At 68.6% G+C, this 56,956-nt stretch carries 49 protein-coding genes (1 of these 49 running past the window's edge); 22 read left to right on the top strand and 27 right to left on the bottom strand.

Going from position 1 to position 56,956, the window contains the following annotated elements; genetic code table 11:
- Nucleotides 1-82: 82 nt before the first annotated feature.
- Complete coding sequence (locus tag FHP25_RS17770; RefSeq protein ID WP_147848287.1) at nt 83-1,321, top strand: LLM class flavin-dependent oxidoreductase; 1,239 nt, start codon at nt 83-85, stop codon at nt 1,319-1,321.
- Entirely contained in the window at nt 1,318-2,106 is a 789-nt protein-coding gene (locus tag FHP25_RS17765; RefSeq protein WP_147848286.1) for an alpha/beta fold hydrolase, read from the top strand. The genes FHP25_RS17770 and FHP25_RS17765 overlap by 4 nt, the downstream gene beginning before the upstream one ends.
- A gap of 126 nt (nt 2,107-2,232) precedes the next feature.
- On the opposite strand, the gene FHP25_RS17760 is transcribed toward FHP25_RS17765, so the two are convergent.
- On the bottom strand, nt 2,233-3,417 hold the full coding sequence (locus tag FHP25_RS17760) for a GNAT family N-acetyltransferase (RefSeq protein WP_147848285.1): 1,185 nt from the start codon (nt 3,415-3,417) through the stop codon (nt 2,233-2,235).
- 567 nt (nt 3,418-3,984) lie between these two features.
- Complete coding sequence (locus FHP25_RS17755; protein ID WP_147848284.1) at nt 3,985-7,689, bottom strand: vitamin B12-dependent ribonucleotide reductase; 3,705 nt, start codon at nt 7,687-7,689, stop codon at nt 3,985-3,987.
- 314 nt (nt 7,690-8,003) lie between these two features.
- Between FHP25_RS17755 and FHP25_RS17750 the strand changes: the two genes are divergently transcribed.
- The 4 genes from FHP25_RS17750 (at nt 8,004) to FHP25_RS41885 (ending at nt 9,708) form a co-directional block, all read left to right on the top strand.
- Nucleotides 8,004-8,360 (top strand): NADH:ubiquinone oxidoreductase subunit NDUFA12, encoded by a 357-nt coding sequence (locus tag FHP25_RS17750; RefSeq protein WP_147848283.1) that lies wholly within the window; start codon nt 8,004-8,006, stop codon nt 8,358-8,360.
- Between the two features lie 108 nt (nt 8,361-8,468).
- A complete protein-coding gene (gene mlaD, locus FHP25_RS17745) occupies nt 8,469-8,954 on the top strand; it encodes an outer membrane lipid asymmetry maintenance protein MlaD (RefSeq protein WP_147848282.1) in 486 nt (161 codons plus the stop codon).
- Nucleotides 8,954-9,178: a hypothetical protein gene (locus FHP25_RS17740; RefSeq protein ID WP_178133598.1), complete on the top strand. Its 225-nt coding sequence runs from the start codon at nt 8,954-8,956 to the stop codon at nt 9,176-9,178. The genes mlaD and FHP25_RS17740 overlap by 1 nt, the downstream gene beginning before the upstream one ends.
- Nucleotides 9,175-9,708 (top strand): DUF2155 domain-containing protein, encoded by a 534-nt coding sequence (locus tag FHP25_RS41885; RefSeq protein WP_231712369.1) that lies wholly within the window; start codon nt 9,175-9,177, stop codon nt 9,706-9,708. The genes FHP25_RS17740 and FHP25_RS41885 overlap by 4 nt, the downstream gene beginning before the upstream one ends.
- Here FHP25_RS41885 and aat read toward each other — a convergent pair.
- Nucleotides 9,642-10,295, bottom strand: a complete 654-nt coding sequence (gene aat / locus FHP25_RS17730; RefSeq protein ID WP_147848281.1) for a leucyl/phenylalanyl-tRNA--protein transferase — start codon at nt 10,293-10,295, stop codon at nt 9,642-9,644. The genes FHP25_RS41885 and aat overlap by 67 nt on opposite strands.
- Nucleotides 10,296-10,369: 74 nt before the next feature.
- On the opposite strand from aat, the gene FHP25_RS17725 reads away from it, so the two are divergent.
- Nucleotides 10,370-13,024: an MMPL family transporter gene (locus FHP25_RS17725; RefSeq protein WP_231712368.1), complete on the top strand. Its 2,655-nt coding sequence runs from the start codon at nt 10,370-10,372 to the stop codon at nt 13,022-13,024.
- 25 nt (nt 13,025-13,049) lie between these two features.
- Here the strand turns inward: FHP25_RS17725 and FHP25_RS17720 are convergent, their stop codons facing one another.
- Nucleotides 13,050-13,697: an ABC transporter substrate-binding protein gene (locus tag FHP25_RS17720; protein ID WP_147848279.1), complete on the bottom strand. Its 648-nt coding sequence runs from the start codon at nt 13,695-13,697 to the stop codon at nt 13,050-13,052.
- Between the two features lie 29 nt (nt 13,698-13,726).
- Complete coding sequence (locus FHP25_RS17715; RefSeq protein WP_231712367.1) at nt 13,727-14,668, bottom strand: polyprenyl synthetase family protein; 942 nt, start codon at nt 14,666-14,668, stop codon at nt 13,727-13,729.
- Nucleotides 14,669-14,916: 248 nt separating this feature from the next.
- Here FHP25_RS17715 and ispH point away from each other — a divergent pair, with 248 nt between their 5' ends.
- Nucleotides 14,917-15,843 carry a 4-hydroxy-3-methylbut-2-enyl diphosphate reductase gene (ispH, locus tag FHP25_RS17710; RefSeq protein ID WP_147848277.1) on the top strand — a complete coding sequence of 309 codons (927 nt, stop codon included), beginning with the start codon at nt 14,917-14,919 and terminating at the stop codon, nt 15,841-15,843.
- A gap of 42 nt (nt 15,844-15,885) precedes the next feature.
- Nucleotides 15,886-17,022, top strand: coding sequence for an adenosyl-hopene transferase HpnH (gene hpnH / locus FHP25_RS17705; protein ID WP_147848276.1), 1,137 nt, complete (start codon nt 15,886-15,888; stop codon nt 17,020-17,022).
- Here the strand turns inward: hpnH and FHP25_RS17700 are convergent.
- The 16 genes from FHP25_RS17700 to FHP25_RS17625 form a co-directional block, all read right to left on the bottom strand.
- Nucleotides 16,978-17,640, bottom strand: coding sequence for a phosphorylase family protein (locus FHP25_RS17700; protein WP_147848275.1), 663 nt, complete (start codon nt 17,638-17,640; stop codon nt 16,978-16,980). The two genes, hpnH and FHP25_RS17700, sit on opposite strands and share 45 nt — an antisense overlap.
- 190 nt (nt 17,641-17,830) lie before the next feature.
- Nucleotides 17,831-19,777, bottom strand: coding sequence for a squalene--hopene cyclase (gene shc / locus FHP25_RS17695; RefSeq protein WP_178133597.1), 1,947 nt, complete (start codon nt 19,775-19,777; stop codon nt 17,831-17,833).
- A gap of 21 nt (nt 19,778-19,798) precedes the next feature.
- Nucleotides 19,799-21,046, bottom strand: a complete 1,248-nt coding sequence (hpnE, locus tag FHP25_RS17690) for a hydroxysqualene dehydroxylase HpnE (RefSeq protein ID WP_147848273.1) — start codon at nt 21,044-21,046, stop codon at nt 19,799-19,801.
- Nucleotides 21,043-21,906, bottom strand: coding sequence for a presqualene diphosphate synthase HpnD (gene hpnD, locus FHP25_RS17685; RefSeq protein WP_147848272.1), 864 nt, complete (start codon nt 21,904-21,906; stop codon nt 21,043-21,045). Before hpnD ends, hpnE begins: the two co-directional genes overlap by 4 nt.
- A complete protein-coding gene (hpnC, locus tag FHP25_RS17680; RefSeq protein ID WP_147848271.1) occupies nt 21,903-22,784 on the bottom strand; it encodes a squalene synthase HpnC in 882 nt (293 codons plus the stop codon). Before hpnC ends, hpnD begins: the two co-directional genes overlap by 4 nt.
- Nucleotides 22,781-23,926, bottom strand: coding sequence for a glycosyltransferase (locus tag FHP25_RS17675; RefSeq protein WP_147848270.1), 1,146 nt, complete (start codon nt 23,924-23,926; stop codon nt 22,781-22,783). Before FHP25_RS17675 ends, hpnC begins: the two co-directional genes overlap by 4 nt.
- Nucleotides 23,923-24,918: a hopanoid-associated sugar epimerase gene (hpnA, locus tag FHP25_RS17670; protein WP_147848269.1), complete on the bottom strand. Its 996-nt coding sequence runs from the start codon at nt 24,916-24,918 to the stop codon at nt 23,923-23,925. Before hpnA ends, FHP25_RS17675 begins: the two co-directional genes overlap by 4 nt.
- Complete coding sequence (locus FHP25_RS17665; RefSeq protein ID WP_147848268.1) at nt 24,918-25,940, bottom strand: lysylphosphatidylglycerol synthase domain-containing protein; 1,023 nt, start codon at nt 25,938-25,940, stop codon at nt 24,918-24,920. Before FHP25_RS17665 ends, hpnA begins: the two co-directional genes overlap by 1 nt.
- On the bottom strand, nt 25,937-26,839 hold the full coding sequence (locus FHP25_RS17660) for a ferritin-like domain-containing protein (RefSeq protein WP_147848267.1): 903 nt from the start codon (nt 26,837-26,839) through the stop codon (nt 25,937-25,939). Before FHP25_RS17660 ends, FHP25_RS17665 begins: the two co-directional genes overlap by 4 nt.
- Nucleotides 26,840-27,238: 399 nt before the next feature.
- Nucleotides 27,239-28,075 carry a hopanoid biosynthesis-associated protein HpnK gene (gene hpnK, locus FHP25_RS17655; RefSeq protein ID WP_147848266.1) on the bottom strand — a complete coding sequence of 279 codons (837 nt, stop codon included), beginning with the start codon at nt 28,073-28,075 and terminating at the stop codon, nt 27,239-27,241.
- A gap of 136 nt (nt 28,076-28,211) precedes the next feature.
- Nucleotides 28,212-29,639 carry a hopanoid biosynthesis associated radical SAM protein HpnJ gene (gene hpnJ / locus FHP25_RS17650; RefSeq protein ID WP_147848265.1) on the bottom strand — a complete coding sequence of 476 codons (1,428 nt, stop codon included), beginning with the start codon at nt 29,637-29,639 and terminating at the stop codon, nt 28,212-28,214.
- A gap of 8 nt (nt 29,640-29,647) precedes the next feature.
- Nucleotides 29,648-30,793: a bacteriohopanetetrol glucosamine biosynthesis glycosyltransferase HpnI gene (gene hpnI / locus FHP25_RS17645; RefSeq protein ID WP_269434398.1), complete on the bottom strand. Its 1,146-nt coding sequence runs from the start codon at nt 30,791-30,793 to the stop codon at nt 29,648-29,650.
- A gap of 160 nt (nt 30,794-30,953) precedes the next feature.
- Nucleotides 30,954-32,297 carry an acetyl-CoA carboxylase biotin carboxylase subunit gene (gene accC, locus FHP25_RS17640; protein WP_147848263.1) on the bottom strand — a complete coding sequence of 448 codons (1,344 nt, stop codon included), beginning with the start codon at nt 32,295-32,297 and terminating at the stop codon, nt 30,954-30,956.
- A 54-nt stretch (nt 32,298-32,351) separates the two neighbouring features.
- Nucleotides 32,352-32,804 carry an acetyl-CoA carboxylase biotin carboxyl carrier protein gene (gene accB, locus FHP25_RS17635; protein ID WP_147848262.1) on the bottom strand — a complete coding sequence of 151 codons (453 nt, stop codon included), beginning with the start codon at nt 32,802-32,804 and terminating at the stop codon, nt 32,352-32,354.
- 34 nt (nt 32,805-32,838) lie between these two features.
- Nucleotides 32,839-33,297: a type II 3-dehydroquinate dehydratase gene (aroQ, locus tag FHP25_RS17630; protein ID WP_147848261.1), complete on the bottom strand. Its 459-nt coding sequence runs from the start codon at nt 33,295-33,297 to the stop codon at nt 32,839-32,841.
- Nucleotides 33,298-33,418: 121 nt separating this feature from the next.
- Nucleotides 33,419-34,024: a MarR family winged helix-turn-helix transcriptional regulator gene (locus FHP25_RS17625; protein WP_147848260.1), complete on the bottom strand. Its 606-nt coding sequence runs from the start codon at nt 34,022-34,024 to the stop codon at nt 33,419-33,421.
- A 125-nt stretch (nt 34,025-34,149) separates the two neighbouring features.
- Between FHP25_RS17625 and hppD the strand changes: the two genes are divergently transcribed.
- The 3 genes from hppD to FHP25_RS17610 all read left to right on the top strand — a co-directional run bounded on the left by hppD (nt 34,150) and on the right by FHP25_RS17610 (nt 37,755).
- Nucleotides 34,150-35,223, top strand: coding sequence for a 4-hydroxyphenylpyruvate dioxygenase (hppD, locus tag FHP25_RS17620; RefSeq protein WP_218578425.1), 1,074 nt, complete (start codon nt 34,150-34,152; stop codon nt 35,221-35,223).
- A gap of 164 nt (nt 35,224-35,387) precedes the next feature.
- Nucleotides 35,388-36,032: a maleylacetoacetate isomerase gene (gene maiA / locus FHP25_RS17615; RefSeq protein WP_147848259.1), complete on the top strand. Its 645-nt coding sequence runs from the start codon at nt 35,388-35,390 to the stop codon at nt 36,030-36,032.
- 199 nt (nt 36,033-36,231) lie between these two features.
- Nucleotides 36,232-37,755, top strand: a complete 1,524-nt coding sequence (locus FHP25_RS17610) for a hypothetical protein (protein WP_147848258.1) — start codon at nt 36,232-36,234, stop codon at nt 37,753-37,755.
- A 143-nt stretch (nt 37,756-37,898) separates the two neighbouring features.
- Here FHP25_RS17610 and FHP25_RS17605 read toward each other — a convergent pair whose 3' ends face one another.
- On the bottom strand, nt 37,899-38,630 hold the full coding sequence (locus FHP25_RS17605) for a DsbA family protein (protein WP_147848257.1): 732 nt from the start codon (nt 38,628-38,630) through the stop codon (nt 37,899-37,901).
- Nucleotides 38,631-38,728: 98 nt separating this feature from the next.
- On the bottom strand, nt 38,729-40,111 hold the full coding sequence (locus tag FHP25_RS17600) for a M48 family metalloprotease (RefSeq protein ID WP_178133596.1): 1,383 nt from the start codon (nt 40,109-40,111) through the stop codon (nt 38,729-38,731).
- A 1-nt stretch (nt 40,112) separates the two neighbouring features.
- Between FHP25_RS17600 and FHP25_RS17595 the strand changes: the two genes are divergently transcribed.
- The 3 genes from FHP25_RS17595 to FHP25_RS17585 all read left to right on the top strand — a co-directional run bounded on the left by FHP25_RS17595 (nt 40,113) and on the right by FHP25_RS17585 (nt 43,838).
- On the top strand, nt 40,113-41,444 hold the full coding sequence (locus FHP25_RS17595) for a gamma-glutamyltransferase (RefSeq protein ID WP_178133595.1): 1,332 nt from the start codon (nt 40,113-40,115) through the stop codon (nt 41,442-41,444).
- Between the two features lie 223 nt (nt 41,445-41,667).
- Entirely contained in the window at nt 41,668-42,819 is a 1,152-nt protein-coding gene (locus FHP25_RS17590; RefSeq protein ID WP_147848254.1) for a pyridoxal phosphate-dependent aminotransferase, read from the top strand.
- 5 nt (nt 42,820-42,824) lie between these two features.
- Nucleotides 42,825-43,838: a DUF3298 domain-containing protein gene (locus FHP25_RS17585; RefSeq protein WP_147848253.1), complete on the top strand. Its 1,014-nt coding sequence runs from the start codon at nt 42,825-42,827 to the stop codon at nt 43,836-43,838.
- A 52-nt stretch (nt 43,839-43,890) separates the two neighbouring features.
- Here FHP25_RS17585 and FHP25_RS17580 read toward each other — a convergent pair whose 3' ends face one another.
- From FHP25_RS17580 to FHP25_RS17570, 3 genes are all read right to left on the bottom strand, one after another.
- Nucleotides 43,891-44,745: a hypothetical protein gene (locus FHP25_RS17580; RefSeq protein ID WP_147848252.1), complete on the bottom strand. Its 855-nt coding sequence runs from the start codon at nt 44,743-44,745 to the stop codon at nt 43,891-43,893.
- 320 nt (nt 44,746-45,065) lie between these two features.
- Nucleotides 45,066-45,536, bottom strand: coding sequence for a nuclear transport factor 2 family protein (locus FHP25_RS17575; protein ID WP_147848251.1), 471 nt, complete (start codon nt 45,534-45,536; stop codon nt 45,066-45,068).
- A gap of 64 nt (nt 45,537-45,600) precedes the next feature.
- Nucleotides 45,601-46,401, bottom strand: a complete 801-nt coding sequence (locus tag FHP25_RS17570) for a crotonase/enoyl-CoA hydratase family protein (RefSeq protein ID WP_147848250.1) — start codon at nt 46,399-46,401, stop codon at nt 45,601-45,603.
- A gap of 131 nt (nt 46,402-46,532) precedes the next feature.
- Between FHP25_RS17570 and FHP25_RS17565 the strand changes: the two genes are divergently transcribed.
- The 5 genes from FHP25_RS17565 to FHP25_RS17545 all read left to right on the top strand — a co-directional run bounded on the left by FHP25_RS17565 (nt 46,533) and on the right by FHP25_RS17545 (nt 51,294).
- Nucleotides 46,533-47,690: an acyl-CoA dehydrogenase family protein gene (locus FHP25_RS17565; RefSeq protein WP_147848249.1), complete on the top strand. Its 1,158-nt coding sequence runs from the start codon at nt 46,533-46,535 to the stop codon at nt 47,688-47,690.
- Between the two features lie 12 nt (nt 47,691-47,702).
- On the top strand, nt 47,703-48,776 hold the full coding sequence (locus FHP25_RS17560) for an acyl-CoA dehydrogenase family protein (RefSeq protein WP_147848248.1): 1,074 nt from the start codon (nt 47,703-47,705) through the stop codon (nt 48,774-48,776).
- Between the two features lie 203 nt (nt 48,777-48,979).
- A complete protein-coding gene (locus FHP25_RS17555) occupies nt 48,980-49,888 on the top strand; it encodes a sterol desaturase family protein (protein WP_147848247.1) in 909 nt (302 codons plus the stop codon).
- Nucleotides 49,889-50,033: 145 nt separating this feature from the next.
- On the top strand, nt 50,034-50,564 hold the full coding sequence (locus FHP25_RS17550) for a papain-like cysteine protease family protein (protein WP_147848246.1): 531 nt from the start codon (nt 50,034-50,036) through the stop codon (nt 50,562-50,564).
- 142 nt (nt 50,565-50,706) lie between these two features.
- Nucleotides 50,707-51,294, top strand: coding sequence for a hypothetical protein (locus FHP25_RS17545; protein ID WP_147848245.1), 588 nt, complete (start codon nt 50,707-50,709; stop codon nt 51,292-51,294).
- Nucleotides 51,295-51,370: 76 nt separating this feature from the next.
- Here the strand turns inward: FHP25_RS17545 and FHP25_RS17540 are convergent, their stop codons facing one another.
- Nucleotides 51,371-54,325 (bottom strand): Rne/Rng family ribonuclease, encoded by a 2,955-nt coding sequence (locus FHP25_RS17540; RefSeq protein ID WP_147848244.1) that lies wholly within the window; start codon nt 54,323-54,325, stop codon nt 51,371-51,373.
- A 543-nt stretch (nt 54,326-54,868) separates the two neighbouring features.
- Between FHP25_RS17540 and FHP25_RS17535 the strand changes: the two genes are divergently transcribed.
- Nucleotides 54,869-55,765 carry an N-acetylmuramoyl-L-alanine amidase family protein gene (locus tag FHP25_RS17535; RefSeq protein WP_178133594.1) on the top strand — a complete coding sequence of 299 codons (897 nt, stop codon included), beginning with the start codon at nt 54,869-54,871 and terminating at the stop codon, nt 55,763-55,765.
- A 93-nt stretch (nt 55,766-55,858) separates the two neighbouring features.
- On the top strand, nt 55,859-56,956 hold the start of the coding sequence (locus tag FHP25_RS17530; RefSeq protein ID WP_147848242.1) for a penicillin-binding protein 1A. Its footprint extends 1,398 nt past the window's final position; the window shows 1,098 of its 2,496 coding nt (coding positions 1-1,098); its start codon is at nt 55,859-55,861; its stop codon lies off the right edge, out of view.

Here is a 56,956-nt window from a genome sequence, read left to right as displayed (position 1 = left end):
GAACAGCCATTCATACATTGGCAAGAACCTAATCGGCGTACGAAAACGCAGCAGCGATGGGGCAAGCGGAGGTGATCGGCGAATGAAGTTCATGTTTTTCCATCTCATGCCGTATCGCTTCCTGCCGATGGACTTCCCGCAACGGTTCCCCAGCGTCTGGGTCGATATCCCCGGCGACCTGTTCGACCCGGCCAAGGGCAACCAGCTCTACAACGAGTACATGGATCAGCTCGAGCATGCCGCCGATGTCGGCTTCGACGGCATCTGCGTCAACGAGCATCACGCCAACGGCTACGGGCTGATGCCGTCGCCGAACCTGATTGCCGCGGCGCTGTCGCGCCGCACGCGTGACGTCGCGCTGGTCGTGCTCGGCAATTCGGTGGCGCTCTACAACCCGCCGCTGCGGATCGCCGAAGAGTTCGCGATGCTCGACTGCATCAGCGGCGGCCGCCTGGTGGCTGGCTTCCCGGTCGGCACCAGCATGGACACCAACTACGCCTACGGCCAGGTGCCGACGACCTTGCGCGACAAGTACTACGAAGGCGTGAAGCTGATCCTGGAGGCCTGGCGGCGCAACGACGTGTTCTCCTTCAACGGCAGGTTCACGCAGCTGCGCTACGTGAACTGCTGGCCCAAGCCGATCCAGAAGCCGCATCCGCCGATCTGGATTCCAGGCGGCGGCTCGGTGGAGACCTGGGACTACTGCGCCGAGAACGACTTCCTCTACAGCTATCTCTCGTTCTCGGGCTACAAGCGCGGCAAGGTCTTCCTGGACGGGTTCTGGGACACGCTCGAGCGCATGGGCAAGCCGCGCAATCCCTACCAGGGCGGCTTCGTGCAGTTCGTCGCGGTCGGCGATTCTGACGACGAGGTGGCCGAGAAGTTCGGGCCGCATGCCGAGTGGTTCTTCAACAAGACGCAGCATGTCTACGGCGGCTTCGTCGAGGCGCCCGGCTACCGCACGCTGAACACGATCAAGATGGGTATGGAATCGCAGCAGAAGTCGGCGCGCATCATCGAGACCACGTGGCAGGAGATGATCGAGTCGGGCACAGTGATCGCCGGCACCCCCAAGCGCGTCACGGAGCAGCTCGAGGAGCTGGCGCGCACGCTCAATGTCGGCCATCTGGGCGTGCTGGCCCAGTTCGGCGACATGCCGCACGACAAGGCCATGGCCAACATCCAGCGCATCGGTACCGAGGTCGTGCCGAAGCTGCGCCATCTGTGGGACGATACGTGGACCGACCATTGGTGGCCCAGGCCGATGAGCGGCGCGCGCCTGCCCAAGCCGGTATCCCGCGGCCTGGGGAGCGCGGCATGAGCGAGCGTCACACCCTGCCCGGACGCGGCTGGACCGTCGAGCTTGTGCGCGTCGGCAGCGGCGCGCCCCTGGTCTGGCTGCACGGCGCATTCGGCCTGGAATGGTCGATGCCGCTGGTCGAGGCGCTGGCCCGGCACCACACCGTGATCGCGCCGCATCTGCCCGGCTACGGCGCCAGCGACGGCCTGGACGACATCGACTCGTTCTACGATCTCTCGGTCTGGCTCGACGACGTCCTGGACGTGGTCGGGATCGATCGTGTCATGCTTGCGGGCCATGACTTCGGCGGCGCCGCGGCGGCGGAATACGCCGCGCTCTTCCGGCGCCGCACGCAGCTGCTCGCCGCGCTGGCGCCGCTGGGCCTGTGGCTCGACGAGGCGCCGCTGCCGGATATCTTCGGGCTCACGCCCGGCGCGCTGACCCGGGTGCTGTTCGCCGATGCGCAGTCCGAGGCCGCCGCGGCCTTCAACAGCCAGAGCCCCGACAAGGCGGAGCGCAACGCCGCCATCCTGCGCCGACGGCAGGCCCTGATCGCCGCTGCCAAGCTGCTATGGCCGCTGCCGGACAAGGGATTGAAGAAGCGGCTGCACCGGATCGCGGCACCGACCCTGCTGGTGTGGGGGGCGCAGGACCGGATCACCGGCTCGGCCTATGCATCGACGTTCTCTGCGCTCGTCGTTGGCGCATCGACGGCGACGGTGCCCGCCGGTCACATGATGCCGCTCGAGGCGCCGGCGGAGACAGCGGACGTCGTGCGCGCTTTTGCCGCCAAGGCGTCGGCCTGACGACCGGGCCGTCATCCCGAGCGCAGCGAGGGATCTCCCGCGAATGGCGCACGGTGCGCCTTGCCGCAGGAGATCCCTCGCTGCGCTCGGGATGACAGAAGGGCCGTATGCGGTCGTCCCGGCGGCTCAGCCCGCCGCGTCGCCTTCCTTGCGGAACGGGGAGTATTCCATCAGCGCGCAGATATCGGCTTCGACGGCCGGCCGCTCCTCGTCGACGAAGCGCTTGACCGCGTCGCGAAAGCGGGCGTCGCGGATCCAGTGGGCGGAGTAGGTGGCCATCGGCAGGTAGCCGCGCTGGATCTTGTGCTCACCCTGCGCCCCGGCCTCGACACGCGCCAGCTTGTGGGCAATGGCGTAGTCGATCGCCTGGTAGTAGCAGGTCTCGAAATGCAGGAAGTTGCAGGTCTCGACGCAGCCCCAGTTGCGGCCGAACAGGGCATCGTCACCGCGCAGGTTGAGCGCGCCGGCAACCGGCCGTCTGTCCATCTCCGCGAAGATCAGCACGACACGCTCGGCCAGCGATGCGCCCAGGCAATGGAAGAACTCGCGGTTCAGGTACGGGCTGCCCCATTTGCGGTCGGCCGTATCCATGTAGAAGGCGAAGAACGCATCCCAGTGCCAGGACGTGATCTCCGCGCCGGTCAGCGGATAGAGGCGCAGGCCATTGCGCGCCACGGCGGCGCGCTCCTTGCGGATCGCCTTGCGCTTGCGTGAGTTCAGCGTCGCCAGGAACGCATCGAAGCTCTCGTAGCCGTGATTGTGCCAGTGGTATTGCCGGCCCAGCCGGCGCAGGAAGCCGTGCGCTTCCAGCCGCTGCCATTGCTGCTCGGGGCAGAAGGTCACGTGGATGGACGAGATGCGGTTGTCGTCGGCGATCTTCACCATCGCCTCGACCAGGACATCGAAGACGCCGTCGGCCAGCGGCCCCGGCCGCAGCAGGATGCGCGGGCCGGGCACGGGCGTGAACGGGGCCGACACCTGAAGCTTGGGATAGTAGCGCCCGCCGGCCCGCTCGAGCGCCTGCGCCCAGCCGTGATCGAACACGTACTCGCCCTGGGAATGACTCTTGAGGAACATCGGCACGATGCCCAGCGTCATGCCGGCTTCGTCGGTGGCGACCAGGTATTGCGGCTGCCAGCCGGTCCGCCGGCCCAGGCAGCGGCTGTCCTCCAGCGCCTTCAGGAAGCCGTGGCTGAGGAACGGGTTGCCGGCGGCTTCCGGCGCCAGCGCGCAGGCGTCCCATTCGGCAGCCGGCACCTTGGTGACGCTGTCGACGATGCGGATCTCGATGCGTGTTTCCTGTCCGTCCATGGCTTGCGTCGGCCTTGCTGGGACTGTGCCAAATCATGCCAAGGCGCAGCGTAGCAGACTACGCCATGCGACGGGCCACCCGTTGCGCGGGTCTGATGCGCGTGACGATGGAACGAGAATGTGACGGACCGGTGTCGACAACCCGGGATAGCGGCAAGTCCGAGGGTCGTCCGGAGATGTTGCCGCGGCCGGCGTTGGGATGGGGAAGGGGGGCGTCGGGGCCCCACGGTCGCCGGCTCAGGGAGATGCGCTCTACGCCAATCGACGCGCCGCGCACCGATCCGTCGTTGGAGAGGTCGCTTCCGATCCGGCGCAAAACGCCGGACCGGAAGCCGGATTGGCATCAGTTCGAGGGGCCAATCTCAAGTAGCCCAGGAAAGGCCCTACTTCTTCTTCTTCGCGGCCTTCTTCTTCGCCGGGGCCTTCTTGGCGGCTTTCTTCTTCGCAGCCATGATGAGTCTCCTTAGTTTCACGTGGGATCCTGACCGCCGGACCCCGGTTTGACGCTTGGCAAACTACGCCACTACGCCTACTTCATTCGCCGCGCGGGTAGCCACGCGGTCGCGTTCAACTACAGCCGCTCGTCGAACCACAGGTCGTGCATTTCAGGCACGTTCCGTTGCGGACGAGGGTGAAGTTGCCGCATTCGGTACACGCGTCACCCTCGAAGCCCTTGAGCCTGGCCTCGCGGACCCGCTCGAGCCTGTCGGGGACGGCGTGGGCCGTCGCGGCGCTGAGGACGACCGCCCCGCCGCCGGAGGCGGCAAGGGCGACGGTCTGGTCGTCCATCAGTCCTGAGGGCGGCATCGCCACAGCCGCGACCGTCGTCGCGCTGCCGATGGCGGCACTGTCGGCGCCGGCCTGCTGGCCGGAACCGCGCCCGTTGAGCACGTAAAGATTGCTGCGCACGAAGCCGACGCTGGCCAGCGGGCTCACCGCCGGCACCGGCGCCTCACCGAGCGCGCCCTGTGCGATGCCGCCGCCGACGGCGTCGGCCCGCAGGTCAGCGGGCTCGACATGCGCCAGATCGGTGCGGCCGAGATATGACACCGCCAGCTCGCGGAAGATGTAGTCGATCACCGAGGTCGCCATCTTGATGGCGTCGTTGCCTTCGACCGGGCCGGAGGGCTCGAAGCGGGTGAAGGTGTAGGCCTCGACGAACTCCTCCAGGGGCACGCCGTACTGCAGTCCGATCGAGATCGCGATCGCGAAATTGTTCATCAGGCTGCGGAAGGCGGCGCCTTCCTTGTGCATGTCGATGAACACCTCGCCCAGCCGGCCATCGACGTACTCGCCGGTGCGCAGGTAGACCTTGTGGCCGCCGACGATCGCCTTCTGGGTGTAGCCCTTGCGGCGTTGCGGCATGCGCTGGCGGCGGCCCGCCACCTCGCGCTCGATGATCCGCTCGACGATGCGTTCGGCGATGATGCCGGCCTGCTGCGTCGGCGGCTTGGCCGCCAGCGGCTCATCGGCGTCGTCGGCTGCCGCGTCGGGTAGGGCCATGGCGGCCAGCGGTTGCGACAGCTTGGAGCCATCGCGGTAGAGCGCCGTCGCCTTGAGGCCGAGCTTCCACGACAGCTCGTAGGCGCGGCTGCAATCCTCGACCGTGGCCCCATTGGGCATGTTGATGGTCTTGGAGATGGCGCCGCTGATGAAGGGCTGCGCGGCGGCCATCATCCGGATATGCGCGTCGGTCGACAGGTGGCGCTTGCCGTCGCGGCCGCAGGGCGTGGCGCAGTCGAACACCGGCAGGTGCTCGGGCTTCAGTCCCGGCGCGCCTTCCAACGTCATGGCGCCGCAGGCGTAGGTGTTGGCGATGTCGATCTGGCTGCGCGTGAAGCCGAGATGGGCCAGCACGTCCAGCTTCTGGTCGGCGAGCTGCGCCTCCGTGAGGCCCAGCCGATCGCGGCAGAAATCGTCGCCCAGGATCCAGCGATTGAAGGCGAAGCGGATGTCGAACGCGTCGGCTACCGCCTTGTCGAGCTTGGCCAGCGTCGCATCGTCGAAGCCCTTGGCGCGCAGCGCTTCGGCATTGATGGCGGGCGCGCCGGCCAGCGTGCCATGCCCGACGGCGTACGACACGATGCCGGCGATCGCCGCTGCGTCGTAGCCCAGGCGCGCCAGCGCCGCCGGCACCGACTGGTTGACGATGCGGAAATAGCCGCCGCCCGCCAGCTTCTTGAACTTCACCAGCGCAAAGTCGGGCTCGATGCCGGTGGTGTCGCAATCCATCACCAGGCCGATGGTGCCGGTGGGAGCGATCACCGAGACCTGAGCGTTGCGGAAGCCGTGCTGCTCGCCCAGCGTCAGCGCGCGATCCCAGGCCTGCATCGCCGCCTCGACAAGGCGCCGGTCGGAGCACCGCGCGGCATCCAGCGGCACGGGCAGGGTCGACAGCTGCTCGTAGGTCGACGCCTGGCCATGCGCGGTGCGGCGATGATTGCGGATCACGCGCAGCATCGCGGCGCGGTTGGGCTGGAAGCCGGGGAAGGCGCCGAGCTCCCTGGCCATCTCGGCCGAGGTCGCATAGGCGACACCGGTCATGATGGCGGTGATGGCGGCACAGGTGGCGCGGCCTTCGTCGCTGTCATAGCCGAGGCCGTCCGACATCAGCAGCGCGCCGAGATTGGCGTAGCCCAGGCCCAGCGTGCGGTACTCGTGGCTGAGCTGCGCGATCTTGGGCGCCGGGTACTGCGCCATCAGCACCGAGATCTCGAGCACGATGGTCCACAGCCGGCAGGCGTGCTCGAAGCCCGGCACGTCGAACGTGGCATCGGCGCGGCGGAAGCGCATCAGGTTCAGCGACGCCAGGTTGCAGGCCGTGTCGTCGAGGAACATGTACTCGGAGCACGGGTTCGAGGCGTTGATGCGCCCCGACTCCGGGCAGGTGTGCCAGTCGTTGATCGTCGTGTCGAACTGCACGCCGGGATCGGCGCAGGCCCACGCGGCGTAGCCGATGCGGTCCCACAGGTCGCGCGCCCTGACGGTGCGGGCGACACCGCCCGACATGCGCCAGACCAGATCCCAGTCGCGATCCTCGGCGACGGCGCGCAGGAAGGCGTCGGTCACGCGCACCGAGTTGTTGGCGTTCTGGCCCGACACGGTGGCGTAGGCGTCCGATTCCCAGTCGGTGTCGTAGACCGGGAACTCGATGTGGCGATAGCCTTGACGGGCGAAGGCGACGACCCGCTGGATGTAGTTCTCGGGGATCATCGCCTTGCGCGCGGCGACGATCTCGCGCCGCAGCGCCGTGTTTCGCGTCGGATCGAAGGCGGCATCATCGGCCGCGCCCTCGGTGCAGGCGCGCATGATGGCGTTGAGGTGCCGGTTGGCCAGGCGCGAGCCGGTCACCAGGGCGGCAACCTTCTGCTCCTCGACCACCTTCCAGTCGATGAACGCCTCGACGTCAGGATGATCGACGTCGACCACCACCATCTTGGCCGCGCGGCGCGTCGTGCCGCCAGACTTGATGGCGCCCGCCGCGCGGTCACCGATCTTGAGGAAGCTCATCAGGCCCGACGACTTGCCGCCGCCCGAGAGCTTCTCGCCGCTGGCACGGATACGCGAGAAATTGCTGCCTGTGCCCGAGCCGTACTTGAAGAGCCGGGTCTCGCGCACCCAGAGATCCATGATGCCGCCGTCGCCCACCAGGTCGTCGGCGACGCTCTGGATGAAGCAGGCATGCGGCTGCGGCCGGGCGTAGGCCGATTCGCTGCGGCTCAGGTGGCCGGTGCGATAGTCGACATAGTGATGGCCCTGGCTCGGGCCATCGATGCCGTAAGCCCAGTGCAGGCCGGTGTTGAACCATTGTGGCGAGTTGGGCGCCGCCATCTGCGACGCCAGCATGAAGCAGATCTCGTCGTAGAAGACGCGAGCGTCCTGCTCGGTGTCGAAGTAGCCCGCCTTCCAGCCCCAATATGTCCACGTGCCGGCGAGGCGATGGAAGACCTGCCGCGCATCGGTCTCGCCGCCGAAGCGGCTGTCGGCGGCCAGCGACGCCAGCGCTGCCGTATCGGGCTCGTGCCGCCACAACCAGGACGGCACGTTGTCCTCGCGCACGGCCCGCAGCGCGGCCGGCACACCGGCGCGACGGAAATACTTTTGCGCCAGCACATCGCATGCAACCTGCGACCAGTCGCTGGGCACGTCGATGCCGGCCTGACGGAAGATGATCGAGCCATCAGGATTGCGGATCTCCGACGTAGCCGACCGGAAGGCCAATCGCGCGTAAGGCGATTCTCCTTCCTGGGTATAGCGACGCTGGATACGCATGATCGATGCTCGACCCCCGAGACATGCCTAGAACCACGGCGCATCCCAATCGCGCGGGCACATCTAGACACCAGAGGATGATAGATTACAAAATCTTGAGAGCGCAACAATATTTTGTGAAAGAACTCACAGGCGACACTACATGATGCAGATTGGCAACACTCCTTCGAAAGCGCCACGCATAAACGATGGTGATGGATGCGACAGCGATGCGCGTGCGGTTTGCGCGTTGCCAGCGTGCATGCGCGACGCTACAAGCGCGGCACCGTTTTATCGATGCCGCCTTGCGCGGCGCGGCATGAGAGCATGATGCGATGACGATCGGTACCCGGCTGTTCACGTGGTTCAACGGCGAGCTCGTCGGCACCGATTCCGAAGGCAATCGGTACTATCGCGAGCGCAAGGCGGTGAACGGCCGGCGTCAAAAGCGGTGGGTAATTTATCGCGGCGAGGTCGAGGCCTCGCGCGTGCCGCCGGATTGGCACGGCTGGCTGCATCACATCACCGACCAGCCGCCGCCGCCGGAAGGCCTGCCGACGCGACGTCCCTGGCAGCGCGAGCACCAGGAGAATCTGTCGGGCACGCCGCTCGCCTACCGTCCACCGGGATCGCTGATCGAGGGGCGTCGTTCCAAGGCCACGGGCGACTACGAGGCTTGGAAGCCGGAATAGGGTTTGCCGGCAGCCGCCCACTGCCTATCTATCGGACAGCGCAACGTGGCGTCGCCTGGGCGCTGCGGCCGTTGTAACATTCGTATCTGATGCAGCGCGGAGCAGGCCGTGGGGCGCAATATCGTCGAAACCGTCATCGGAGCCATCGTGCTGTGCGTGGCGATCGCCTTCGGGGTGTACGCCTTCACCGCCACCGAAGCGACGGCGCCCAAGGGCTATGAGATCTCGGCCCGCTTCCCGCGCGTCGACGGCCTCAAGCGCGGCGCCGATGTCACCATGGCCGGCATCAAGATCGGCTCCGTCACCGGCATGGAGCTCGACAAGGACTATTACGCTGTCGTGCGCATGTCGATCCGCAACGACATCAAGCTGACCACCGATACCTTCGCCAAGGTCATCAGCGAGTCGCTGCTGGGCGGCACCGGCGTTACGCTGGAGCCCGGCGGCAACGAGCAGTACCTGGCGGCAGGTGCCATGATCACCAAGACGCAAGGCGCCATTCCCTTCACCGACCTGCTGTCGCGCTTCATCCAGCCGGGCGGCACCAGCGGCGCGCCCAGCAGCGCCGGCGGCGACTCCGGGGAGAAGAAGTAGTGGCCGGCCCGTCGCCCATCCCGGTGTGGAAGCAGCCGGACGGCAAGCCGGTCTCGTGCCTCGAGAAGATCAAGGTGCTGAACCAGAACCTCGAGGAGATCCGCCAGCTTTGCGCCGACGCCTACGAGGACGCCGTGCTGATGGGCTGCGATCCCGACCAAATTCGCGCCGTATTTCGCGAGTTGATTGAGTCGATCGAGGCTCCGTACTCAGACCGCAAGTGACATCCCGCGTCGGCATCTTCACCTTCCGCTGCATCCTGGCGAGCCTGCTGCTTGCAGGCGGCCTTGCGCCATCCATGGCGCAGCAACCGCAACCATCCCAGCCGCAGCCACAACCGCCGCCACCGGCCCCGGGGCCTGTGCTGCAGATGCCGCCGGCGCCGTTCAAGCCGCTGCAGCCATCACCGGCCGCGCCGGCCGGCGAGCGCCGCGGCGTGATGCTGCAGGGGCTGGACAAGGTCACGACCCGCACAAGCCGGTTCCCGGTCGCCATCGGTGACACGCTCGCGTTCGGCACGCTGCGCATCAGCGTCTCGGAGTGCCTGGTCAACGTGCCCGAGGCGCCGGCCGAGGCCGCCGCGTTCCTCACCATCGTCGACAACAAGCCGGGCCAGAGCGCGGAGACATTGTTCAGCGGCTGGATGTTCGCGTCATCACCGGGGCTGTCGGCGCTCGACAGCTCGGTCTACGACGTATGGGTGGTGGCCTGCGCCAATGTCGCGCAGGCCTCGGCGCCGTCCAGCTCCAGGTAGAAGGTCGCCGGCGCCGCCAGGGCTGCGGCAAGCCGGGCGCGGTACTCGGCGCGGCCGATCTCGATCGTGCCGAACTGGCGCAGATGGTCGGTCATGAACTGGCAGTCCAGCAGCCGGAAGCCGCCCTTGACCAGACGGGCCACGAGGTGGACCAGCGCGATCTTGCTGGCATCGCGAACCCGGCTGAACATGCTTTCGCCGAAGAAGGCGCCGTTGATCGACACGCCGTAGAGGCCGCCGACCAGCTCGTCGTCGATCCGGCATTCCACCGAATGCGCGAAGCCGCGCTCGAACAGCGCCGTGTAGAGCTCGACGATCGGCTGGTTGATCCAGCTCTGGCGCTGCCGCGGGCGCGGCGCGGCGCAGGCCTCGATCACGCCGCGGAAATCGACGTCGCAGCTCACCTGGAACGGGCCGTTGCGCACCGTGCGCGCCAGGCGATGGGGCAGGTGGAAGCGGTCCAGCTCGATGATCGCCCGCTCGTCGGGATCGACCCAGTACAGGGTCGGATCCTCGCGCGTCTCGCCCATTGGGAAGATGCCCGTGCAGTAGGCGCGCAGGAGCATGTCGGGTGTCAGGCGGGACATGCGGCCATGGTGACGCGTCGCGTCGCGCGGCGCAATGGCGCGGCGCAACGAACGGGTTGACGGGCCGATGCAACGTGCGGTTTCTGCTGTCCCGTCATCGCCCCACTGCCGACGGCACCTTCATGCTCGCCTCCCTGGTCCTGGTCGTTGTCCGCGTCTGCTGCCGTCATGCGTGGATCGTCATGATCCTGGCCCTGGTCCTGGGCGCGGGCGGCGCAGCCTACACCGCCGCCCATTTCCGGATGGACACCAACAGCGAGAACCTGGTTTCACCGCAGGCACCGTGGCGCCAGGAGGTCCTGCGCTACGACGCGGCGTTTCCGCACCAGAACAACCTGATCGCGGTGGTGGTGGATGGCGTCACGGCCGAGCGGGCCGACGAGGCCGCCCGCCTGCTGGCCGCGGCGCTTGCCGAGAACCGCACGCTGTTCACCAGTGTCCGCCGGCCGGATGGCGGGCCCTTCCTGGAGCGTCACGGCCTGCTGCTGCTGCCCCTGGCCGATGTGCAGAAGACCACCGAGCAGCTGATCGAGGCGCAGCCGCTGCTCGGCGTGCTGGCGGCCGACCCCAGCCTGCGCGGCATCATGACCGCGCTGGCGACCATGCTGGAAGGGGTCGAGCATGGCCAGATCCAGCTGCAGGAGCTGGATGCCCCGATCAAAGCTTTCGCCGACACGTTCCAGGCCGTGGTCGACGGCAAGCCGGCCTATTTCAGCTGGACCGCACTGATCGGCGAGCCGCAGGCGGGGCCGCCGCCGACGCGCCGCTTCATCGAAATCCAGCCCCGGCTCGACTACGACGCCCTGATGCCGGGCGAGGCGGCGAGCGCCGCCATCCGCGCTGCGGCCGAGAAGCTCGGCCTGACGCCGCAGGCCGGCGTGCATGTGCGCCTGACCGGGCCCGTGCCGATGGCGGACGAGGAATTCGCCACCATCGCGGAGAACGGCGGACTGCTGGCCACATTCATGATCGTGGCCGTGCTGGCCATGCTGTGGCTCGCCGTGCGGTCGGTGCGGATGATCGTGGCGATCCTCGTCACGCTGATCATCGGCCTTGTGGCGACGAGCGCGCTGGGGCTTGCGATCTACGGCGCCTTCAACGTGATCTCGGTGGCCTTCATCGTGCTCTTCGTGGGGCTGGGCGTCGACTTCGGGATCCAGGTCTGCGTGCGCTATCGCGCCGAGCGCCATCGCCGCGACGAGCTGCGCGCCGCGCTTGTCCAGGCCGGCGCGGGGATCGGCGGCGGCCTGACCCTGGCGGCGCTTGCCGTCGCGGCAGCCTTCTACTCGTTCCTGCCGACCGACTATGCCGGCCTGGCCCAGCTCGGCATGATCGCCGGCTCGGGCATGATCGTGACCTACGTGCTCAGCATCACGGCGCTGCCGGCGCTGCTGGCGCTGCTGCGGCCGCGCGGCGAGGCCGAGGAGCCCGGCTTCCGTCGCCTGGCGCCGCTCGACCAGGCGCTGGCGCGCCGGGCCCGATGGGTGCTGGGCGTGGCGACGGCCCTGGGGCTGGCATGCCTGGCGCTGATGCCGCTGCTGCGCTTCGATTCCAATCCGTTGAACCTGCGCAGCCGCCATTCCGAGGCGGTGGCGACGGCGCTCGACCTGATGCAGAATCCGCAGACGTCACCCAACTTCGTGAACGTGCTGCGGCCTTCGCACGCAGCAGCAAAGGAGCTGGCCGATCGGCTATCGAAGCTGCCCGAGGTCGCGCATGTGCTGACAATCGACACCTTCGTGCCCGACCAGCAGAAGGAGAAGCTGGCGCTGCTGGCCGATGCCGCGGGCCTGCTCGAGACGGTGTTCAATCCGCTCGTGCGGCCGCGGCCGCCGACCCGTGACGACATCGCCAGCAGCTTCGAGGCGACCGCGACGGCGCTGAAGGACGCTGCCGGCAGCGGGACGGCCGACCAGGCGGCGCAGGCGCGCCGCCTGGCGGCGCTGCTGGAGCGGTTGGCGACGGCCGGGCCGGCAGACTGGACCAGCGCCGAGAAGGCCTTCCTGCCCAGCCTGAAGACGATGCTGGACCAGCTGCGTGCGGCGCTGCATCCCGAGCCGATCACCCTCGATACGCTGCCGCCCGACTTCAAGCGCGACTGGATCGCCGCCGGGGGGCTCTATCGCCTTCAGGTGTTTCCATCCGGCGACACGCTGGGCAACGAGGCGCTCAACCGCTTCACCAGCGCCGTGCTGCTTGTGGCGCCCGATGCCACCGGCACGCCGATCATCATCGAGGAGTCGGGCAAGGTGATCGTGTCGGCCTTCCTGAAGGCCGGCGCGCTTTCGCTGGTGCTGATCGCCGTGATCCTGGGCGTGGCCCTGCGCCGGGTCGGCGATGTGCTGGTGGCGCTGGCGCCGCTGCTGCTCGCCGGGATCCTGACGCTGGCGAGCTGCGTGCTGCTGGGCATTGCGCTCAACCTCGCCAACATCATCGCGCTGCCGCTCCTGTTCGGCGTCGGCGTCGCTTTCGATATCTACTTCGTGATGGCCTGGCGCAACGGCCAGCGCAAATTGCTGCGGTCGCCGCTGACGCGCGCCGTGATCACGAGCGCCGGGACCACGGCGGCGGCTTTCGGCACGCTGTCGTTCTCCAGCCATCCCGGCACGGCGAGCATGGGCGTGATCCTGCTGGTGTCGCTGTTCTGGATCCTGGCGGCCATGCTGGTCGTGCTGCCGGCGCTGCTCAATGTCGCGCGCGGGCGTGCCGGCGCCGTGCCCGGCGGATGACCGGGCGAGAAGGGCGAGCCGCGGCTTACGGCGTCGCCAGCATCTTGTCGGTCAGCGCGTCGAGCTTCTGGTTGAGCGCCGCCGCGCCGCCGCTGCGCAGCGTCGAGGCGAAATCGGAACGGCGGAACGCCACCTGGCTGACATAGCCGTCGAGGAAGACATCGACAATCTTCCAGCTGCCGCCGCTGTTGTGCATGCGGTAGAGGAAGGCCACGTCCTCCTTGCCGGGCAAGGTCATGTTGGTGGTCACGATCTGGTCGCCGTCGCGTTGCTGCGTGGCCGGGCTCACGACGAAGTTCTCGCCGCTGTAGCCGTCGAAATTCTGGGCGTAGCCGGCGATGGTCATGCGTCGCACACGGCTGATCAGCGCCGTCTGGTCGGTCGCCGACATGCTGGCCCAGGCCGGGCCCACCATGGCCTGGGTCATCATCGGGAAGTTGAAGGCGGCATCGATCGCCGGCTCGAGCCTCTTGTAGCGGCCCATGACGCCCAGCTCGCGGGCGCGCTTCATCGAGTCCAGCAGCGCATCGTAAAATGCCCGGATCGGCTGGGCCTCGGGGGCGAGCGTCGCTGACGCCGATGGCTGGGGCGCACGCGTCCCCTGCGCCAGGGCGTCGATGCCGCCCGCCAGCGGCAGCGTAAGCAGGCAGGCCAGGAACAGGCGGGTTCTCATGGCAGCTCCGGAAGCATCATCATGTAGGATCAGGAATCACGGTCCAGCAGAAACGCCGGCAGCGCCTGGAGCGCGGCAGCGGCCGGACCATAGGGGGCCAGCGTCTGGGCGGCGCGCCGGGCCAGTGTCTCGGCCTTGCCGCGCGCGGCGTCGACGCCCCAGAGGGAGACCAGGGTCGCCTTGCCTTGATCCTGGTCCTTGCCCACGGCCTTGCCGGTCTTCTCCGCCGAGCCAAGAACGTCGAGCAGGTCGTCGGTGATCTGGAAGGTGAGGCCGATGTCGCGCGCGTAGTCGCGCAGCCGAGCCTCGTGCTCGGCGCCGGCCTGGCCCAGGATCGCGCCGGCCACGCAGCAGAATTCGAACAGGGCGCCGGTCTTCAGCCGCTGCAGGTTCATGACGTCGTCGGCGCCAAACGTCTTGTCGGGCGCCAGCATGTCGATCATCTGGCCGCCGACCATCCCGTTGCTGCCGGCGGCCGTGGCGAGCTCGCGCACCAGGCGGCAACGGACCGCCGCCTGGTCATGGGTCGCATCGTCGGCCAGGATCTCGAAGGCCACGGTCAGCAGGGCGTCACCCGCCAGCACGGCCGTGGCCTCATCGAAGGCCCGGTGCGTGGTCGGGCGGCCGCGGCGCAGGTCGTCGTCGTCCATGCACGGCAGATCGTCATGCACGAGCGAGTAGGTGTGCAGGGCCTCGATCGCCGCTGCGGCGCGCACGGCCTGCTCGGGCTCGACCGCGAACAGGCTGGCGCTCTGCAGGACCAGGAACGGCCGCAGCCGCTTGCCGCCGGCGAAGACCGCATAGCGCATGGCTTCGTGCACGCGCGCATGCGCGCCCCCAGGCTTCGGCAGCACGCGCTCCAGTGCTGTGTCGACGGCATCGGCCGCCGCGACCAGGGCCGCCCGGAAATCCGGGGCCATGCTGGGGGTTGAGCCAGCCTTCTCAGGCACCTGGCCCGCTGATGTATCCATCCGACGCTGTCTCCTAGCCGCCGCGCTCGACGATGGCCATCATGTTGCCAGCGTCGACGCCGGTCCCGCCAGTATACCGCGCAACCAAGTCGTGCAATGGCCTACGTATCCAGCTATAGGGGCTCTGGGGCCAGAATGTGACAGAAAGCAGTTGCAGGACATCAAGAGCTTGTTGACAGTGCCTTTCGGCGGGCGATCTTCCCGGCGCTCGACCCAACAGCACACAATGCCATTAACCGGAGCCAGAAATGCGCGTCGTGCTTGCACAGCCTCGCGGATTCTGCGCGGGCGTGGTCCGCGCGATCGAAATTGTTGAAAAGGCGTTGGATCGCTTCGGTGCTCCGGTCTATGTGCGGCACGAGATCGTCCACAATCGACATGTGGTTGAAGCGCTGAAAGGCAAGGGGGCGCGCTTCGTCGAAAGCCTCGACGAGATTCCTGACGGCGCGGTGACGGTCTTCAGCGCCCATGGCGTTGCCCAGTCGGTGGTCGACGAGGCCGCCAAGCGCGCGCTGCCGGTGCTCGACGCCACCTGCCCGCTGGTCACCAAGGTGCACACGCAGGGCAAGCGCTATGTCGGCCAGGGGCGGACCCTGGTCCTGATCGGCCATGCCGGCCATCCCGAGGTCGAGGGCACCATGGGCCAGGTGGGGGGACCGACCCATCTCGTGTCGTCCGAAGCCGACGTGCAGGCCCTGGACATCCCCGAGGACAGGCCCGTCGCCTATGTGACCCAGACCACGCTCAGCATCGACGATACCCGTTCGATTATTGCGGCTTTGTGCCGCAAGTTCCGGGACGTGGTCGGACCGGACACGTCCGACATCTGCTATGCCACGCAGAACCGTCAGACCGCGGTGCGCGAGCTGTGCAAGATCGCGGACGTGGTCCTGGTGGTCGGCGCCCGCAACAGCTCCAACTCGAACCGGCTGCGCGAGATCGGCCACGAAAGCGGCGTGCCCAGCTACCTGATCGCGGACGCCAGCGAGCTCGACCCCGCCTGGCTGGCGGGCAAGGACGTGATCGGGCTGACGGCGGGCGCTTCGGCGCCCGAACAGCTTGTCCTGGAGGTGATCGAGGCACTGCGCCGCATCGACGGCAGCCTTGAAATCAGCGAAATGAACGGCAAGAAGGAAAACATCACGTTCCGCTTGCCACCGGAACTCAGGACCTGATCCGGCCCTGCCGCCATCCGGCCAGTCGGAACGGAGAGCAGAGTGACCATTCCCTTCAGGCAGGCCGCGCGCGTCGGGGCCTATGTCGTCAAGCAGCACATCACGGGCCGCAAGCGCTACCCGCTGGTCCTGATGCTGGAGCCGCTGTTCCGCTGCAATCTGGCCTGCGCCGGCTGCGGCAAGATCGACTACCCCGATGAGATCCTGAACCAGCGCCTCAGCTACGAGCAGTGCATGGAAGCGATCGACGAATGCGGCGCGCCGGCCGTGTCGATCGCCGGCGGCGAGCCGCTGCTGCATCGTGAGATGCCCCAGATCGTGAAGGGTTTTGTCGAGCGCAACAAGCTGGTGATCCTGTGCACCAACGCGCTGCTGCTGGCCAAGAAGATCGACGACTACACGCCGAACCCCAACTTCACCTGGTCGATCCACCTCGACGGTGACCAGGCGATGCACGACAAGTCGGTGTGCCACGCCGGCACCTACGACGTGGCCGTCGCCGCGATCAAGCTGGCCAAGGCCAAGGGCTTCCGCACCCAGATCAACTGCACGCTGTTCAATGACGCCGAGCCGGCGCGGGTAGCGGCCTTCTTCGACGAGATGATGGCCATGGGCCTGGACGGCATCACGGTGTCGCCGGGCTACGCCTACGAGCGGGCGCCCGACCAGCAGCACTTCCTCGATCGCGAGCGCACGCGGCGGCTGTTCCGCGACATCCTGAGCCGCGGCAACGGCGGCAAGAAGTGGAAGTTCACCCAGTCCGAGCTGTTCCTGGACTTCCTGGCCGGCAACCAGACCTATGAGTGCTCGCCCTGGAGCATGCCGCTGCGCTGCGTGTTCGGCTGGCAGAAGCCCTGCTACCTGCTCGGCGAAGGCTACGCCAAGACTTTCAAGGAGCTGATGGAAGACACCGAGTGGGAGAAGTACGGCGTCGGCAACTATGAGAAGTGCGCCAACTGCATGGTCCATTGCGGCTTCGAGGGCACGGCCGTCGCCGATTCCGTCAAGCGTCCCTGGAAGATGCTGCCGGTCGCCATGCGGGGCGTGAAGACCGACGGGCCGATGGCGCCCGACATCCCGCTGCACAACCAGCGGCCGGCGGAGTTCGGCTTCTCGCGCCACGTGCAGCAGAAGCTAACCGAGATACGGACAAGCAAGGCCGCCGCCCAGAAGGGCTGAGCACCGCCGCAGGCTTGCCATGGCGTGTGCGCTGTCGCGCGCCGTGCGTATCAATCCGGGGATCTGGCCCGGCCGCGCAGCGAGCGATCGCAGCACCGCGCCGATTTTGACGCGGCCGTTCGGCCCGATCGCGACCAGCGCGGCCGGTGGCAACGCATGCGCCGCATCATCGGAGACCACCCGCAGCGCTGCGAAGGGCAGGCCGCAAGCCGCGGCGGCCTGCGCCGCGAGGTGTGATTCCATATCGACCAGCACGGCGCCTGAATCGCGTCGCAGCGCTGCCTTCGCTGCCGGCGCGGCGACGATCCGGTCGCTGCCGGCGATGGCATCCGTGACCGCCTCCGGGAGCCGGGCGGCGATCGCGTCGCGCCAGCGCCTGTCGGCTTCTCGCCGCGCGCGGCGCGACACGATTTCTGTGGCGATGACGGCCTGGCCCACCGCCAGGCCCGGTTGCAGGCCGCCGCCGATGCCGATGCTGATGACGGCGCGCCCGCCGCGCCGCGCCGCGGCATCGATGCGCGCGGCCAGGCCGGCATTGTCGCCGCCGGCGACCAGCACCTCGCCGTCACGGCCCACGATCCGCGCTTCGCGCTGCATGCCGGTGACGATGATGAGCATCAGGTGATCTCATCCTTCTCCCCGCCTTCGCCAGGGCATTCGCATATGACCTCGCTGTCATCCCGAGCGCCAGCGAGGGATCTCCTGCGGCAAGGCGCACGGTGCGCAATTCGCGGGAGATCCCTCGCTACGCTCGGGATGACGGTAGGGGCATATGCGAATGCCCTGCCGCCTTCGCGGGGGGAAGGAATCATAGCCCGTACGCGACGCGGCGGGAGTTGCCGGCCTTGAGGTTGCGGTAGCGGGCCACCGCCCATAGCGGGAAGAACTTGGGATAGCCATGGTAGCGCAGGTAGAAGACGCGCGGGAAGCCGCCGCCAGTGTAGTGCTCCTGGCCCCACAGGCCGTCATCCTCCTGTGTCGCCTTCAGGTAGGCGATGCCGCGCGCCACGGCGGGATGGTCGACCTCGCTGGCCGCCATCAGGCCCAGCAGCGCCCAGGCCGTCTGCGATGCCGTTGACGGGGCGGGCTGGTAGCCGCGGTAGTCGAGCCTGTAGCTGTCGCAATCCTCGCCCCAGCCGCCATCGGCGTTCTGGATCGCGACCAGCCAGTCGACGGCGCGCCGCATCATGTCGGATCGCGGATCGACCTGGACGGCGTTCAGCCCGGCCAGCGCCGACCACGTGCCGTAGATGTAGTTCACGCCCCAGCGTCCGAACCAGCTGCCGTCCTTCAGCTGCACGCGTGCCAGGTAGTCGACGGCCGCCTTGATGCGCGGGCTGTCCGGCTTCTCCCCCAGCTGCGCCAGCATGCCGATGCAGCGCCCGGTGACGTCCTCGGTCGGCGGGTCGAGCAGGGCGCCGTGATCGGCGAAGGGGATGTTGTTGAGATAGTGGTAGGTGTTGTCGGCGTCGAAGGCGCCCCAGCCGCCGTTGCGGCTTTGCAGGCCGACCACCCATTCGCTGCCGCGGTCGATCGCCAGCGCGTGGTCGGCGCCCGGCGCGACGGTGGCGCGTGCGCGATCGAGCGCCATGACCACGACGGCGGTGTCGTCGAGGTCGGGATAGTGTGCGTTGTTGTACTGGAAGGCCCAGCCGCCGGGACGCACGTCCGGGCGCTCCTCGGCCCAGTCGCCCTTGACGTCGAGCACCTGGCGCGTCTTCAGCCATTCCAGGCCGCGCATGGCCGCAGTATCCGCGGCCTCGCTGCGCACCTCCATCAGGGCGTGGCACATCAGCGCCGTGTCCCACACCGGCGAGACGCAGGGCTGGCAGTAGGCCTCGTCGTCCTTGATCACCAGCAGCTTCTCGACCGATAGCCGCGCGATGGCCCGGTCGGGATGCGTCTCGGGGTAGCCCAGCGCATCGAACATCATCACGCTGTTGGCCATCGCCGGATAGATCGCGCCCAGTCCGTCCTCGCCGTTCAGCCGCTCGGTCACGAACGCCCGGCAGCGCTCGATCGCGCGCCGGCGCAGGCCCTTGGGCCACAACGAGCCAGCCAGCTTCAGCACACGGTCGAGGCCGCCGAAGAACGCCGACCAGCCACGGCTCTGGTGCGGCGCGCGGTTGGCGGCATGCGCGCCGTGCGGCACGAACAGCTCCGGCACATGGATGTTGCGCGGGTTGCGCGCCAGGGGCTGCAGCGCCTGCAGCACCAGCAGCGGCACGATCACCGTGCGCGCCCAATACGACATCTTGAAAAGATGGATCGGAAACCAGCGCGGCAGCAGGATCAGCTCGGCCGGAACCGTCGGCGTGTCGCGCCACGCGCTCTCGCCGTAAAGGGCGAGCTGGATGCGGGTGAAGACATTGGCCTTGTCGGCGCCGCCCTGCGCCAGGATCGCCTGGCGCGCACGCGCCATGTGCGGCGCGTCGGGTGCGTCGCCGATCATCTTCAGCGCGAAATAGGCCTTCACCGTGGCGCTGAGATTGAAGGCGCCGTCATGGAACAGCGGCCAGCCGCCATGGCTGCCCTGGATGCGGCGCAGGTAGGTGCCGATCTTGCGTTCCAGCTCCAGGTTCGGCGTCTCGCCCAGGTAGTGCACCAGCAGGATGTACTCGGCCGGGATCGTCGCATCGGCCTCGAGCTCGAAGACCCAGTGGCCATCGTCCCTGGCCTGGCCCAGAAGCGCTGCGGTCGCCTTGCCGATCACGTCCTCGACGCTCGTCGGGTCCAAGGCCGAAATCTGATCCATGATTGCTATCGATCCATCCCGCTAAGCCCGAAGCACCAACGCCGCCGCCTGCTGGCCGGACCGCACGGCGCCCTCGATCGTGGCGGGCAGGCCGGTGTCGGTCCAGTCGCCCGCCAGGACAAGGTTGGCCCAGGCGGTTCTTGCAGCCGCGCGCCGGGCGGCCTGTGCCGGCGTGGCGGCAAAGGTCGCCCGGCGCTCCTTGACGATCTGCCACGGCGGCAGCGTCGGTCCAAGGCCGCACACCGTCGCAACGTCGTGCCACAAGCGCTTCGCCAGCGCCTCGCGGCCGCAGTCGACCAGCCGGTCCGCGCAGCTGACGGTCACCGAGAGCCGGTCGTGGAAGGCGAAGACCCATTCCGCCGTGCCGCCGATCACACCGGTCATCGGCGCGACACCGGCTGGAGGCGCGATCGAGAAATGCGCATTGACGATGGCGCGGAAATCATCGGGCACCGCAATGTCGGGCAGCAGGTCGTGCGTCACCCAGGGCGGCGTCGCCAGCACCACGCGATCGGCCGCGGCCAGCGCCACGGGCCCGCCCACGAAATCGAGGGTTGTGGCGCGGCCATTCGCCAGGCCGACGCCGCGCAAGCGCTGCCCGAACCGCACCGACGCGCCGCGCGCCTCGAGATAGGCCAGCGCCGGCGCGATGAAGGCCGCATCGAGGCTGGGGGTGGCGATGCGCGGCCGGCAGGCGCGGCCGCCCAGCAACAGGGTTTCGCGGATCACCGACGCCGCCAGCTCGGCCGAGGCGGTTTCCGGCTCGGTATTGAGCGCGGCCAGCAGGAAGGGGCGCAGCAGCTTGTCCCAGAACGGGCCGCTGCAGGCGATCACGTCGGCGATCCGGCTGCCGCGCGGCGGCGCGCGCAGCCTGGTGAGCGCGAGATATTCGCCCAGCGTGCTTCCCGGCACACGGCGCGACCTGGCGAGCACCCACCACGGCAGGCGGCCGTCATTGGGGGCAATGGTCCAGCGTGCCCCGTCGCGCATGTCGATGAACGCAAAGCGCGCGCGATCCGGGCCGGCCAGCCTGTCGGCGGCGCCGATGGTGCGCAGATACGCCTGGGTCGCATGGTTGCCGGACAGCACCAGATGGTTGCCGTTGTCGATCACGTGGCCCAGCGCGGCGTCCCGGTACGAGCGGCAGCGGCCGCCGGCCTGCTCGGCGCTTTCCATCAGCACGACGCGCGCGCCACCTGTCGCGGCGGCGACCGCCGCAGCGAGACCTGCCAGCCCGGCGCCGATGACGTAGACCGTGCCTTGCGTCATCCAAGCAATCCGCTCGACAGCACGATGGCGAGCAGCCGCGCCTTGCCGAGGCTGACGCGTTGGCGCGGCGGGGCCCAGCCCTTCTTCTCGGTCTCGCGCAGGATCGCGCCGTACACGGCGCTCATCAGGCGCGGGGTCCTGATGCGGCCGGCAGGGCGCTTCAGCATGATGCGATCCGCGGCGCGGTAGTGCTCGTGGGCCAGCGCCGCGACCTTGCGGCACGCGACGTCGACGGCAGGATCGGCGATCACCGCGGTGGGATCGCGCGTGCGCATGCCGGCTTCGTTCAGGTGCTCGTCCGGCAGGTAGAGGCGACCGAGACCGGCGTCCTCGTCGAGATCGCGCAGGATGTTGGTGAGCTGCAGGGCGCGGCCCAGGTGATGGGCGAGGTCGAATCCCGGTCCTTCGGCCATCCCGAACACCTTGATCGACAGCCGCCCCACGGCGCTCGCGACGCGATCGCAATAGAGGTCCAGCGTCGCAAGATCAGGCCCGCAGCTCTGGCCTGTGATGTCCATCTCCATGCCGTCGATCACGGCCAGGAAATCCTGCTGGCGCAGCCCGTAGCGCCGGACGGTGCCGACGAGGAATGCCGTCAGCTCAGGCGTGCCGCCGCCGTACAGCGCATCGAGATCGTCGCGCCAGCGATCGAGCGCCGCCTGGCGCTCGGCCGGCAGGCCGACTCCGTCGTCGGCGATGTCGTCCACGGCGCGGCAGTAGGCGTAGATCGCAAACATCGCCTCGCGCTCGGGCTTGGGCATCAGCCGCATCGCCAGATAGAACGAGCTGCCCGCCGCACGTTCCTGGACGGCACGGATCTCGGGCGCCAGCTCGGTGGCAGGGAGGCTGGCGGCGGTCATCGTTGTCCGGCGGCAAGAGGCGGCGGCGTCCGCCGGCGGCCGAGGCGCGTGCCGATGAAGCGCGCCGTCGCGCCCAGCAGCAGCGGCACGAGGGCACCCTTGGTGTGGTGCACGCGTTGCGACAGCGGATCGCGGTGCATGAGCATCGACGTCAGATCCTCGGCAAGGCGCTGGATCACCGAGATCTCGAGCGCCAGCCGCGAATCGCGGACCTGTCCCGCCAGCGGCCGCGCCTGCGCCAGCATCGCCTGCGTGCGCCGCGCCAGGCTGGTGATGACCTGACGCAGCGCCGGAGATGCCGCCTGCGCCATCAGCGCTTCCGGGCCGATCCCGGCTGCCCACATCGTGTCCAGCGGGATGTAGACGCGATCGAGATTGACGTGGTCCTTCCGGCAGTCCTGCAGGTGGTTGATCACCTGCAGCGCGGCGCAGAGCGCGTCGCTCGTCGCCCAGGTGGCCTTGTCCTCGCCATGCACGTCGAGCACGAAGCGGCCGACCGGCATCGCCGAGTAGCGGCAATAGTCCATCAGCGCGTCCCAATCCTGGTAGCGCTGCACCGTGACGTCGCGGCGGAAGGCTTCCAGCAGGTCCAGGCCGTGCTGCGGCGTGAGGTTGCCCGCCGCCAGCGCCGTGCGCAGCGCCACCGCGGGCGCGGCGCTGTCCTCGCTGCCGGCCAGGCTGGCGCGGAACTGATCGAGCAGCCGCAGCTTCTCGTCCGCGGGTGCCGTGGCGTGATCGGCAATGTCGTCGGCAGCGCGCGCGAAGCGGTAGAAGGCCAGGATCACCGGCCGATGGCGCGGGCGAATCAGGACCGAAGCCACCGGGAAGTTCTCGTCCCGATGCCCCTTTCCCGACTGCAGCGTCTGCGCCTCCGTCATGCCTGCCTCATGGCCTGGGCCCGACCTTTCCACATCCCGCCGCGGCCTCGCCAGTGCTGGACCGCCGAGTCGAGTGTGAAGGAGGCGTAAAGCAGACCGATCGCGGGCAGCGCAAGCCCCCAAAGCGGCGAGCGGCCATAGAACCGCAGCATCGGCACGAGGCTTATCGCCATCAGACCCCAGGCCAGGGCGGCTGCGATCCAGCTCATGTCCGGCGCCAGCACGGTCCAGGCCGGCGGCGCCAGGAACATCAGGGCCAGCCCCAGCAGGGTGCCCGCCAGCAGCCACGGCGAATAGCCGAGCTGCGCGTAGGCGGAGCGCGCCACCATGCGGCGGATCTCGTTCACGCCGGCATAGGGGCGGATGGAGACCGAACGGTGGGTGAGGCCCAGCCAGACCGGGCCTTGCATCTTCAGCGCGCGGCCCAGCGCGCAATCATCGATGATGGCGCCGCGGATCCGGTCGATGCCGCCGGCGGCCTCCAGCGCCTCGCGCCGCACCAGCATGCAGCCGCCGGCGGCAGCGGCCGTGCGGGCACGCGGATGGTTCACCCAGGCGAAGGGGTAGAGCATCTTGAAGAAGTAGACGAAGGCCGGGATGAAGAAGCGTTCGGCCCAGGTCGCGCAGTGCAGCTTGGCCATCAGCGAGACCAGCACCAGCCGGCCGGCTTCGGCACGCGCCACCAGATGCCGCAGGGTCTCGGGCGCATGGGCGATATCGGCATCGGTGAGCCAGAGATAGTCGGGCCGGTCGGCCGCCGCCCGCTCGACCCCTTGCGAGACCGCCCACAGCTTGCCGGTCCAGCCGGGCGGGCGCTTGCCGGCGTGCATCACGGCCAGCCTGTCGGCGCCCGTCAGCGCCGCCGCGGCGGCGGCAGTGCCGTCGTCGCTTTCGTCGTCGACCAGCACGACCCGGAAGGGACCGGGGTAGTCCTGCGCCAGCAGGCTGCCGATCGACCGGCGGATCACATCGGCTTCGTTGCGTGCCGGCACGACGGCGATGACCGTGGGCCATGACGACGGGTCTTGCGGCGGCAGCGGCTGGTCGTCACGCTCGCGCGTGAGCCAGTACAGGCCCTGGCCGACCAGCAGCCAGAGCCAGATGGCAAGCGGCAGGAAACCGAGGAGCACGGCCCAGATCATCGGACGTATCCGGCCTGCCGGAACCAGCGCAGCGCGTCCTCGAGCGCCTCGGCGTATGGACGCGCGCCGTAGCCCAGCTCGCGCGCTGCCCGGCTCGAGCTGAAGAACATCAGATGGCGGGACATGTCGAGCGCGTCGACGGTGACGAAGGGCTCCTTGCCCGTGATGCGGGCCACCGCCTCGGCGGCATAGGCCAGCGGATAGATCGGCCCGCGCGGCAGGCGCACGCGCGGCGGCTTGCGTCCCGCCAAGGCGGCGATGTCGGCCAGCATCTGCTTCAACGTCACGTTCTGGCCGCCCAGGATGTAGGTCGCGCCGATGCGGCCTTTTTCCAGCGCCAGCAGATGGCCGTCAGCGACATCGTCGACATGCACGAGGTTCAAGCCGGTGTCGACATAGGCCGGCATGCGTCCCCCGGCCGCCTCGACGATGATGCGTCCGGTCGGCGTCGGCCGGATATCGCGCGGGCCGATGGGGGTCGACGGGCTGACCAGCACCACCGGCAGGCCCTCCGCCGCCATCGCCTCGACCAGGCGTTCGGCCACGACCTTGCTCTTCTTGTAGGCGCCGATGGCGGTGCGCTCGTCGGCCCGGTCGTCCTCGTCGGCATCGCGCCCGTCGCTGCGCGGCTTCAGCGTCGCGACGCTGCTGGTGTAGACGATGCGTTCGACGCCGGCGGCGCGCGCCGCCGCCATCACGATGCGCGTGCCGTCGCGATTGTTGCGCACGATCTCGTCCGGATCGCGTGCCCACAGCCGGTAGTCGGCGGCGACATGGAAGACGTAGCGCACGCCGCGCATCGCCGCGGCGACCGAGGTAGCATCACGCATGTCGCCATCGGCGATGTCGTACCCGAGATCGGCGATGTTGCCGCGCGGGCTGGTCGGACGCACCAGCACCCGTACGGCCAGCCCGCGCGTTGCCAGCCTGCGCGCCACCGCCGAGCCGACAAAGCCCGACGCGCCGGTCACGAGGGCGAGGTCGGCGGCCATCACTCGCTGCCTGCCGGCGGGTGCGCCGACCGGGCCGCAACGGCGTGGCCGCCCTCGGCGATCTGCCAGCTCAGCAGCACCGGCACGCCCAGCGTGATCTCCCGCGCCCGCTTGAGCAGGGAGATGGCGATCCCGACCTCCGGCGCCAGCCCGAACAAGGGCATCATCAAGGCGTAGCCAGCTTCCTGAACGCCGAGGGCGGCCGGCACGAACACGGCCGCGCTGCGTGCCGCGCACAGCAGGCTTTCGATCACGATGGCCTCGCCGAAGCTGATCGGCGCCTGGATCAGTGTCAGCGCCAGCCAGGTGCCGAAGGCGCTGAACAGCCACCCCAGCAGATGAACCACACAGGCGGCTGCCATGCGCCACGGCGCTGCGTGGATGGCGTTGATGGAACGGTTTATCGCGGCGGCAGGCGCGGCGGCCGAGGGCAGAAGGCGCTCGGCGATTCTCTCGAGGAATGCAAACCCACGCCGTTGCACGACGACGAACGCGCCGGCCGCCAGGATCGCGACGAGGATGCCGATGATCGTGACCTGCACCATGGGTATGCGTGATGTCGCCCCGGGCAGGTGGAGCGTGAGGATGACGAGGCCCAGAATGACGATGCCGATCTGGGCGATCATCTCGACCGTGGTGTCGACGATCATCGACGCAAAGGCGAGGCCTTGCGGGATGCCCCGGAGAATGGTCGCGCGTGCCCCGATCACCATGCCGCCGAACTGCGAGAAGGGCAGGATGTCACCGGCCGAGTCGCGCACCGCGCGACCCCAGCAGAACGTGACGGCGTTGCGCCAGCTGTACGGCGGCACCACCAGCAGCCAGGCAATGCCGAGCAGCACGAAGTTGGCCGCGCCGTAGAGCAGGAGCAACGCGAAGCCATCCCAGCCGACGGACAGCACCGCGTCCGCCACGGCGCCGAAGCCCACCATGAAGATCAGGTAGCCGGCGCCCAGTACGCCCGCGAGCGCGGCCAGGACCACACCGAGCTTCACGGAACGTTTGGCGTCTGGCGCGCTCACGCCGGCGCGCGCCTGGGTGCGCGCATGAAGCGGCGCGCCAGACGCACCACGCGCGGAACGAACCGGGGCCGCAGCAGGCGCGCGTCGTAGATCCCCAACCGGCGGTCGTTCTCGGCCAGGCAGATATCCATCAGCTCGGGAACGGAGATGTCGACGCCAAGCTCCTTGGTGCCGGTGACCGTGAAGTTGTTGTCCTGCGGCGCGCCGCCGACATCGCGGGCGATGCCGATCCGCTCCCAGACGAGGAACGCCCAGACGGCGGCAACCTTGATCGCGAACCAGGGCCGCCGCCACAACGGCATGTTGCGGCGATGCCACGCCACCCAGTTCACGAAGAAGAGGATATGACGTCCTTCCTCACGCATCACGGGCTCGAATGTGTCGACCAGCTCCGGCGGGAAGAAGCCCGAGCGTTTTGCCGTCTCGAACAGGCCAAACGCGAAGAAGCTGTCGATGCACTCGCTGTAGCCCGTCACCATGAAGGACCATTCCGGATCCTTGGGGACGATGTACTGGGGCTCCGGCGCCAGCTTGATGCCGTAGGCCTCGACCATGTTGTGCAGCACGTGCTTGTGGCGGCGTTCCTCGAAGGCATTGAGCTCAATGGCGCGCTTCAACAAAGGATCGGCGATGCGTTCCGCATAGGTGGCCACGTGAAGGCCGGCCCGGCCTTCCGTCTGCACCGCGATGTCCCAGATCGGCAGGCCGGTAAGGCGCTCCTGCGCGTCGGGCGCCAGCGCCGGCCAGTCGATCACGGCCGGCTTGTAGGGATTGAAGGTCGACAGCAGCGTGCGGCAGAAGAGGTTCTTATGCTGCTCGCTGCCGAGGCGGATCGGGCCCGGCGTCACGGGAGCGCCGGCGTCCAGGGGGAGCTCCGGAAAGGTCAAGGTCCCGTTCATGCCTTCTCTCAACACCTCGCGACCGCCGCGGCGGCGTCACTCATAGTCCACACCGTCCCGCGAGGCCATCCCGCTCGCTGACGCATTTCCAAACGCGTGACAACAACGACAACAACGACAGAAAGTCGGTTTCATCCGGGCAATTTCCTCTCCTTGCTTTGTGGATACGGGCCACACATCCAGTCTTGCGTCCCGAAAATAGGACTGTCATCCCGAGCGCCAGCGAGGGATCTCCCGCGAAAGACGCACGATGCGCCATTCGCAGGAGATCCCTCGCTGGCGCTCGGGATGACAGTGAAGGTGGGTGAATTGCCGTCGTGCCCGTGGGTGAAAATGGAACAAACGAGGAACATACGATACTCTTCTTGAAAAGGCAACAAAATTTCGCCGGACGCCGGCTCAAAAGTCGGCGAAGCCGCCCAGGCGGATATTCGGATCACTGGCCGCGGCCAGGACGTCCGGGGCGGTGAGTGCCGCCAGCTCGTCCCGGTAGCGGTAGCCGGGCGCGGCGCCTGCAAAGCCGCCGCTCGTCGCCGGATGGAGATAGATCTCGGACAAACCATCGGGCAGGCAGGTGATCAGGCCGCGTACTCTCGGCGCCGTCATGGCGCCGGACCAGGCCAGCCCGAAGACCGCATCCGGGACCAGCAGGCCGGCGCAGCGCAGCCGATGGCGCGACAACCGGGCCCACGGCGCGGTGACGTAGGCCGGCGGTGCGCGGCCATGCGGCTCGGCCGCGGCCAGGACGGCACGCGGCTCGAGCGGGACACGGATCGCCCGCATACCATGCGCCCGGCCGATCTTCCGGATCGCGCCGGAGATGGTCGGGTGAAGATGGAAATGCTTGTGGGTGTTGACGTGATCGAGCGGCAGCCCCGTGGCGCGGAAGGCCTCGAACTGCGCCGCGATCTCGGCCGCGAGCTGACGGCGCACCGTGGGCCGGAAGAACATGGCGGCGCCGGCGCGCGCCATGTCGGTGCGGAAATGTCCTGTGGCATCGACCAGATCCGGGATCGAGGCGGGCGGCAAGACCGGCCGGCCTTCGACCAGCACCAGATGCAACCCGACGCGCAAGCTGGGGATCGCCTTGGCACGAGCCACCGCGTCGGCGGCCGCCGGTGCGGCGACCATCAGGCTCGCTGCTGTCAGGATACCATGGCGGTGGGCGTGCTCGACGGCGTCGTTGACCTCACGCGCGGCGCCGTAATCGTCGGCGGTGATGATGAGATTTTTCATCTTTCCTCCCCAACGAATTTGGGGAGGTGCCCCGAAGGGGCGGAGGGGAGAGCGCGTGGTCTCTCAATGAGAAACACCACGCTGGCTCCCCCTCCGGCCTTCGGCCACCTCCCCCACGCACGCGTGGGGGAGGGAATTAAACCACCTGGTTGCGGCGCTCGCGCAGGAACTGGAAGAACTCCACACCCTCGCGCAGCCGTCGCTTCATGGCATCGGTCGAGCGCATCATCTCGCCCACGATCGAGGCGATCTTGCTGGGGCGGAAGTAGAACTGCCGGTAGAAGTGCTCGACCGAATCGAACATCTGCTTGTGCGACAGATGCGGATAGTGCAGCGGCGCGATCTGGATGCCGTGCTCGTCCACCAGCTCGGCGTTGGCCGCATCCAGCCAGCCGTTCTCCGTCGCCTGCTTGTGCAGGAAGGTGCCGGGATAGGGCGCCGCCAGCGACACCTGGATGGTATGCGGGTTGGCGCGCTTGGCGAACTCGATGGTTTCCTTGATCGTGTCGGTGCTCTCGCCCGGCAGGCCGAGGATGAAGGTGCCGTGGATCAGGATGCCGAGCTCATGGCAGTCCCGGGTGAACCGCTCGGCCACATCCACGCGCATGCCCTTCTTGACGTTGTGCAGGATCTGCTGGTTGCCGGACTCGTAGCCCACCAGCAGCAGGCGCAGGCCGTTGTCCTTCATGATCTCGAGCGTCTTGCGCGAGACGTTGGCCTTGGCGTTGCACGACCAGGTCAGGCCCAGCTTGCCCATCTCGCGTGCGATGGCTTCGGTGCGCGGCGCGTTGTCGGTGAAGGTGTCGTCGTCGAAGAAGAACTCCTTCACCTGCGGCAGAGCCTCGCGCGCATAGCGGATCTCTTCCATCACGCGCTCGATGCTGCGTGTGCGGTAGCGGTGCCCGCCGATGGTCTGCGGCCACAGGCAGAAGGTGCAACGCGACTTGCAGCCGCGGCCGGTGTGCAGCGACAGGTAGGGGTGGCGCAGGTAGCCGTTGTAGTATTTCTCGATCTCCAGGTCGCGCTTGTAGACCGGCGTCACAAACGGCAGTGCGTCCATGTCCTCGATCATGGCGCGCTCGGCATTGTGCACGATCACGCCCTGGTCGTTGCGATAGCTGATGCCGGAGATGTCCTTCAGCGGGATGCCGTCAGCGACGTCCTTGATCGTGTAGTCGAACTCGTTGCGTGCGACGTAGTCGATCTGCGCGCCGTCGCGCAGCGATCCTTCCGGATTGACCGCCACCCTGGCGCCGATCATGCCGATCAGCAGGTCGGGCTTCTTGGCCTTCAGGGCCGCGGCGACCTTCGCGTCGGACGAGAACGAGGGCGCCGAGGTGTGGATCACGACGTGGTCGAAATCCTTCACCTGGGCCAGGACCTCGTCCAGCGTCGTGCCGTGTGAGGGTGCGTCGATCAGCTTGGAGTTCTCGACCAGCGCCGCCGGCTGGGCCAGCCACACCGGGTACCAGAACGATTTGACCTCACGCCGCGCCTGGTAGCGTGAGCCGGCGCCGCCGTCGAAGCCATCGAAGGAGGGAGCCTGAAGAAAGAGGGTCCGCATGCCAGCTCCTATGAAGACGACATCGCCCCGCTTTTGCCGATGCGGAGTCGTTTGCCGCGCCAGTCCACCGTGCTGCCGACCAGCGACACGGCGAACAGCCCAAATGATAGCACATCCCGAACCGGCAGAAGCCAGGACGGGCCCGCGCTGGAACCGACTATATGATCCAGTCGCCGCTTCAAGGAAAGACGTGCGGCGAGGAGCCCCGCCAAGACCACACAGGCTGTGAGGGAAAAGCCCAGCAGGGCGGCGCCGATCAGGCCCAGGGGCAGGGCATGGGTGACGACGCTCCCGGCGTGGCCGGCAGGATCGATGGTGCGGATGGTGCGCGCCCAGCGCAGCTCCTGGTCCGCCAGCGCGCCGAAGCTGGCTTGGGCGCAGCCATGGCTGGCGGTCAGCGGCGGGTAGGCCAGCGCCAGCCCGCGGGCGCGGACGGCACGGCCGATCTCGTAGTCATCCGCCAGCAGGTCGGCGAATGCGACAAAACCGCCGATCGCGGACAGCGTCTGGCGGGTGAGCGCGATGGTCGAGCCGAAGCAGGGATGCGCCAGGCCGGTGGCGATGCCGAAGACGGCGTTGGGCAAGAACCGGTAGCTGATGTCCATGGCCGCCAGCCGGGACCAGGCCGTCGCCAGTCCGCGGCCGGTGTAGAGACAACTCACCGCACCCACGCCGGGGCGGGCGAGGCTTGCCGCGACAGCCTGCAGATAATCGGTCCCAACGCTGATGTCGCTGTCGGACAGCACCAGCATGTCGTGCCGGGCGTGCGGCATCATGTTGATGACGTTGGATATCTTGCGATTGGCGCCATGCAGGCGCGGATCGGTAACGACGGTGATGTCGCGGTCGGAGAAACGCTGCCGCAAGCGCACCGCCACGGCGTGCGCGGGATCATCCTCGGCATGGAGGCCCAGGATGAGCTGCACGGGCGCGGCATAGGCCTGGGTGAGGAAGCTCGCCAGCGCCGCTTCCAGGCCGGGCTCATCGCCGTGCAGCGGCTTGAGGATCGTGACGGCGGGCAGCGGCGCCGGCAGGGGATCGGGTGCCCGCCGCAGGACGCGGCCGGCGAGCACGGCCGTGGCCACCGCATAGGCGCCGCCGCACAGCGCCAACGCCATCACAGCCCAGCCGGCGTAGGTGGTGACCTGTGACAACCTTCGGTTTCCTCGTGCCCGTCCACCGGCAGTGCTGGCGACAGCTGGGACCGCGTCGCTCCAGCGGCGCTCTTCGCGATGCAGCCCATGAGCGCCGCTGGAGCGGCGCGGTCCGACCCGTCACCAGCAGCGTCGGTGACCCTGGCCACCGACGAAAAAACTACTTCTTCAGCCCCACCAGGCGCTCGAGCCAGTGGATGTCGTAGTCGCCGTTGACGAAGTCGGGCTGCGCGATCAGGCGCTGGTGCAGCGGGATCGTGGTGTCGATGCCGCCCACGACATACTCCTCGAGCGCCCGGCGCAGCCGCATCAGGCATTCGTTGCGGTTGGTGCCGGCGACGATCAGCTTGGCGACGAGGCTGTCGTAGTAGGGCGGCATGCGGTAGCCGGCATAGAGCGCCGAATCGACGCGCACGCCCAGGCCGCCGGGCGGATGGTACTCGGTGATCCGGCCCGGCGAGGGCACGAAGGTCTCGGGGTGCTCAGCGTTGATGCGGCACTCGATGGCATGGCCGGAGAACTTCACGTCGGCCTGGGCGAAGCCCAGCGGCGCGCCGGTGGCGACGCGGATCTGCTCGCGCACCAGGTCGATGCCGGTGATCGCCTCGGTGATCGGGTGCTCGACCTGCAGGCGCGTGTTCATCTCGATGAAGTAGAACTCGCCGTCCTGGAACAGGAACTCCAGCGTGCCGACGCCGCGATAGCCCATCTTGCGCATCGCATCGGCGGCAAGCCGGCCGATGCGTTCGCGCATCTCGCGATTGAGGGCCGGCGAGGGCGTCTCCTCCAGCACCTTCTGGTGACGGCGCTGCAGCGAGCAGTCGCGCTCGCCCAGATGCACCACGTTGCCGTGCGTGTCGGCCAGGATCTGGATCTCGATATGGCGCGGCCGGCCGAGGTACTTCTCGACATAGACGGCGCCGTTGCCGAACGCGGCCAAGGCCTCCTGGCGGGCGAGGTTGAAGGCTTCCTCCGCCTGCGCCTCGTTCTCGACCACCTTCATGCCGCGGCCACCGCCGCCGGCCACCGCCTTGATCAGGACGGGATAGCCGATGGAACGGCCCAGCGCCTTGATCTCGTCGATGCTCTCGACCGGCCCCGGCGACCCCGGCACCAGCGGCAGGCCGAGCTCGGCCGCCGTCTGCTTGGCCACGATCTTGTCGCCCATCATGCGGATGTGCTGCGGCGTCGGGCCGATGAAGGTGAACTCGTGCTCCTCCACCAGCTCGGCGAAGCGGGCATTCTCCGACAGGAAGCCGTAGCCGGGATGAATCGCGTCGGCGCCGACGATGGTGGCGGCGGACAGGATGGCGGGAATGTTGAGGTAGCTGTCCTTGGCCGGCGGCGGGCCGATGCACACCGATTCGTCGGCCAGGCGCACATGCATGGCGTCGTTGTCGGCCGTCGAATGGATGGCGACCGTCTGGATGCCCATCTCGTGACAGGCACGGTGGATACGCAGCGCGATCTCGCCGCGGTTGGCGATCAGCACCTTGTCGAACATGCGGCCGTCTCCGGAACAGACTGTCGGGCGGATGCGGCGGTCAGCGCCACGCGCTTACTCCACGATCACGAGCACCTGGCCGAACTCGACAGGTTGCGCGTTCTCCACCACGACCTTGGTGACGGTGCCGGCCTTGGGTGCCTTGATCGGATTGAAGGTCTTCATGGCCTCGATGATCAGCAGCGTCTGCCCCGCCGCCACCTTGTCGCCGACGGCGACGAAAGGCGGCTTGCCGGGCTCCGGCGCCAGGTAGGCGGTGCCCACCATCGGCGACTTCACGGCGCCCGGATTGCTGTCGTCGGCGCCGTTGGGCGCCACGGCTGCGCCGGGCAGGGTGGGGATCGCCATGCCCGGCATCGCCGCCATCGGCGCCGCCACCGGCGTCAGCATCCGCGACACGCGGATGCGCCGATCATCGGCCTCGTATTCGATCTCGCTCAGACCGGCGTCGTTCAGCATGTCCGCCAGCTTGCGCACGAGGTCGAGGTCGTCCTGGTTCTTCGACATGGTGTTGGGTCCTTCGAGGGGGGAAGTGCCGGGTTTATTGTGGCGCATCGGCCAGCCGCCGCGCCAGCGCCTGCAGGGCGAAGAGATAGCCCTGGCTGCCGAGGCCGGCGATCATGCCGAGCGCCGCCTGGCTGACATAGGAGTGGTGGCGGAACGGCTCGCGGCGGTGAATGTTCGAAAGGTGCACCTCGATCACCGGCAGCTCGGCGGCGTTGAGCGCATCGAGGATGGCGACCGAGGTATGGGTGTAGGCGCCGGCATTGATGATGATCGCCGAATTGGCGTCGCGCGCCTGCTGGATGCGGTCGACCAGCGCGCCTTCGTGATTGCTCTGGAAGAAATCGACCCCCAGGCCGAGGCGGGCCGCCTCGGCGCGGCACGCCGCCTCGACGTCGGCCAGCGTCTCCCGGCCATAGATTTCCGGCTGGCGCTTGCCGAGCATGTTCAGGTTGGGCCCGTTCAAGACCAGGACGGGCTTGTTTTGTGCAGCCATTTCAACCGCTTGAGGTTTCTTGTCGACGGCCCTGCGCAGCCGCCGCCGGCCTTATAGCATGGCGCTTCCCGCCGGCAAGGCACCCGGGGGTTCTCGCCCCTCAGTCTGTGGAGTAGACGCGTCATTTCCTCCCCAGCTTTGCTGGGGAGGTGCCCCGAAGGGGCGGAGGGGAGCCGACGTGGTGTTTGCCACTGAGAGACCACGTCGGTTCCCCCTCCGGCCTCCGGCCACCTCCCCCAACTGCGTTGGGGGAGGCTTCACCGGTGCCGCGCAGGGTGTGGGCGTGGTCCATCAGCCGGTCGAGCAGACGGTCGAGCGTCTGGCGCTCGTCCGGCGCCAGGCAGGCCAGCAGGCGGGCTTCGTAGTCGAGCGCCAGAGGGGCGATATGGTCGTGCAGGCGCTGGCCGGCCGCCGACAGCCGCAGCGCCGAGCGGCGCCGGTCGCTGTCGTCGGTTGCGCGCTCGACCAGGCCGCGCTCGAGCAGGGCGGCGACGGCGCGGCTGACCGTGACCTTGTCCATCAGCGTGCGGTTGCCCACCTGATTCGCCGACAGGGGCGCGAACCGGCCCAGCACCGCCATCACCCGCCATTGCGGTATGGTCAGCTGCGAGGGCTCGAAATACTGGTCGTGCACCGAGGCGCTGACGAGCTGGCTCAGGATCGACAACCGGTAGGGCAGGAAGCGCTCCAGGGCCAGTGTCGATGCGGCGGGCTTGGGAGGAGGCATCGAAAGCCGCTTTCCTCGCTGGAATGGTTGCGGTTGAAACCAATTGTCAAGGCTGATAGTTTCATTTGAAACTAATTCCGGCGGCCGGTCAAATCGCCTGGCCGCCGGGCGGTCCGGAGGACGACATGGCCACGAGTGCTGCCGACGCCGTCAACCCGATGGGCACCGACGGGTTCGAGTTCATCGAGTACACCGCGCCCGATCCCGAGGCGCTGGGACGGCTGTTCGAAAGCCTGGGCTTTGTCGCCGTCGCGCGGCACCGGTCCAAGAACGTGACGCTCTATCGCCAGGGCGACATCAACTTCGTGGTCAACGCCGAGGCCGAGAGCTTCGCCCAGGGCTTCGCGCGCGTTCATGGGCCCAGCATCTGCGCCATCGCCTTCCGGGTGAGGAACGCTGCCCAGGCCTACAAGCGCGCCTTGTCGCTGGGCGCCTGGGGTGTCGAGGGCAAGGTCGGCCCCATGGAGCTGAACATCCCGGCCATCAAGGGCATCGGCGACAGCCTGATCTATCTGGTCGACCGCTACGGCGCCAAGGGCACCATCTACGACGTCGACTTCGACTATCTGCCCGGCGTCGAGACCCATCCCGCCGGCGTCGGCCTCACCTATATCGACCACCTGACCCACAACGTGCATCGCGGCCGCATGTCCGAGTGGTCTGAGTTCTACGAACGGCTCTTCAATTTCCGTGAGATCAAGTACTTCGATATCGAGGGCAAGCTGACCGGCCTGAAGTCGAAGGCCATGACCAGCCCGTGCGGCAAGATCCGCATCCCGATCAACGAGAGCTCGGACGACAAGTCGCAGATCCAGGAATACCTTTCAGCCTATCACGGCGAGGGCATCCAGCACGTGGCGCTGGGCAGCAGCGACATCTACGCCACGGTCGAGGCGCTGCGGGCCCGCAACGTGGTGTTCCAGGACACGCTCGACACCTACTACGAAGGCATCTCCAAGCGCCTACCCAGCCATGGCGAGGACGTCGCGCGCCTGCAGCGCAACCGCATCCTGATCGACGGCGCGCCCACGGCCGATGGCGGCCGGCTGCTGCAGATCTTCACCACCACCGTCATCGGCCCGATCTTCTTCGAGATCATCCAGCGCAAGGGCGACGACGGCTTCGGCGAGGGCAATTTCCGCGCCCTGTTCGAGTCGATCGAGCTCGACCAGATCCGCCGTGGCGTGCTGAAGGCTTGACGACCCTCTCCCGCATGCGGGAGAGGGAGGGGCCCATCGCGCGCAAGCACGATGGGAGGGTGAGGGGCCAGGGACGAGGTGTCGTGCGTGAAGCCCTCACCCGCCGCGCGCTACGCGCGCGTCGACCTCTCCCGCTTGCGGGAGAGGTAGCCAAGGGGGGCACCATGAAATTCTACGGCTATTTCCGCTCGTCGGCGGCGTTCCGCGTGCGCATTGCGATGAACCTCAAGGGCGTCGCGCCCGAGTTCGCCTTCATCCACCTGCGCCGTCAGGAGCAGGTCGCGCCGGCCTATACGCGCGTCAACCCGCAGCAGCTCGTGCCGGCGCTGGTGCTTGACGACGGCACGGCGCTGGCGCAGTCGCTGGCGATCCTGGAGTACCTGGAGGAAACGCACCCCGAGCCGCCGATCCTGCCCAGGGACCCGGTCGGCCGCGCCCGGGTGCGGTCGCTGGCGATGATCCCGGCCTGCGAGATCCATCCGATCCAGAACCTGCGCGTGCTCGGCTATCTCGGCACGGCCTGCGGCCAGGACGAGGCCGGCAAGCAGGCATGGGCGCGGCACTGGATCGATGTCGGCTTCACGGCCTACGAGGCATCGGTGGCGGGCCACCCCCAGACCGGCCGCTTCTCCCATGGTGATGCGCCGACGATCGCCGACATGTGCCTGGTGCCGCAGGTGTTCAACGCCCGGCGCTTCGGCAACGACCTGACCAGGTATCCGACCCTGATGCGCATCTTCGAGGCCTGTATGGCGGTGCCGGCCTTCGACCAGGCGCAGCCGGCCAAGCAGCCCGACGCGGAAGCTTGACAAGACCGGCACGCCTCGGGCCTTACCTCGGCTCGGCCAGGGTATTCGCATATGCCTCTGCCGTCATCCCGAGCGCCGGCGAGGGATCTCCTGCGAATAGCGCATCGTGCGCCTTGCCGCAGGAGATCCCTCGCCGGTGCTCGGGATGACGGCGAGGTCATGTACGAACGCCCCTGTGAGGCTCGGGGGGAGGCAGCGCATGCGATGGCGGAAGTATGTCTTCGGCACGGTGGTGGTCGCCGCGCTGGCATGGAGCGCCATTGCCGTCGCGCAGAACCTCCTCGAACGCGAAGCGCGCGCCATGCTCGATGCATGGGTGCGCTCGCCGCCGGCGCCGCTCACTGCCTTCAAGTACGGCAATGTCAACTTCGATATCGTGCAGCGTCGCCTGGTCGTTTCGAATGTCGAGCTGAGCGGGCCTGACGCCGGGCGCATCGCGATCGAGCAGATCGCCATCGTCGATCCGCAGCCGGCAGCGTTCGACAACGTGATCAACCCGGCACGCTACAAGGACGGCAAGGGGCAGGGCGATTTCGTGCAGGTCGCCAGCCTGGTCGAGATCCGAAGCATCGACATGCAGGCGAGCGACGGCGAGACGACCGTGGCGGCGGTGTCGACTGGTGCCGTCGCCTTGCGGCAGTTCGCGGTTGCGCCGACGAAAGCCAATCTCAGCGACGAGATCGCCAAGGTCGTCGGCATCCTGGCGCCCGGCATCCGCATCGCGGAGATCGCCATCTCCGATGCCGTCCATCGTGATACCTCGGAGGATGAGGGCTTGCGCATTGCCCGGCTCGGCGCGCGCGGCATCGATGCCGGCCGTATCGCGGAAGCACGGATCGACGACCTGCGGTTCCTCGAGAAGGAGGACGACAACGAGCGGGATGCCGTGACCATCGGTGCGATCATCGTTTCCGGCATCGACCTGACGCGGGCGCTGCCGGACATGGCCGCCGGCCGGCCGGTGTCGGGCTCCGATCCGGCGCGCAAGCCGCAGGTCGACCGCTGGGCGTTGCAGGCGCTGGGCGGCACGGCGCTGGCGGCGCATGGTTTCAGCGTCGCGCGCATGGGCGCCGACGTGTCCCGCCTGGCTGACGGGCGCACCGAACGCGTGAGCTTCCATGTCGAGGGAATCGAGCTGGCGGCCCCCGCCGACGCCGATTCGCCGGTGGCGCGGATCCTGTCGGGCCTGGGCTATCCGGCCTTGAAGGGAACGATCGCCTGCGTCAGCGATTCCGACTACGCGCGCAAGAGCTGGAAGATGGCGCCTTGCGATTTCAATGTCCCCGGCGCCGGAGCGCTGTCCCTGACCTACGCCCTGTCAGGCATCGATGTCAGCGCCCCTGCCGGCGCCGACGGAGTCGATGCGATGGTGCAGTCGCTGGCCGCGGCATCGCTGGAATGGGTGCGCCTGATCTACCGCGACGAGGGGCTGGCCAACCGCGCCATCGCCCACGGCGCGCAGGCGGCCGGGCAGCCCGAAGCCGCCTTCAGGCAGGCACGGGCGGCGCAAATTCGCGATGGCGCACAGGCCTATGGCGCGGGCTCGCCGCGGGTCGCGGCCGTCGTCGATGCCGTGCTGCAGTTCCTGGGCCGCCCTGGCACGCTGGCAGTCGGGCTGGAGCCGGCCGCGCCCGTCACCTTCGGATCCCTTGGTCTCGGTCTTCTGGGAGACCCGGCTGCGGCCGCCGATCGCCTCGGCCTGACCGGCAGCCACACGCCGTAGATAAATTGGATTGTCATCCCGAGCGCCAGCGAGGGATCTCCTGCGAATGGCGCACCGTGCGTCTTTCGCGGGAGATCCCTCGCCGGCGCTCGGGATGACGGTGAACTCGGGATGACGGTGAAGACGCCGCGTAAGCTGCTGTCTCAACCCTTGCGGGCGTCGGCGACGGCGGCGCGGATGGTGGAGGCGTCGACGGCGCCGGGGATCAGCTTGTTGCCGATCACGAAAGCCGGTGTGCCGTCGATGCCCAGGGCCTTGGCGAGCTCAAGGCTGCGGTCGATCTGCTGGGCGATCTCGGGGGCGGCCATGTCCTTTTCCAGCTTGGCGGTGTCGAGCTTGATGCCGGCCGCGATCTGGATGACACGGTCATTGGTCAGCTCGCCGCGCGCCTCCATCAGCGCATTGTGCATCTCCATGTACTTGCCCTGCCGCGCCGCCGCCAGCGCGCCGGCCGCCGCCACGCGCGAGTTGGGCGTCAGGATCGGCATCTGCTTGTAGGCGATGCGGATCTTCGAGTCGGCCTTGACCACGCTCTGCATGGTCGGATGCGCGCGCTTGCAGTAGCCGCAGTGATAGTCGAAGAACTCGACGATCGTCACGTCGCCGTCGGGATTGCCGCCGACCGGCGTGCCGGGATCGCTGATCAGCTCGGCCTTGCGCTGGGAGATGGCCTGCTGGGAAGCCTGGTCGCGTGCCGACGCCTGGCGCTTCTCCAGCTCCTGCACCGCCTCGATGATGACCTCGGGGTTCTTCATCAGGTACTCGCGCACGATCTTCTCGATCGCCTCGCGGTCCGGCGGCGGCGAGGTCTGGGCGCTGGCCACGGCCGGCAGCGCGATCAGGGCGAGGGCGATCAGGGAGCGCGGCAGGCGCATTTCAGTCTCCAGTGACGAGGGGCTGAGAGAGGGGTTGGGAAGGGGCGTAGCACGCGGCAGCGCCCGTGACGATCAACTTGGCGCGACCAGGAGGAGGCTCATCGCCGCGACTTGTCGTTCCTGTCGTTGTCGATGGCGATCTTGAGGTCCTGGGCCCGCAGCCAAGCCGGCGTTCCGCGCGGCAGGCTGCGGCTGGCGGCCTCGGCCTTGAAGGCAGCCCGGCTGCGGTGGCCCTGCAGATAGAAATACTCGGCGGCGGCGAGATCGCGCATGGCCGTGTTGCCGCTGGCATCGTAGGCCTTCTGCAGCAGGTCCCAGGCCGCGACATTGGTCGGCTCCATCTGCACGACCTGCTCCAGCGTCTTGGTCGCGGCCACCTGCTGGCGGGCGTAGAACTGCGCCTGGCCCAGGCCGAAACGCAGCGCCGCATCGCGCGGCAGCAGCGCCACGGCCTGGCTGTAGGCGCCCACCGCGGCGGCCGGCTGGCCGCTCTCGCGCAGCACGTCGCCCTTGAACTCGTGGAAATAGGGGTCGCGCGGATTCTCGCGGATCAGCTGATCAGCCATCGCGATCGCGGCCTGGGGCTGCCCGAGCCGGAACAGCGCCATGGCGCGGCCGTACCGGCCGGCGGTCGAGTTGTCGGTCTGCGGATATTTCTGCATCGCGCGCTGCGGCTCGAAATAGCCCAGCGTCTTGGCGACCATGCGCGCATGCAGCTCGCGATATTGCGGCGGATCGGAGGTGTTGATGCGCGAGCGGGCCACGGCCTCCTCGAGGAAGGTGATGCGCTCGCTCGACATCGGATGGGTGCGCAGATAGGGATCGGCGCCGCTGCCGACATAGATGCGCTCCTGCTGCTGCAGCATGCGCATGACCTCGAGCATGCCGCGCGGCGACATGCCGGCGCGCTCCAGGAAGGTGACGCCGGCCTGGTCGGCCTGCTGCTCCTGCCCGCGCGTGTAGCTCAGCAGGGTCCTCACGGCGCCGGGCACGCCCGGCGGTCCCGGAACGTTCTGCGGGTTCTGGCCGCCGCCGGAGTAGCCGTCGGGCCGCCGGTTGGTGGACGATGCCGCCATCGCGGCGCCGGCGAGGATCGTCTCCAGGATCATCTGCGCCGTGGCGTTGCGCAGCGCTTCCTGCAGCGCCACGAGATGGGCGCCGCGGATGTGGCCGGCCTCGTGCGCAATGACACCCAGGAGCTGGTTGGCGCTCTCGGTGCGCATGATCAGGCCGGTGTTGAGGAAGATGCGCTGGCCGCCGGCGACGAAGGCGTTGATGCGGCGGTCCTGCACGAGATGGACCTCGACGGCGTTGGCATCGAGGTTGGCCGCCCGCAGGATCGGGGCGACCATGGTGCGAATCGCGTTTTCTATCTCGGCATCACGCACTAAAACGATAGCATCGCCACGCTGCGCGGCGGCCGGCAAGGCCGGTGCCATCAGCGCCAGCGACAACGTGGTCACCGCGAGGATCGAAGTCACGATGCGTCCCGGCAAACTCATCACTCCCCGACTGTTCCACGAAGCTAGGGACCGGCGTGCGCCGCGTCAACGCGCCGTCGCCGCCCTGGCGGCGGGTGTGGCGGTGCTGGCGGCCTGCGGACCCAAGGTTGAGAAAGGCCAGCCGGGATTCGTGGAGGGCTTTTTTGGCGCAGTTGTGGCGGACGAGCCGCTTGCGGCCGAGGCCGGCCGTGACATCCTGGCCGCCGGCGGCACCGCCGCCGACGCCGCGGTAGCCATGTATTTCGCCTTGTCGGCGACCCTGCCATCGGGCGCGAGCCTGGGGGCCGGCGGTGTCTGCCTGGTGCATAACGCCAAGACGCACAAGGCCGAGGCCATCATCTTTCCGTCGACGCCGGCGGGGCCGGCCACCAAGGGCTTCGATGTCGCGACGCCGACGGCGGTGCGCGGCATGACCCTGCTGCATGTCCGGCATGGGCAGGCGCGATGGGAAGCGCTGGTGGCGCCGGGCGAGCGCATCGCCCGCGATGGCGCATCGGTGTCGCGGGCGCTGGCCCGCGACCTGCAGGCCGGCGTGGCGCAGATCGGCCTCGATCCCGCGGCACGGCGGATCTATGAGAAAGGCGGCGGCACGGCGATCGGCGAGGGCGATCCGTTCGTGCAGCGCGACCTGGGCAGCAGCCTGGGCTCGATCCGCGCCCGTGGCGGCGTCGACTTCTTCCAGGGCCAGTTCGCGCGCCAGCTGGTCGACTCGGTGCAGTCGGCCGGCGGCGGGCTGACGCTGCAGAACCTGCGCGAGGCCGTCGCCAGCGTCGTCGAGCCGATCCAGGTTCCGGTGGGCGACCATACCGCCTATTTCGCGCCGGCGCCGTTTGCCGGCAGCGCCACGCAGGCGGCGTTCACCGGACAGGGCGGCGCCGGCGGCGGCGCCTATGCCGGCGGCGAGGCCGGCTTCGCGGCGCTCGATCGCAACGCCAACGCGGTGGCCTGCACCGTCGGCATGGGGCAGCTGTTCGGCGCCCGCAAGGTCGCGCCCGGCACCGGCATCATGATGGGCGCCCCCGGCGGCGGCGGCAACGCGCTGATCGGCCCGATGCTGATCGCCAACCGCAACACCGGTGATTCCATGCTGGTCGGCGTCGCCTCCGGCGGGCCCGGGGCGACGGCCGCCCTGGGCACGGTGGCCCGGCAGGTGATGCGCGAGGGCATGCCGCTGCCCTCGGCGCTGTCGGCCGTCAGCGGCGCGCAGGTCGGCATGGTCGCCTGCCCGCGCGGCGTGCGCGAGAACCGCACCCTGTGCCAGCTCGGCGTCGATCCGCGAAGCTACGGCCTCGCGCTGACCTCGGCCCGCTGAACCTGGGAGGGGTGCCCGATATGACGATCTCGAAGGCGGAGTGGCGCACGGTGCTGCGAACAGACGCTGGGCGCGCGCCACTCCGTGGCGCGTCATGGCGCCTCAACGCGGCTGCAGTGCCTGGGCCGCAACAAGGAACCACGAGCATGACGCGCCACGGAGTGGCGCGCCCCCAGCGCGTTTGCGTTCCACCATGCATCCCCCGGCCGGGCAGGATCACGCCATGAGCAAAGGGGTGTCCAAGCGCGCCGAGATCGTGCCGCCCTTCATCGTCATGGACGTGATCAGCGCCGCCAACGAGATGGAGGCGCGCGGCGAGAAGGTGATCCACTGCGAGGTCGGCCAGCCCAGCACGTCGGCCCCGAAAGGGGCGCTGGCGGCGGCGCATGCCGCGCTCGACCGCGACCGCATCGGCTATGTCGAGGCGCTGGGCATCCCGCCGCTGCGCGAGCGCATCGCCCGGCATTATGCGCAGTGGTACGGCGTGACGCTCGATCCGCAGCGGGTGGTGGTCACGACCGGCTCGTCGGCCGCCTTCCTGATGGCGTTCCTTGCCGCCTTCGACCCGGGCGCGCGGGTGGCGATGGCGGCGCCGGGCTATCCGCCCTATCGCAACATCCTGGCGGCGCTGGGGATGGTGCCGGTCGATATCGTCACCACCGAGGCCGAGCGCTATCAGCCCACCGTGCCGGCGCTGGCTGCCACCGGCGGCGGCCTGGCCGGGCTGATCGTCGCCAGCCCGTCGAATCCGACCGGCACCATGGTGTCGCGCGACGAGATGGCGGCGCTGTCCGCCACCTGCTGTGAGCGCGGCATGCGGCTGATCTCGGACGAGATCTATCACGGCCTGACATTCGAGGAGCGCGGCGTCAGCGCGCTCGAGGTGACCGACGACGCCATCGTCATCAACAGCTTCTCGAAATACTTCTCGATGACCGGCTGGCGCATCGGCTGGATGGTGGTGCCGCCGGCGCTGGTGCGCCCCATCGAGCGGCTGACGCAGAACCTGCTGATCTCGACGCCGACCCTGTCGCAGTTCGCCGCGCTGGCGGCGTTCGACTGCACCGAGGAGCTGGAGGCGCATGTCCGGCGCTACCGCGTCAACCGCGACCTGCTGCTGGCCGGGCTGCCGAAGGCCGGCTTCGATCACCTGACGCGGCCGACCGGCGCCTTCTACCTCTATGCCGACGTGGCGCACCTGACCAACGACAGCGTCGATTTCTGCCGGCGCATGCTGCGCGAAGCCGGCGTGGCGGCGACGCCCGGCGTCGATTTCGATCCGCAGCGCGGCCATCGCACGCTGCGCTTCTCGTTCGCCGGCTCGACCGCCGACATGGAGGAGGCGGTCCGCCGCCTGACACACTGGAAGCGGTGAACGCCATGAGGATGTGCGCAGGTGTGATCGGCATCGCCATCGCGTGCGTTGTCCCGGGGGCGTCGGCCCGGACCGGCCCCAGCTTCGACTGTGCCAAGGCCTCGAGCGAGGTCGAGAGGGTGATCTGCGGCGACAAGGACGCCGCGGCGGCCGACCGCAAGATGGCCGGCGCCTATCGGCAACGGCTTGGGTCCCTGACGGACGCAGCGGCGCGCGAGCACCTGCAGCGCGACCAGCTGGCATGGCTGGCCGATCGGCAGCGCATGTGCGCGGGACAGAAGGACGACGAGCTCGCGATGTGCCACCGCGAGCTCGCCGAGCAGCGGGCCGAGTGGCTGGCCATGCTGCCGGCGGGCGCCGACTATCCGTTCGTCGCCGAGCGGCGTCTGATCGAGCAGGGCCGCCGCGGCGGCGTGCCCTACCGGATCGCGGCGAGCTATCCCGTCTTCGAGCGCGCCGGTGTCGACTACGCGCGCGCCAATGCCGCCATCAAGGGCTGGGTCGACAAGTTCGCGGCCGAGATGCGGCCGCCCACGAAGGCCGATGGCGGCATGCCGGACATCGGCTGGTTCTTCGAGAGCGGCCATGCCGTGCTGGTCGTGCCGCCCCGGCTGGCGACAGTCGATGCGGACTGGATGGCCTACGCCGGCGGCGCCCATCCCAATCACGGCCGCACCGCCTGGCACGTCGAGCTCACGACCGGACGGCTGCTGGGCCTGGACGACATCCTCGACCCGGCGTCGGGCTGGCAGGATGCGATCACCGGCCTGGTGCGCACGGACCTGAAGAAGCAGTTCGAGGAGCGCCCGGGTTTCGAGGAAGCGCTGGCGCCGGCCGAGCTGCGCAAGATGGTGATCGAGCCGAGCCGCTGGGTCTTCGCCGATGACAAGGTGACGCTGACGTTCGACCCGTATGCGGTCGGGCCCTATGCCGCCGGGCCCTACGAGGTCGACCTGACGTATCAGGCGTTGGCGCCGTACATCCGCAAGGACGGCCCGCTGGCCGCCAAGGCGCGGTAGGCAGTTGAGCTTCTGTCCTTCTCTCCGCGCAGGCGGGGAGAAGGGAGGAATTTCACGGCCGTCGGATCGGGGCACCGTAGGGGCGCGGCGCCGGGACATTCGGCGGTCCGCCGGGGGGCAGCGTCCGTTCCCGCTTCCTTTCGAACATCTTGCCCCAGACGCCGTCGGCATCGCGCTCGTGCGCCGAGGGCTGCGAGGAATAGCGCAGGGCCTTCTGCGGGTCCTTGTAGTAGGCCGCGAGCGGATTGAAGGACGCCCGTACCTGGGACATCAACTTGCTGAAGCCGGGGTTCTCCTGGCAGAAGCGGGCGACGAAGCGATACGTCCGGGAGCCGCTGGCGAAGAACTTGAACGAGTCGGCCAGCTCGGGGTCAAGCGGCGTGATCCCGCGATGATCACCCAGCAGCATATGCGGGTTGCCGCGCTCGGACGTGTAGATGTCCTCGCACAGCACGGCGATGAACTCCTCGAAGGTGTCGTAGCGGTAGAGGCCGCCGGTCATGACCACGCCGGTGTAGTCGCGCCGCTTGCTTTGCGAGATGTCCCGCAGGGCATGCACCAGCTCGTGGAACAGGATCGATTCCGTCCAGCCCTTGCCGGGCAGGTGCGCGCACGAGCCGCCCTTGGTGAACTTGCCGGGCGTGTAGCGCACGGTCGGCATCACGATGGTGGTGACCTGGTCGTAGTTCGGCTCGACGTCGGCGCCGCAGGCGTCACCCTCCTCGTCCGGATAGGGGATGATGTCGACGACAAAGCCGTGGAAGCGGATCGAGCCCAGCAGCGCCTTGCCGGATTGCGACTGGTGGATCTTGTACAGGACGGCGCGGACGGCCGACGTGTATTGCGTCGCGGCATCCTTCTCCAGCCCGGCGGGCGTGATCTTCAGCTTGAACGCGTCTTCGAACATGGTGACTGCTCCTGCCGCACCCGGGGCGATCGAATATGCGCCGCGGCGTCGCCCGGTCCGTCATCCCGAGCGCAGCGAGGGATCTCCCGCGAATAGCGCACCGTGCACCTTGCCGCAGGAGATCCCTCGCTGCGCTCGGGATGACGGGTGGACGATATGCGATCGCCCTGCTGCCGCGCCTTCGACGAACGCTACGCCGCCGGCAGCAAGCCACCCAATTAAAACTGCTGATGCACCGATAAGGTGATCTTTCAATTCCGCGGCGTCAGGGCCGCGTCAACAATCTGCGCCGTCAAGGCGCGCGCACGCGCCGTGGCCCGTCAATGCAGGTTGCGGCGGTCGCGCCTGGGGGCGGCGGCGGGCTGCGTCGGCCGGTCCTTCGGCGGCGGCGCCAGGGCCGACTGGTGGTGCGCGATCTTCCAGGCATCGCCTTCGCGCACGAACATGTTGGTCGCCACCAGATGCGCCTTGGGCAGCACCTCGCGGCAGATCACCACGCCCATGCGGCCGCGCACGATGAGGCGGTCCTCGACGATCTTGATCTGGGCCGGAGTCTCGGGATTGCGCATGATCGCCTGCCAGCTCGCCATGATCGTAGCGCGGTCGAACAGCGGCGGCTGGCCGGGGTGCAGGCAGGCGACAGGCGTGGCGCTGGCCCACAGCTCCTCAAGCGCGGCGAGGTCCCGGCGCATGAAGGCGCGGTAGAAGTTGCGGTTGGCCTCGGCGACGCCATCGCGGTCCTCCTCCTCGAGGCCGGCGATCAGGGGCACGAAGCGCGGACGTCCTGCCATGGCGGTGCTGCTCCCCGTTTCGTGCCCATCTCGTTCGAGCCAGTGTCGTTCGTGCCCGTGCCGCTCAGCGGTTCTTGAACACCGGCTTGCGCTTCTCAACGAAGGCGTCGACCGCCTCCTTGTGGTCCTCGGTCTGATGCGCGATCGCCTGCATCGAGGCCGACATGTCGAGCAGGCTCTGCAGCTCGCTGCGCTCGCCTTCGCGCAGCAGGCGCTTGGCCATGCGCAGCCCGTAGGCGGGATTGGCGGCGATCCGCCGCGCCAGCGCGCGGGTCTCGTCCATCAGCCTGGCATCGTCGACGACCTTGGAGACGAGCCCCATCTGCAGCGCCTGCTCGGCGTCGAACTGCTCGCCGGTGAATGCCATCAAGCGGGCGTTGGAGGCGCCCACGGCGCGCGGCAGGAACCAGGCGCCGCCATCGCCCGGGATCAGGCCCAGCTTGACGAAGCTCTCGGCGAAGCGGGCGCTCTTGCCGGCGATGCGGATGTCGCACATGCAGGCGAGGTCGCAGCCGGCGCCGATCGCATGCCCGTTGACGGCGGCGATGATCGGCACCTCCAGCTCGTACATCGCCAGCGGGATGCGCTGGATGCCGCGCAGGTAGCCGACGCGCACGTTGTAGGCCCCGGCGGCGAACATGCCGTCCTGGCGCTGCATCTTCTTGACGTTGCCGCCCGAGCTGAAGGCGGTCCCGGCGCCGGTCAATATGACGCAGCGCACGTCGTAGTCGTCATTGATCCGGCGCAGGGCGTCGACCAGCCCGCTGATCATCGACTCGTCGGAGATGGCGTTGCGCACATCGGGGTCGTTGAGGGTCAACGTGACGATGTTGTCGCTTTTTTCGTACAGCAGTTTGTCGCTCATCCGTGCACCCTCGGGCCTCTGGTTCGACGTTTACTTTGGCACTATGGGTTCTAGGATTAATCGACGGCGGCCGGCTTTCCAACGCGATATTGGGGCAGGCTGCCCTGCGCACCCGTTGGAGGACGTCCGCGATGACCGCGCCCGCGCTCGAGTTCCCGCCGTTTCGGCTGCCGCCGGACACCGAGGCGCTGCGGACCGAGATCCGCGCCTTCCTCAAGCAGACCCTGCCCACCATCACCGGCGGCGACCGCTTCAAGAGCTGGAACAGCCGCTCGCCGGAGTTCAGCAAGAAGCTCGGGGCCAAGGGCTGGATCGGCATCACCTGGCCCAGGCAGTATGGCGGCGGCGAGAAGAGCTTCCTGCACCGCTACGTCGTCACCGAGGAGCTGCTGGCCAACAACGCGCCCGCCGGCTCGCACTGGGTCGCCGACCGCCAGAGCGGCCCCGGCATCCTGCGCTTCGGCAGCGAGGAGATGAAGCGCTCGATCCTGCCGCGCATCGTCAAGGGCGAGTGCTACTTCGCCATCGGCATGAGCGAGCCCGATTCCGGCTCCGACCTGGCCTCGGTGCGCACCCGCGCCGACAAGGTCGACGGCGGCTGGCTGGTGAACGGCACCAAGATCTGGACCAGCGGCGCGCACCGCTCGCACTACGCCATCACGCTCTTGCGCACGTCGGGCACGCGCGAGGACAAGCATCGCGGGCTGAGCCAGCTGGTGATCGACCTGTCGCTGCCGGGCATCACCATCCGCCCGATCATCAACCTCAACGGCAAGCACGACTGGAACGAGGTCGTGTTCCGCGACTGCCTGGTGCCCGACTCCATGATGCTGGGCAACGAGGGCGATGGCTGGATGCAGGTCACGTCCGAGCTGGCTCATGAGCGCAGCGGGCCGGAGCGCTTCCTGACCAACGTGCATGTGCTGAAGGAGCTGGTGAAGCTCGTGGGCCGCCAGCCCGGCCGCCACGCCCAGGAAGTGGTGGGCAAGCTCGCGGCGCGGCTGTGGAGCCTGCGGCAGATGTCGCTGTCGGTGGCCGGCATGCTCGAGAACGGCAAGTCGCCGGTCACCGAGGGCGCGGTGACCAAGGATCTCGGCACGCATTTCCAGCAGGATCTGCCCGAGGTCGCGCGCGTGCTGGCCGAATCGGATGCCGCCGACGCCGACGACATCGCCGACTTCCTCGACATGTGCCAGATGGCGACGCTGGCGGCGCCGGCCTATTCCATCCAGGGCGGCACGACCCAGATCCTGCGCGGCATCATCGCCCGCGGCCTGGGCCTGCGCTGAAGGACACGAGCGATGACCACCGAGCAGACACCGGAAAACGAAACCCGCCAGATGTTCGTCGAGACGGCCGCGCGCCTGTTCGCGGCCGAGGCGACGCGCGAGGTCATCAACGAGCTCGAGAAGGGCACATGGCCGGCCGGTCTCTGGCGCCAGGTCGAGGACGCCGGCCTGCCCTGGGCGGCGGTGCCCGAGAGCGCCGGCGGCGCCGGCGGCACCATCGGCGACCTGATGGCGGTGCTGCGCGAGGCGGGCCGTCATGCCGTGCCGCTGCCGCTGGCTGAGACCGGCCTGGGCGCGATGCTCGTGGCCCAGGCGGGGCTCACGCCGCCCGCCGGGCCGCTGGCGCTGGTGATCGCCGGCGCCGGATCGCCGGTGCGGATCGCCGGCGGCAAGCTGGCGGGCCGGGCCCAGCGCGTGGCCTTCGCATCGGTCGCCGACTCGATCGTCGTGGTGGCGCCGGGCGCCGCCGGCACCGAGGTCGCGGTGGTGCCGCGCGCGGCGGTGAAGATCGAGGCGCAGCAGGGCCAGACCGGCGAGCCCTACGACACCGTGACGTTCGACGGCGCTGCCGCCGCGGCGAGCGCGGCGACGTCGGTGACGCCCGAGAGGGCGCTGGAGCTGGCGGCGCTGGCGCGCGTCAACCAGATGAGCGGGGCGGCCGACCGCGTGCTGGCGCTGGCGACGCAGTATGCCAAGGAGCGTGTGCAGTTCGGGCGCGCGATCAGCACCTTCCAGGCCATCCAGCACATGCTGGCCGAGCTGGCGACCTACGTCGCCGTGGTCGGTGCCGCGGCGCGCACCGCGGCACGCGATGCGGAGGAGGGCGACGGCGCCTTCGCCATCATGGCGGCCAAGACCCAGGCCGGCGAGGCGGCGCACAAGATCTGCGCCATCGCGCACCAGTCGATGGGCGCCATGGGCTTCACCTACGAGCACGTGCTGCACCACTACACGCGCCGGCTCTGGGTATGGCGGCGCGACTACGGCAGCGAGACCTACTGGGGCGCGAAGCTGGGGCGGGCGCTGGCCGAGGCCGGCGCCGACGCGTTCTGGCCGTCGCTGACCGCCAGCAGCATCGCGGCGTAGCGCCCGAAGCACCAGCCTGATACATCCACGCCGTCATCCCGAGCGTGGCGAGGGATCTTTCTGAACGACGCGCCGCGCGCGCCGTCCGGGAAGATCCCTCGCCACGCTCGGGATGGCAGTTGCGATGCGCCTTCCGACGATGGTCGGTATCGGGCCGGACGCCGCCGCCCCGGCACGGGCCTGCTCTTGGATCGTGAGGCCTGATGATACGGCTATCTGCCGCCAGCCGTCTGCGGCCGGTGTTGTCCTGGATCTTGTGGCCGCTGCTCCTCGGTGCCGGCCTTCTCGGGACCGGCCTGGCGCTCGCCAGCGACCACCCCCTGCTGTGGTTCAACGCGGTCTATCTGACAGTCGCCCTGGTGATCGGCGGCCTCGAGCGGCTGATGCCGCACGAGGAAGGCTGGCTGCAGCCAGACAACGAAACGGTCGACAATCTCGCCCACACGCTGCTGAACAAGGGCCTGACTCAGATCGGCGCCGCGATCATAACCGGCTTCGCCATGGTCGTGGCCACGGCAGCGGAGTCGGGGATGCCCGTGGCGGGATCGCCCTGGCCGCTCCAGGCGCCGATGGTGGCGCAGGTCGCGCTCGGCCTGGTCATCGCCGAGCTCGGACTCTACGGCGCCCACCGCCTGGCGCACGAGAAGCGCGTGCTGTGGCGGTTCCACGCCCTGCATCACAGCGTGCGGCGGCTCTGGGTCATCAACACGGGCCGCTTCCATGTCGTGGACTCGCTGTTCAAGATCGTCCTCAGCCAGACCCCGCTATACCTGCTGGGCGCGCCGCTGCCGGTCTTCCTGTGGATCAGCGCCGTGACCGCGTTCATCGGCCTGCTGACACACTGCAACATCGATCTGCGCACCGGCCCGCTGGACCATGTCTTCAACACGCCGGCCCTGCACCGCTGGCATCACTCCATGGTGCCGGGCGAGGGCGACAGCAATTATGGCGAGAACCTGGTGCTGTGGGACAAGCTGCTGGGCACCTATTTCAACCCGCCGCGGCGGCCGCCGGCGGATATCGGCATCAGCGGGCGCATCGCGCGCGGCTTCCTGCGGCAGCTGATGCAGCCCTTCACCGCCGCCGGCGTGCGCGCGCTCTTCCGGCCGTGATGCAGGTGCCGCGCAGCGCGTGCAACAGATGAAACCAAGCAGCGCGCACAGCGAAGTCGGCCGGAAACAGAGAGTCCCTAACTAAAGAGCCGCCACCGAAGGCGCGGCACCTGGGCCGCGCCCGAACGACCCAAGGAACAGGCTCATGGGCGACATCGACCACAAGATCGACATCAACGGCATGGCGCAGCCGACCAACTCGACCTGCTGGCTTGCCTGCTACAAGATGCTGCTGAAGAAGGCCGGCAAGGACAACAGCGAGGCCGCCATCCGGGCCAAGTTCAAGACCTTCAACATCAATTTTGATGACGCCTACAGCAACGGGCTGGACAGCCGGCAATGGAGCCTGGCGGCGTTCGCGCTGGGCTTCGCGCCGATGCTGCCGCTGCAATTCAGGCTGAACACCAACTGGTGGGGCAAGACGTCGGGCGAGGAGGCCTTCCTCGCCTTGCTGGCCAAGGGACCGTTGTGGATCGGCCGCAACGTCAATTCGACGACGTCCCACGCCATCATCGCCCGCGGTTATGCCTCGTGGGAGAACAAGGTCGTGTGGCTGAACCCGCAATCGGCATCGGGCAGCGCCTTCGACCAGCGCAGCAAGCTCGACCTGTTCATCGGCATGATCGGCACCGCCATGGGGGGCGTGCAGCTGCACGCGGCGCACGCGGCGGCATAGCGGCCTGGCACGCGCCGGCCGGTGCGGCCTCACGCTGGTGCCGCGCAACAGATGAAACCAACCGCGGCGGCCGCGCAGTCATGCGGAAACCGGCGCGGCCCATACACCGGCGGCAGCGACGGGCCGAGCAAGGGAGAGGGCCATGGCCAGTTCAGATTGGGATCCGAGCTTCAAGAACCCCGGCCTGGCGAAGGCGCGCCTGACGCTGTTCTGGGCGTCGAACTACAAGCTCAACACCGCCAAGACGGTGCTCGACTACGCCGAGAAGCTGCTGGGCGAGCACAATATCGGCTTCGACGTCTATCCCGGGAGGGTGCGCAGCGACAAGCACACCATCGAGGTGCCCGACCGGCCGCTGCTGCCGGAGGAGTACAACGATCTGCGCCTCAAGGCGGGCGCCATCTTCGATGACCAGAAAACGCCCGACAAGCGCCAACGGCTGCCCGTGATCTTCTGCGAGTTCAAGGACACCGGCATGGGCCTGACGGTGCTGACCCGGCCGCCGGGAACCACCACGGGCTCGCCGTGGCTGCCGTACTGCCTCGTCAGCGGCGCGATCGCCAACGACGAGTCGGTGCTGATCCACGAGATCGGCCATGCCGCGACCAACTCGCCCAACCACCTGCCGCAGCTCGGCAACATCATGCACGAGGCGCCGGCCAAGCAGAAACGCACGATCATCGTCAAGACGCAGGTGCAGGCGATCGTGCGGTCCTACTTCGTGCGCTGACGATGAAGCCAGCCGACGATCGGCAATAAAAAGGCCGTCATCGCAGGCGATGACGGCCTTTTTGGATGGCGGCGCCTCAGCTGGTCAGCCGCGACCACCAGCCGCGCCGCGGCTTCTCCGGCGGCGCCTCGACGGCGATGGAGGGCACCACCGGTGCCGGCGGTGTTTCGGCCTCGGGTGCTGCGGCCACAATTTCCAGCACCGGCGTCGGGAGGGGCGGCGGCTCCGGCAGGGCGGCGGGCGGCTCCTCGGCAGCGGCGACCACCGGTGCCGGCGGCGGTTCTTCCATCGCGGCCGCCAGTGGCGGCTCTCCTAGCGCGGCCGGCGGCAGCGGCTCTTCCGTCGCGGCCGCCGGCGGCGGCTCGATCATGGCGTCGGGAGCCGGGGGTGGCACCGGCGCCTCGGCCGTGTCGCCGGCATCGGTGTCCATGCCGGGCTCCGTGCCGTCGGCGGCCTCGGTCGATCCGTCGTGGTCGCGGCGTCGGCCGCGTCCGCCGCGTCGGCCGCGCCGGCGGCGGCGCTGGCCATCGCCCTCATCGGTCTCGGCGGCAGGCGTGCCGGCCTCGATGTCGTCGCGCTCGCCATCGGCGGCACCGTCATCGGCAGCGGCCGTGCCCTCCGGCGTCTCTTCTTCAGCCAGGCGGGCGTCGCCGTTGGGCTCGGCGCCAGGCTGCACGGTGTCATCCAGCGCCGCCGTTTCACCGACGCCGCCCTCGCCTTCGCCTTTGCCGTCACCACGGCGACGGCGGCGGCGGCGACGGCGACGGCGCCCATCCTCGCTGTCCTCGCCCGCCAGGGCTTCCGCGATCGGCTCGCCGGCGCCGGCGCCGTCATCGGCCTCGGCGCCGTCCTCGAACTCATCGTACTGCGCCGAGGCGGTCTGGCGCAGCGCCGGCGGCGGCTCGACGGCGCTGCGCGCCTTGGTGCGCTCGATGTCGTAGTGCGGCGGGATGAGGTCGTCGTCGCCGGCGATCAGCACGTGGAAGCCGTAGCGCTGCTCGGCGTCGGCGATGTTCGTGCGCTTGTGGTTGAGCAGGTAGAGCGCGACGGCGACCGGCACCTTGACCACGATCTCGCCGGCCCGGCGGCGGACGCCTTCCTCCTCGATGCCGCGCAGCACATGCAGGGCCGTCGATTCGACCGAGCGCACGCGGCCGGTACCCTCGCAATGCGGGCAGACCTCGGTGACGTTCTCCAGCAGGCTCGGCCGCAGGCGCTGGCGCGACAGCTCGAGCAGGCCGAACGGGCTGATGCGGCCGATCTGGATGCGCGCCCGGTCCGACTTCATCGCCTCCTTCAGGCGGCGCTCGACCTGGCCCTGGTGCTTGGACTCCTCCATGTCGATGAAGTCGATGACCACGAGGCCGGCAAGGTCGCGCAGCCGCACCTGGCGGGCGATCTCCTCGGCCGCTTCCAGGTTGGTGCGCAGCGCCGTCTCCTCGATGTTGCGCTCCTTGGTGGCGCGACCCGAGTTGACGTCGATGGCGACCAGCGCCTCGGTCGGGTTGATGACGATGTAGGCACCGCTGCGCAGCTGCACGATCGGCGAATGCATCGCGTCGAGCTGGGTTTCGATCTGGTAGCGGTGGAAGAGGGGGATGCCGTCGCGGTAGAGCTTCACCTTCGGCACATGCGAGGGGATGAGCTGGCGCATGAAATCCTGCGCCCGGCCGAAGCCATGCTCGCCCTCGATCTGCACTTCCTCGATGTCGCTGTTGTAGAGGTCGCGGATCGACCGCTTGACGATGTCGCCTTCCTCGTAGATCAGCGCCGGCGCCTTGGACTGGAAGGTCAGGTCCCGGATGCTGTCCCACAGGCGCATCAGGTAGTCGTAGTCGCGGCGGATCTCGGCCTTGGAGCGCTCCAGGCCGGCGGTGCGCAGGATCACGCCCATGCCGCTGGGCACGTCGAGCTCGGCCAGCATCTCCTTCATGCGCTTGCGGTCGCCGGCATTGGTGATCTTGCGCGAGATGCCGCCGCCTCGGCCGGCATTGGGCATCAGCACGGCGTAGCGGCCGGCCAGCGACAGGTAGGTGGTGAGCGCCGCGCCCTTGTTGCCGCGCTCCTCCTTGACCACCTGCACCAGCAGGATCTGCCGGCGCTTGATGACTTCCTGGATCTTGTACTGGCGCGGCGGCGGGCTGCGGCGCGGCCGCTGCTCGTAGTCGTCGCCGCCCAGGGTCTCGACCGGCACTTCCGGCTGCGGCGCTTCCGACGGATCGACGACGGCGGCGTCCGTCGACCCGGCCGGTGCGGGCTGCTCGCTGCCTTCGGCGCCTTCCGCCGCCGGCGGCAGGTCGGCTGCCGCTGCTTCGTGCCCGGTCGGGGCGGCCGGCGCCGGTGCGCCGTCGGCGTGATCGGTGGTGTCGGCCGGGGGCGCGGTGTCGTGCGCTGCCGGCGCATCTTCGACCGCCGGGCCGGTGAGGCTGTCCGTCGCTGCGGCCGCGGCGATGGTCTCGCTGCGGGTCGCCGGCTCCTCAGGGGCCGCGGCGGCCGGCGGCTCCTGGATGGTCGGGGGCTCGGTTGCCGGCGGGGGCGGCTCGGCCGCGCTGTCAGCGCCGGGCTCGGCGGGTGCCTCGTGAGCCGGCTCGTGCTCGTGCTCGGCGTGCGCGTCGACCTGCCCCGGGCTGGTCTCCATCAGCTCCGCGGTGAACTGGGCGCGCTCCTCGCGCGCATCCTCGATATCGCTGCGGTCGACGCGCCCGGAGTGGTCGCCGTTGCCGCCTTCGTCCTCGCGCTGCGCGCGCTGCGCCTGCTCGGCCAGCAGCTTCTCACGGTCGGCGATCGGGATCTGGTAGTAGTCCGGATGAATTTCCGAGAAGGCCAGGAAGCCGTGGCGATTGCCACCGTACTCGACGAACGCCGCTTGGAGCGACGGCTCGATGCGCACCACCTTGGCGAGGTAGATGTTGCCCTTGAGCTGCTTCTTGCTTGAGGTCTCGAAATCGAACTCTTCGAGACGGGTTCCGTCAACCACGACGACCCGAGTCTCCTCGGGATGCGTGGCGTCGACCAGCATACGCTTGGCCATTGCCTATAAACTCCGCGACGTCCGCGGAAACGCCCGTGCGAACCGGCAGGCGCGACGTCCGTCGCTCTGTCACGGGGTCGGTGGCGCCGGCGTTCTCCCGTCGAACGGCGCCAGGGCGCCAGGACGGGGACGATGTCGGCACCCGGCGGCGTGTGTGACCAGCGCCGACCCCGGGGTTTCTTAAAGCCGCCGTCACCAAAGCGCCGGACCCTGAATGCCCCGGGCAGCCGCATCGGCCACACCTGCCGATGGAGGGCAGGTTTCAGGGCAGGTATCCGACACCGTCAGTAGCATTGCCCCAACGCAACATTACCGAACGACGACGACTGTTCGCGGTTCGGACCATACCCTTGACCGGGGCGCTCGACAACCCGAACTTCGAGTACGGCCGATTGTCAATGTATTGCGTTAAGAATATGATTTAGGTATATGATAAGGCACAATTATAAATTAGAATATGGTACCGCTGACCGCGTCGGGTGATTAATCTACACGGCCATGTCGCACAATTCTGACCTCACCCGCAGGCGTACGGCTTGGCTGATGAGCACGGCCTTGGTCGGGATTCTAGGGCTGTCGGCGCCCGGCGCAGCGGCCGATCCGCCGGCCAAATCGGCCCGGCCGAGCAAGCGGGCGGCGCCTGGCCGCAAGGCGCCACCGCAGCCCAAGCTGCGGGTGGTGGTGATCGACCCGGGCCATGGCGGGCCCGACTCCGGCACGATCGGCGCCTCGGGCTTCTACGAGAAGAATGTCGTGATGGTGGCGGCCCGCGTGATGGCGCGGCAGCTCGCGGCGACGAAACGCTACAGGCCGGTCCTGACACGCAACGGCGACACTTATATCGCCCTGCGCGACCGGGTTGCCCGCGCCCGGGCGGCCAAGGCCGACCTGTTCGTATCGGTGCACGCCGATTCCCATCCCGACCGCTTCACGCGCGGGGCCAGCGTCTACACCCTGTCGGAAAGCGGATCGGACCGCGAGGCCGTCGCCCTGGCCGCCAAGGAGAACAAGTCGGACATCATTGCCGGCGCGGATTTTCGCAACAAGACGGCCGACGTCACCAGCATCCTGATCGACCTGTCGCAGCGCGACACCATCAACCAGTCGCGGACATTCGCGTCCCTGCTGATCGGCGCCCTGGGGCGCAACGGGGTCGGGCTGCTGGCGCACACCCACCGTCATGCCGGCTTCGCCGTCCTGACCGCGCCGGACACGCCCGCTGTCCTGCTGGAAATGGGCTATCTGTCCAACCGTCAGGACGAGCGCCTGCTGGTCCAGCCGGCGTTCCTCCTGCGTCTGGCCAACGCCGTGGTCGACGCCGCGGATCGCTTTTTCGCCAGCCGGCCGGTGTCGGACCCGCTGCCGTTGCCCAGCGTGTCGAACCCGCCGCCGACGGCGCCGCCCCGGCCCGGCCCGGCCGCAGCCTCGAAAAAGGCGTAGTCACACACCATTGTCCGGGTCATAGCAGCGCTGGTCGGCTGCCAGCCGGCCGGCGAACGGATAAGGTATGCCTGGTAACGTGCAACGAGGGCGATGGTGCTGGCTTTCCTGAAATGGGTGCTGCGGCTGGGCTTCGCGGGACTGGTGCTCGCCGTCGCCGGCACGGCTGGCATCTACTACTACTTCGCACCGGGCCTGCCGGATCATAAGCAGCTCATCGACTACCAGCCGCCGATGACCACGCGGCTCTATACGGGCGATGGCCGGCTGCTGGCTGAGTACGCCAGGGAGAAGCGGGCATTCGTGCCGGCGGCCGAGATGCCCAAGCGGTTGATCTACGCCTTCGTCGCGGCCGAGGATCAGCGTTTCTTCTGGCATCCCGGCATTGATCCGATCGGTATCACCCGGGCCATCTTCACCAACCTGCAGCACCCGGGCCGCCGACCCGAGGGCGCCTCCGGCATCACCCAGCAGGTGGCGAAGAACTTCCTGGTCGGCAGCGAGACCACGATCCAGCGCAAGATCCGCGAAGCGATCCTGGCCTTCCGCATCGAGGCGGCGTTCTCCAAGGAACGTATCCTCGAGCTTTACCTCAACCAGATCTATCTCGGCAGCGGCAACTATGGCGTCGCGGCCGCGGCGCTGAACTACTTCAACAAGTCGCTCGACGAGCTGTCGCTGTCGGAGATGGCCTACCTGGCGGCGCTGCCGCGCTCGCCCAACCGCTACAGCATCACGCGCAACCCGACCCTGGCCCATGACCGGCGCAACTACGTGCTGGGCCGCATGTACGAGGACGGCTACATCACGGCCGAGGAGATGGCCGCGGCCAAGGACGAGCAGCTGACCCTGCGCAAGCGCGCAGCGCCGGAATTCGCGCAGGCCGAGTTCTTCACCGAGGAGGCGCGCCGCAACCTGCTGGCCGCCTATGGCGAGAAGGGGGTCTACGAGGGCGGCCTCACGGTCCGCACCTCCGTCGACTTCGAGACCCAGCGCGTCGCCGACCAGGCGCTGCGCGAGGGCCTGGTCGACTACGACCGCCGCCACGGCTGGCGCGGGGTGAAGGACAAGCTGCCGTCGATCGACAACTGGCAGCACGATCTCGCCCGCCATCTCGAGAAGACACCCTTCACCGGCCTCAAGACATGGCGCCCTGCCGTGGTGCTCGGCTACACCAATGCCGGCGCCCGC

Source organism: Vineibacter terrae, from assembly GCF_008039615.1.
GTDB classification, from domain to species: Bacteria; Pseudomonadota; Alphaproteobacteria; order Reyranellales; family Reyranellaceae; genus Vineibacter; species Vineibacter terrae.
Note: the sequence above shows the minus strand (reverse complement) of the source record. Positions and strands in the feature narration are given on the sequence as shown.

Coding starts and splice junctions, on each gene's coding strand:
- aroQ (WP_147848261.1), bottom strand. CDS start 33,297: ATGGCTGCACAAAACAAGCCCGTCCTGGTCTTGAACGGGCCCAACCTG.
- FHP25_RS17715 (WP_231712367.1), bottom strand. CDS start 14,668: ATGGATACATCAGCGGGCCAGGTGCCTGAGAAGGCTGGCTCAACCCCC.
- FHP25_RS17580 (WP_147848252.1), bottom strand. CDS start 44,745: ATGTTCGAAGACGCGTTCAAGCTGAAGATCACGCCCGCCGGGCTGGAG.
- ispH (WP_147848277.1), top strand. CDS start 14,917: ATGCGCGTCGTGCTTGCACAGCCTCGCGGATTCTGCGCGGGCGTGGTC.
- FHP25_RS17720 (WP_147848279.1), bottom strand. CDS start 13,697: ATGAGAACCCGCCTGTTCCTGGCCTGCCTGCTTACGCTGCCGCTGGCG.
- aat (WP_147848281.1), bottom strand. CDS start 10,295: ATGTCCCGCCTGACACCCGACATGCTCCTGCGCGCCTACTGCACGGGC.
- FHP25_RS17540 (WP_147848244.1), bottom strand. CDS start 54,325: ATGGCCAAGCGTATGCTGGTCGACGCCACGCATCCCGAGGAGACTCGG.
- hpnD (WP_147848272.1), bottom strand. CDS start 21,906: ATGACCGCCGCCAGCCTCCCTGCCACCGAGCTGGCGCCCGAGATCCGT.
- accB (WP_147848262.1), bottom strand. CDS start 32,804: ATGTCGAAGAACCAGGACGACCTCGACCTCGTGCGCAAGCTGGCGGAC.
- FHP25_RS17750 (WP_147848283.1), top strand. CDS start 8,004: ATGACGATCGGTACCCGGCTGTTCACGTGGTTCAACGGCGAGCTCGTC.
- FHP25_RS17605 (WP_147848257.1), bottom strand. CDS start 38,630: ATGCGCCTGCCGCGCTCCCTGATCGCCCTCGCCCTGATCGCGCTGCCG.
- hpnC (WP_147848271.1), bottom strand. CDS start 22,784: ATGACGGAGGCGCAGACGCTGCAGTCGGGAAAGGGGCATCGGGACGAG.
- FHP25_RS17660 (WP_147848267.1), bottom strand. CDS start 26,839: ATGAACGGGACCTTGACCTTTCCGGAGCTCCCCCTGGACGCCGGCGCT.
- hpnK (WP_147848266.1), bottom strand. CDS start 28,075: ATGAAAAATCTCATCATCACCGCCGACGATTACGGCGCCGCGCGTGAG.
- hpnA (WP_147848269.1), bottom strand. CDS start 24,918: ATGGCCGCCGACCTCGCCCTCGTGACCGGCGCGTCGGGCTTTGTCGGC.
- FHP25_RS17535 (WP_178133594.1), top strand. CDS start 54,869: ATGAGCACGGCCTTGGTCGGGATTCTAGGGCTGTCGGCGCCCGGCGCA.
- hpnJ (WP_147848265.1), bottom strand. CDS start 29,639: ATGCGGACCCTCTTTCTTCAGGCTCCCTCCTTCGATGGCTTCGACGGC.
- shc (WP_178133597.1), bottom strand. CDS start 19,777: ATGGATCAGATTTCGGCCTTGGACCCGACGAGCGTCGAGGACGTGATC.
- FHP25_RS17760 (WP_147848285.1), bottom strand. CDS start 3,417: ATGGACGGACAGGAAACACGCATCGAGATCCGCATCGTCGACAGCGTC.
- FHP25_RS17610 (WP_147848258.1), top strand. CDS start 36,232: ATGCGATGGCGGAAGTATGTCTTCGGCACGGTGGTGGTCGCCGCGCTG.
- FHP25_RS17700 (WP_147848275.1), bottom strand. CDS start 17,640: ATGCTCATCATCGTCACCGGCATGCAGCGCGAAGCGCGGATCGTGGGC.
- maiA (WP_147848259.1), top strand. CDS start 35,388: ATGAAATTCTACGGCTATTTCCGCTCGTCGGCGGCGTTCCGCGTGCGC.
- FHP25_RS17585 (WP_147848253.1), top strand. CDS start 42,825: ATGAGGATGTGCGCAGGTGTGATCGGCATCGCCATCGCGTGCGTTGTC.
- hpnE (WP_147848273.1), bottom strand. CDS start 21,046: ATGACGCAAGGCACGGTCTACGTCATCGGCGCCGGGCTGGCAGGTCTC.
- FHP25_RS17755 (WP_147848284.1), bottom strand. CDS start 7,689: ATGCGTATCCAGCGTCGCTATACCCAGGAAGGAGAATCGCCTTACGCG.
- FHP25_RS17765 (WP_147848286.1), top strand. CDS start 1,318: ATGAGCGAGCGTCACACCCTGCCCGGACGCGGCTGGACCGTCGAGCTT.
- FHP25_RS17770 (WP_147848287.1), top strand. CDS start 83: ATGAAGTTCATGTTTTTCCATCTCATGCCGTATCGCTTCCTGCCGATG.
- FHP25_RS17555 (WP_147848247.1), top strand. CDS start 48,980: ATGATACGGCTATCTGCCGCCAGCCGTCTGCGGCCGGTGTTGTCCTGG.
- FHP25_RS17570 (WP_147848250.1), bottom strand. CDS start 46,401: ATGAGCGACAAACTGCTGTACGAAAAAAGCGACAACATCGTCACGTTG.
- FHP25_RS17595 (WP_178133595.1), top strand. CDS start 40,113: ATGCGTCCCGGCAAACTCATCACTCCCCGACTGTTCCACGAAGCTAGG.
- FHP25_RS17550 (WP_147848246.1), top strand. CDS start 50,034: ATGGGCGACATCGACCACAAGATCGACATCAACGGCATGGCGCAGCCG.
- hppD (WP_218578425.1), top strand. CDS start 34,150: ATGGCCACGAGTGCTGCCGACGCCGTCAACCCGATGGGCACCGACGGG.
- FHP25_RS17625 (WP_147848260.1), bottom strand. CDS start 34,024: ATGCCTCCTCCCAAGCCCGCCGCATCGACACTGGCCCTGGAGCGCTTC.
- FHP25_RS17560 (WP_147848248.1), top strand. CDS start 47,703: ATGACCACCGAGCAGACACCGGAAAACGAAACCCGCCAGATGTTCGTC.
- FHP25_RS17545 (WP_147848245.1), top strand. CDS start 50,707: ATGGCCAGTTCAGATTGGGATCCGAGCTTCAAGAACCCCGGCCTGGCG.
- FHP25_RS17675 (WP_147848270.1), bottom strand. CDS start 23,926: ATGATCTGGGCCGTGCTCCTCGGTTTCCTGCCGCTTGCCATCTGGCTC.
- FHP25_RS17565 (WP_147848249.1), top strand. CDS start 46,533: ATGACCGCGCCCGCGCTCGAGTTCCCGCCGTTTCGGCTGCCGCCGGAC.
- accC (WP_147848263.1), bottom strand. CDS start 32,297: ATGTTCGACAAGGTGCTGATCGCCAACCGCGGCGAGATCGCGCTGCGT.
- FHP25_RS17590 (WP_147848254.1), top strand. CDS start 41,668: ATGAGCAAAGGGGTGTCCAAGCGCGCCGAGATCGTGCCGCCCTTCATC.
- FHP25_RS17575 (WP_147848251.1), bottom strand. CDS start 45,536: ATGGCAGGACGTCCGCGCTTCGTGCCCCTGATCGCCGGCCTCGAGGAG.